The organism is Actinomycetota bacterium (genome assembly GCA_009923495.1).
In the GTDB taxonomy this organism is placed as follows: domain Bacteria; phylum Actinomycetota; class Actinomycetes; order S36-B12; family UBA5976; genus UBA5976.
Genome location: RFTJ01000004.1, coordinates 57,672 through 115,342 on the forward strand (window position 1 = coordinate 57,672; position 57,671 = coordinate 115,342).

The 57,671-nt window shown below is 47.5% G+C and carries 55 protein-coding genes and 1 tRNA gene (2 of these 56 cut by a window edge); 29 read left to right on the top strand and 27 right to left on the bottom strand.

Annotated elements, in window-relative coordinates; all coding sequences use genetic code 11:
- From gyrB to dnaA, 6 genes are all read right to left on the bottom strand, one after another.
- On the bottom strand, positions 1-1,231 hold the 5' portion of the coding sequence (gyrB, locus tag EBS36_02820; protein NBU32087.1) for a DNA topoisomerase (ATP-hydrolyzing) subunit B. The gene continues 737 nt to the left of window position 1, outside the view; 1,231 of the gene's 1,968 nt are visible here — the first part of the coding sequence; its start codon is at positions 1,229-1,231; its stop codon lies beyond the left edge, outside the window.
- A 120-nt stretch (positions 1,232-1,351) separates the two neighbouring features.
- On the bottom strand, positions 1,352-1,861 hold the full coding sequence (locus tag EBS36_02825) for a DUF721 domain-containing protein (GenBank protein NBU32088.1): 510 nt from the start codon (positions 1,859-1,861) through the stop codon (positions 1,352-1,354).
- Positions 1,848-2,966, bottom strand: a complete 1,119-nt coding sequence (gene recF / locus EBS36_02830; GenBank protein ID NBU32089.1) for a DNA replication/repair protein RecF — start codon at positions 2,964-2,966, stop codon at positions 1,848-1,850. Before recF ends, EBS36_02825 begins: the two co-directional genes overlap by 14 nt.
- Complete coding sequence (locus tag EBS36_02835) at positions 2,966-4,096, bottom strand: DNA polymerase III subunit beta (protein NBU32090.1); 1,131 nt, start codon at positions 4,094-4,096, stop codon at positions 2,966-2,968. Before EBS36_02835 ends, recF begins: the two co-directional genes overlap by 1 nt.
- A 206-nt stretch (positions 4,097-4,302) precedes the next feature.
- Positions 4,303-4,536: a hypothetical protein gene (locus EBS36_02840; GenBank protein NBU32091.1), complete on the bottom strand. Its 234-nt coding sequence runs from the start codon at positions 4,534-4,536 to the stop codon at positions 4,303-4,305.
- A 39-nt stretch (positions 4,537-4,575) separates the two neighbouring features.
- A complete protein-coding gene (dnaA, locus tag EBS36_02845; protein ID NBU32092.1) occupies positions 4,576-6,015 on the bottom strand; it encodes a chromosomal replication initiator protein DnaA in 1,440 nt (479 codons plus the stop codon).
- A 184-nt stretch (positions 6,016-6,199) separates the two neighbouring features.
- Here dnaA and EBS36_02850 point away from each other — a divergent pair, with 184 nt between their 5' ends.
- The 8 genes from EBS36_02850 (at position 6,200) to EBS36_02885 (ending at position 11,106) form a co-directional block, all read left to right on the top strand.
- Entirely contained in the window at positions 6,200-6,337 is a 138-nt protein-coding gene (locus EBS36_02850; protein NBU32093.1) for a 50S ribosomal protein L34, read from the top strand.
- A gap of 6 nt (positions 6,338-6,343) precedes the next feature.
- Positions 6,344-6,673 carry a ribonuclease P protein component gene (gene rnpA, locus EBS36_02855; protein ID NBU32094.1) on the top strand — a complete coding sequence of 110 codons (330 nt, stop codon included), beginning with the start codon at positions 6,344-6,346 and terminating at the stop codon, positions 6,671-6,673.
- A gap of 13 nt (positions 6,674-6,686) precedes the next feature.
- Positions 6,687-7,007 carry a membrane protein insertion efficiency factor YidD gene (gene yidD / locus EBS36_02860; protein ID NBU32095.1) on the top strand — a complete coding sequence of 107 codons (321 nt, stop codon included), beginning with the start codon at positions 6,687-6,689 and terminating at the stop codon, positions 7,005-7,007.
- The gene (gene yidC / locus EBS36_02865) at positions 7,004-7,912 is read left to right on the top strand and encodes a membrane protein insertase YidC (protein ID NBU32096.1); all 909 of its coding nucleotides are present in this window, start codon (positions 7,004-7,006) and stop codon (positions 7,910-7,912) included. The genes yidD and yidC overlap by 4 nt, the downstream gene beginning before the upstream one ends.
- Positions 7,913-7,959: 47 nt before the next feature.
- Positions 7,960-8,427 carry a single-stranded DNA-binding protein gene (locus EBS36_02870; protein NBU32097.1) on the top strand — a complete coding sequence of 156 codons (468 nt, stop codon included), beginning with the start codon at positions 7,960-7,962 and terminating at the stop codon, positions 8,425-8,427.
- Between the two features lie 60 nt (positions 8,428-8,487).
- On the top strand, positions 8,488-9,087 hold the full coding sequence (rsmG, locus tag EBS36_02875) for a 16S rRNA (guanine(527)-N(7))-methyltransferase RsmG (protein ID NBU32098.1): 600 nt from the start codon (positions 8,488-8,490) through the stop codon (positions 9,085-9,087).
- Between the two features lie 98 nt (positions 9,088-9,185).
- Positions 9,186-10,061 (top strand): ParA family protein, encoded by an 876-nt coding sequence (locus EBS36_02880; GenBank protein NBU32099.1) that lies wholly within the window; start codon positions 9,186-9,188, stop codon positions 10,059-10,061.
- Positions 10,062-10,074: 13 nt separating this feature from the next.
- Positions 10,075-11,106, top strand: coding sequence for a ParB/RepB/Spo0J family partition protein (locus tag EBS36_02885; GenBank protein NBU32100.1), 1,032 nt, complete (start codon positions 10,075-10,077; stop codon positions 11,104-11,106).
- Between the two features lie 131 nt (positions 11,107-11,237).
- Here EBS36_02885 and EBS36_02890 read toward each other — a convergent pair whose 3' ends face one another.
- The 6 genes from EBS36_02890 to EBS36_02915 all read right to left on the bottom strand — a co-directional run bounded on the left by EBS36_02890 (position 11,238) and on the right by EBS36_02915 (position 18,743).
- Complete coding sequence (locus EBS36_02890; protein NBU32101.1) at positions 11,238-12,314, bottom strand: N-acetylmuramoyl-L-alanine amidase; 1,077 nt, start codon at positions 12,312-12,314, stop codon at positions 11,238-11,240.
- Between the two features lie 7 nt (positions 12,315-12,321).
- On the bottom strand, positions 12,322-12,645 hold the full coding sequence (gene trxA / locus EBS36_02895) for a thioredoxin (GenBank protein NBU32102.1): 324 nt from the start codon (positions 12,643-12,645) through the stop codon (positions 12,322-12,324).
- A gap of 57 nt (positions 12,646-12,702) precedes the next feature.
- Positions 12,703-13,638 carry a thioredoxin-disulfide reductase gene (gene trxB, locus EBS36_02900; protein ID NBU32103.1) on the bottom strand — a complete coding sequence of 312 codons (936 nt, stop codon included), beginning with the start codon at positions 13,636-13,638 and terminating at the stop codon, positions 12,703-12,705.
- Between the two features lie 74 nt (positions 13,639-13,712).
- Positions 13,713-15,200, bottom strand: coding sequence for a hypothetical protein (locus EBS36_02905; protein ID NBU32104.1), 1,488 nt, complete (start codon positions 15,198-15,200; stop codon positions 13,713-13,715).
- Between the two features lie 2 nt (positions 15,201-15,202).
- Complete coding sequence (gene murJ / locus EBS36_02910) at positions 15,203-16,822, bottom strand: murein biosynthesis integral membrane protein MurJ (protein ID NBU32105.1); 1,620 nt, start codon at positions 16,820-16,822, stop codon at positions 15,203-15,205.
- 46 nt (positions 16,823-16,868) lie between these two features.
- Positions 16,869-18,743, bottom strand: a complete 1,875-nt coding sequence (locus EBS36_02915; protein ID NBU32106.1) for a hypothetical protein — start codon at positions 18,741-18,743, stop codon at positions 16,869-16,871.
- Positions 18,744-18,835: 92 nt separating this feature from the next.
- On the opposite strand from EBS36_02915, the gene EBS36_02920 reads away from it, so the two are divergent.
- The gene (locus EBS36_02920; protein NBU32107.1) at positions 18,836-20,275 is read left to right on the top strand and encodes a CCA tRNA nucleotidyltransferase; all 1,440 of its coding nucleotides are present in this window, start codon (positions 18,836-18,838) and stop codon (positions 20,273-20,275) included.
- On the opposite strand, the gene EBS36_02925 is transcribed toward EBS36_02920, so the two are convergent.
- The 3 genes from EBS36_02925 to EBS36_02935 all read right to left on the bottom strand — a co-directional run bounded on the left by EBS36_02925 (position 20,272) and on the right by EBS36_02935 (position 23,455).
- Positions 20,272-21,588, bottom strand: coding sequence for an MFS transporter (locus EBS36_02925; GenBank protein NBU32108.1), 1,317 nt, complete (start codon positions 21,586-21,588; stop codon positions 20,272-20,274). The two genes, EBS36_02920 and EBS36_02925, sit on opposite strands and share 4 nt — an antisense overlap.
- A gap of 126 nt (positions 21,589-21,714) precedes the next feature.
- Entirely contained in the window at positions 21,715-22,788 is a 1,074-nt protein-coding gene (locus tag EBS36_02930) for an inositol-3-phosphate synthase (GenBank protein NBU32109.1), read from the bottom strand.
- Between the two features lie 13 nt (positions 22,789-22,801).
- Complete coding sequence (locus EBS36_02935) at positions 22,802-23,455, bottom strand: PadR family transcriptional regulator (GenBank protein NBU32110.1); 654 nt, start codon at positions 23,453-23,455, stop codon at positions 22,802-22,804.
- A gap of 170 nt (positions 23,456-23,625) precedes the next feature.
- Between EBS36_02935 and EBS36_02940 the strand changes: the two genes are divergently transcribed.
- Both EBS36_02940 and EBS36_02945 read left to right on the top strand, forming a co-directional pair.
- Positions 23,626-24,039 carry a hypothetical protein gene (locus EBS36_02940; GenBank protein ID NBU32111.1) on the top strand — a complete coding sequence of 138 codons (414 nt, stop codon included), beginning with the start codon at positions 23,626-23,628 and terminating at the stop codon, positions 24,037-24,039.
- Between the two features lie 4 nt (positions 24,040-24,043).
- The gene (locus EBS36_02945; protein ID NBU32112.1) at positions 24,044-26,302 is read left to right on the top strand and encodes a penicillin-binding protein; all 2,259 of its coding nucleotides are present in this window, start codon (positions 24,044-24,046) and stop codon (positions 26,300-26,302) included.
- On the opposite strand, the gene EBS36_02950 is transcribed toward EBS36_02945, so the two are convergent.
- The 3 genes from EBS36_02950 to EBS36_02960 are packed head-to-tail and all read right to left on the bottom strand — an operon-like array spanning position 26,303 to position 29,354.
- Positions 26,303-27,421, bottom strand: a complete 1,119-nt coding sequence (locus EBS36_02950; protein NBU32113.1) for an alanine racemase — start codon at positions 27,419-27,421, stop codon at positions 26,303-26,305. It abuts the gene before it with no gap.
- Between the two features lie 2 nt (positions 27,422-27,423).
- Positions 27,424-28,545, bottom strand: a complete 1,122-nt coding sequence (locus tag EBS36_02955) for a peptidoglycan bridge formation glycyltransferase FemA/FemB family protein (protein NBU32114.1) — start codon at positions 28,543-28,545, stop codon at positions 27,424-27,426.
- Between the two features lie 26 nt (positions 28,546-28,571).
- Positions 28,572-29,354, bottom strand: a complete 783-nt coding sequence (locus EBS36_02960; protein NBU32115.1) for a deoxyribonuclease IV — start codon at positions 29,352-29,354, stop codon at positions 28,572-28,574.
- 132 nt (positions 29,355-29,486) lie between these two features.
- Between EBS36_02960 and EBS36_02965 the strand changes: the two genes are divergently transcribed.
- The 8 genes from EBS36_02965 (at position 29,487) to EBS36_03000 (ending at position 33,491) form a co-directional block, all read left to right on the top strand.
- Positions 29,487-29,774 carry a 30S ribosomal protein S6 gene (locus EBS36_02965; GenBank protein NBU32116.1) on the top strand — a complete coding sequence of 96 codons (288 nt, stop codon included), beginning with the start codon at positions 29,487-29,489 and terminating at the stop codon, positions 29,772-29,774.
- A 6-nt stretch (positions 29,775-29,780) separates the two neighbouring features.
- Positions 29,781-30,236: a single-stranded DNA-binding protein gene (locus tag EBS36_02970; protein NBU32117.1), complete on the top strand. Its 456-nt coding sequence runs from the start codon at positions 29,781-29,783 to the stop codon at positions 30,234-30,236.
- 53 nt (positions 30,237-30,289) lie between these two features.
- Entirely contained in the window at positions 30,290-30,526 is a 237-nt protein-coding gene (gene rpsR / locus EBS36_02975) for a 30S ribosomal protein S18 (GenBank protein NBU32118.1), read from the top strand.
- 9 nt (positions 30,527-30,535) lie between these two features.
- The gene (locus EBS36_02980; protein NBU32119.1) at positions 30,536-30,979 is read left to right on the top strand and encodes a 50S ribosomal protein L9; all 444 of its coding nucleotides are present in this window, start codon (positions 30,536-30,538) and stop codon (positions 30,977-30,979) included.
- Between the two features lie 89 nt (positions 30,980-31,068).
- Positions 31,069-31,578 (top strand): peptidylprolyl isomerase, encoded by a 510-nt coding sequence (locus EBS36_02985; protein ID NBU32120.1) that lies wholly within the window; start codon positions 31,069-31,071, stop codon positions 31,576-31,578.
- A gap of 90 nt (positions 31,579-31,668) precedes the next feature.
- Positions 31,669-32,397, top strand: a complete 729-nt coding sequence (locus tag EBS36_02990) for a rhomboid family intramembrane serine protease (protein NBU32121.1) — start codon at positions 31,669-31,671, stop codon at positions 32,395-32,397.
- Positions 32,398-32,474: 77 nt separating this feature from the next.
- Positions 32,475-32,738 carry a cell division protein CrgA gene (locus tag EBS36_02995; protein NBU32122.1) on the top strand — a complete coding sequence of 88 codons (264 nt, stop codon included), beginning with the start codon at positions 32,475-32,477 and terminating at the stop codon, positions 32,736-32,738.
- A 12-nt stretch (positions 32,739-32,750) separates the two neighbouring features.
- Positions 32,751-33,491: a DUF881 domain-containing protein gene (locus tag EBS36_03000; protein ID NBU32123.1), complete on the top strand. Its 741-nt coding sequence runs from the start codon at positions 32,751-32,753 to the stop codon at positions 33,489-33,491.
- Here the strand turns inward: EBS36_03000 and EBS36_03005 are convergent.
- The 7 genes from EBS36_03005 to EBS36_03035 form a co-directional block, all read right to left on the bottom strand.
- A complete protein-coding gene (locus EBS36_03005) occupies positions 33,488-34,117 on the bottom strand; it encodes an aminodeoxychorismate/anthranilate synthase component II (GenBank protein ID NBU32124.1) in 630 nt (209 codons plus the stop codon). The two genes, EBS36_03000 and EBS36_03005, sit on opposite strands and share 4 nt — an antisense overlap.
- Before the next feature lie 20 nt (positions 34,118-34,137).
- Positions 34,138-35,877, bottom strand: a complete 1,740-nt coding sequence (pknB, locus tag EBS36_03010) for a Stk1 family PASTA domain-containing Ser/Thr kinase (GenBank protein NBU32125.1) — start codon at positions 35,875-35,877, stop codon at positions 34,138-34,140.
- Positions 35,878-35,973: 96 nt separating this feature from the next.
- Positions 35,974-37,422 carry a penicillin-binding protein 2 gene (locus EBS36_03015; protein ID NBU32126.1) on the bottom strand — a complete coding sequence of 483 codons (1,449 nt, stop codon included), beginning with the start codon at positions 37,420-37,422 and terminating at the stop codon, positions 35,974-35,976.
- Positions 37,419-38,789 carry an FtsW/RodA/SpoVE family cell cycle protein gene (locus EBS36_03020; GenBank protein NBU32127.1) on the bottom strand — a complete coding sequence of 457 codons (1,371 nt, stop codon included), beginning with the start codon at positions 38,787-38,789 and terminating at the stop codon, positions 37,419-37,421. The genes EBS36_03015 and EBS36_03020 overlap by 4 nt, the downstream gene beginning before the upstream one ends.
- Positions 38,786-39,991 carry a Stp1/IreP family PP2C-type Ser/Thr phosphatase gene (locus EBS36_03025; GenBank protein ID NBU32128.1) on the bottom strand — a complete coding sequence of 402 codons (1,206 nt, stop codon included), beginning with the start codon at positions 39,989-39,991 and terminating at the stop codon, positions 38,786-38,788. Before EBS36_03025 ends, EBS36_03020 begins: the two co-directional genes overlap by 4 nt.
- Entirely contained in the window at positions 39,988-40,458 is a 471-nt protein-coding gene (locus EBS36_03030; protein ID NBU32129.1) for an FHA domain-containing protein, read from the bottom strand. The genes EBS36_03025 and EBS36_03030 overlap by 4 nt, the downstream gene beginning before the upstream one ends.
- Positions 40,459-41,187: a DUF2662 domain-containing protein gene (locus EBS36_03035; protein NBU32130.1), complete on the bottom strand. Its 729-nt coding sequence runs from the start codon at positions 41,185-41,187 to the stop codon at positions 40,459-40,461.
- Between the two features lie 100 nt (positions 41,188-41,287).
- On the opposite strand from EBS36_03035, the gene EBS36_03040 reads away from it, so the two are divergent.
- Positions 41,288-41,374: transfer RNA gene (locus EBS36_03040), tRNA-Leu, on the top strand.
- Here the strand turns inward: EBS36_03040 and EBS36_03045 are convergent.
- Positions 41,353-42,174 (bottom strand): glycoside hydrolase family 16 protein, encoded by an 822-nt coding sequence (locus EBS36_03045; protein NBU32131.1) that lies wholly within the window; start codon positions 42,172-42,174, stop codon positions 41,353-41,355. The two genes, EBS36_03040 and EBS36_03045, sit on opposite strands and share 22 nt — an antisense overlap.
- 28 nt (positions 42,175-42,202) lie before the next feature.
- Entirely contained in the window at positions 42,203-43,186 is a 984-nt protein-coding gene (locus tag EBS36_03050; protein NBU32132.1) for a glycoside hydrolase family 16 protein, read from the bottom strand.
- A gap of 299 nt (positions 43,187-43,485) precedes the next feature.
- Here EBS36_03050 and EBS36_03055 point away from each other — a divergent pair, with 299 nt between their 5' ends.
- The 9 genes from EBS36_03055 to EBS36_03095 all read left to right on the top strand — a co-directional run.
- Positions 43,486-44,784: an extracellular solute-binding protein gene (locus EBS36_03055; protein NBU32133.1), complete on the top strand. Its 1,299-nt coding sequence runs from the start codon at positions 43,486-43,488 to the stop codon at positions 44,782-44,784.
- 36 nt (positions 44,785-44,820) lie between these two features.
- The gene (locus EBS36_03060; GenBank protein NBU32134.1) at positions 44,821-45,822 is read left to right on the top strand and encodes a sugar ABC transporter permease; all 1,002 of its coding nucleotides are present in this window, start codon (positions 44,821-44,823) and stop codon (positions 45,820-45,822) included.
- Positions 45,819-46,715: a carbohydrate ABC transporter permease gene (locus EBS36_03065; GenBank protein ID NBU32135.1), complete on the top strand. Its 897-nt coding sequence runs from the start codon at positions 45,819-45,821 to the stop codon at positions 46,713-46,715. The genes EBS36_03060 and EBS36_03065 overlap by 4 nt, the downstream gene beginning before the upstream one ends.
- 2 nt (positions 46,716-46,717) lie before the next feature.
- Positions 46,718-48,112 carry a beta-glucosidase gene (locus EBS36_03070; GenBank protein ID NBU32136.1) on the top strand — a complete coding sequence of 465 codons (1,395 nt, stop codon included), beginning with the start codon at positions 46,718-46,720 and terminating at the stop codon, positions 48,110-48,112.
- 7 nt (positions 48,113-48,119) lie between these two features.
- Positions 48,120-49,124 carry a LacI family transcriptional regulator gene (locus tag EBS36_03075; protein ID NBU32137.1) on the top strand — a complete coding sequence of 335 codons (1,005 nt, stop codon included), beginning with the start codon at positions 48,120-48,122 and terminating at the stop codon, positions 49,122-49,124.
- Between the two features lie 172 nt (positions 49,125-49,296).
- Positions 49,297-51,111: a hypothetical protein gene (locus EBS36_03080; GenBank protein NBU32138.1), complete on the top strand. Its 1,815-nt coding sequence runs from the start codon at positions 49,297-49,299 to the stop codon at positions 51,109-51,111.
- A 276-nt stretch (positions 51,112-51,387) separates the two neighbouring features.
- A complete protein-coding gene (locus tag EBS36_03085) occupies positions 51,388-54,195 on the top strand; it encodes a fibronectin type III domain-containing protein (protein NBU32139.1) in 2,808 nt (935 codons plus the stop codon).
- 294 nt (positions 54,196-54,489) lie between these two features.
- Positions 54,490-56,964 (top strand): hypothetical protein, encoded by a 2,475-nt coding sequence (locus EBS36_03090; protein ID NBU32140.1) that lies wholly within the window; start codon positions 54,490-54,492, stop codon positions 56,962-56,964.
- A 27-nt stretch (positions 56,965-56,991) separates the two neighbouring features.
- Positions 56,992-57,671, top strand: partial view of a phosphatase PAP2 family protein gene (locus EBS36_03095; GenBank protein NBU32141.1) — the 5' portion only. The gene runs 388 nt beyond the window's last position; only the first 680 of its 1,068 coding nucleotides appear in the window; the start codon lies at positions 56,992-56,994; its stop codon lies off the right edge, out of view.

A 57,671-nucleotide genomic window follows, 5' to 3' on the forward strand; every position in this document is an offset into this window, starting at 1 on the left:
TTCGGTTGCGAGCTAAATCACGGGCTTTGCGTGCTGCTAGTCGAGCAGTTGCTGCCTGCACTGACTTGCGGGCGATCTCTTTACCGTCGCTTGGATTTTTCTCAAACCATTCGCTCAGTTGCTCATTTACAACTTTCTGAATAAAAGCTTTGGCTTCAGTATTCCCAAGTTTTGTTTTAGTTTGCCCCTCAAACTGTGGCTCACGCAGTTTAATGGAAACTATTGCCGTTAAGCCTTCGCGCACATCTTCACCTGAAAGGTTCGAATCTTTCTCTTTCAAGATATTCCAGTCGCGGGCAAATTTATTAACTAGCGAAGTTAATGCCGCACGGAATCCTTCTTCGTGCGTGCCACCTTCAATTGTGTTAATCGTGTTAGCAAATGTGTAAACCGATTCGGTGTAACCATTACTCCACTGCATCGCGATTTCAGCACTAAGGCCGCGATCATCATCTTCGGTAGCAAACTCTATGACTTCATGATGGATTGGCGCTTTTGTGGTATTTAGATGTCGAACAAAGTCTGCGATGCCGCCTTCATAAAAATAAGTTATGGTTCGGTTTCCACGCTCAATTACTTCTTCGCCTTTTTCGTCGGTGCCTAGAAAGGTAGCCACTCGTTCGTCAGTTAGCGTTAAAGTAAGCCCGCGATTTAAAAATGCCATCTCTTGGAAACGTCGAGCTAAAGTATCAAAGTCATAGTGGGTTGTCTCAAAAATGTCGGCATCTGCCCAAAATGTAACAGTTGTTCCGGTTTGATCGGTTTTACCGCCTTTGGCTAAGTCGGCGCGCGGTACGCCATGGTCATAAGACTGCGTCCAAATTGCACCCTCGCGCTTTACTTCTACATCGACATGCGTTGATAGCGCGTTCACTACCGAGACACCTACGCCGTGCAAGCCGCCCGAAACTGCGTACCCGCCGCCGCCAAATTTTCCTCCTGCGTGCAAAACCGTAAGCACAACTTCAACAGCCGGTTTTCCTTCTGATGGAACAATGTCCACAGGAATTCCTCGGCCGTTATCCCGCACCCGCACTGCGCCATCAGCCAAAATCGTCACGTCTATGTGAGTGCAATGTCCTGCTAATGCTTCATCAACTGAGTTATCGACTACCTCGTAAACCAAGTGATGGAGTCCTCGTTCACCGGTAGAACCGATGTACATTCCAGGGCGTTTACGAACAGCATCCAGGCCTTCTAAGACCTGGATGGCACTGGCGTCATAAGACACTAGTTAGCCTTCCAGTTAGTGGGATAAAACCCCCGATATTCAGCAGAAAATAGGGCCACTGGATGTCGGGTTTGAGTACCTTAATCCTATCGGTTTTCTGGTCAATTTTTGTTGAAAAAACTACCCATATGTGTCACGTGGACCGCGACCCGAAACGCTGCGCAAGCCATGCTTCCAAGACGGCGCTGTCGGACCTAAAACTTTGATCTCAGTGATTGTTCCGCTACCAAATTCTGCATCAATCTTTTCTTCGATTGTTGAAAGCATCAGTCGAATTTGAGTCGCCCAAGCAGTTGATTCTGCGCGTAGGACTAGCACTCCTGAGCTCCCACTTGAAGCTAAATCTAAAGTTTCAATTTGAACATGATTAGCAATGTCATCCCCAACAAGTGCTGGCCATAGTGTTTTCACTTTTCCAGCGACGATGTTTAGATCCCAGCCTCTAGTCACAATCAGGTGGTCGATCAACATCGCTAATGTTGCTGGGTCGCGCACATCTGGACCGGGGCCACTTCGTTGGTCGGCTGCTACTCGGTTCGTTGTGTTGCTTGAACGCGGTTGAATGCCTCGGCGAAGTCGAGCTCGACTAAGAACTGATTTAAGAAACTCTTGCTGGCTACTGGTCAGCATGAGTCAACTCATCTGGTAGCCAATAATTAGTGGATTTAAGTTCATCTGGGATGTCTTTGGTGTCTGCAACAGTGATTAGAGTTTGTTCAACAGCAGAAATTACCGAAATTAATCTTGATCGGCGACGGGCATCTAACTCAGCGAAGACATCGTCGAGAATTAAAATCGGATCAGACTCAAATTCTCTAAGCACTGCAAATGTTGCTAGCCGAAGGGCAATCGCCACTGACCAAGATTGGCCATGTGACGCAAAATTGCGAACCGGTGCACTGTTTAATTCAAGTAACAAATCGTCTCGATGTGGTCCTGACAATGTTTGGCCGCGAGATATTTCTTCTTTAATTCTAGATTCTAGGGCTGTTTGAAGTTGGTTTGATATCTCCGTTAAGTCCCTGGCATTTTTGGTCAGCCAGCTCGCTTGATAGCTTGCTTGAATGGGTTCGGTCGCGCCACTTATTACATTTCCAAATTCAGTTAAGTGCGGAACTAATTTTTCTATTGCGTTGAGACGATTAAAGACAAGCTCTGCGCCAAATTTGATTAGTTGCTCATCCCAAGCACTAAGTGTTGCTTTTGCGGTTTCGCCTAATGGCCGACCGGCAGCCGACTTAAGTAGGCTGTTTCGCTGTTTTAACGCTTTTTCATAATCATGTTTTACTTCAACAAGCCTCGGGGTCTGCAAAATTAGGAACTCGTCAAGGAAATTTCTTCGCGAAGCTGGCTCATTTTTTACTAGATTTAAATCTTCGGGTGAAAAAATTACGGTTTGAATTATCCCTGCAACATCTTTTGGTTTTCGTGTTTGCGAGCCGTTAACTTCAAAGGTGTTTGGCTTCTCACGGTTAATTGTGACGGTAACTTTTGCTTGTCGGTTTTGTTTTTGTGCACAGAGTTCTATGAAGGCGCTATCGCAGTTATGTTTAATTAGTGGACCATCTTGATTCACTCGATGGCTTTGCAGTGTCGAAGTGTAATGAATTGCTTCGATCACATTTGTTTTTCCAAGGCCATTTCGGCCGATGATTGCCGTGCTTCCTGGTGTTAGTTCTAAGCGAAATAACTCGTGGTTTCGAAAATTAACCAGTCCGATTGAATTTATTCTCATTAGTCGAGTCGGCGAGGCAGTAACAAATATTTATGTGCATCTTTGGCCGGGCCATTTATTTCAGATAATCCGGTTAGGAGTGCTGGTTTCATTGGTTCCTTCAATTCAATTTGTGTGAACGGCTCATTGATTGAAGTTAGACCTTCGATTAAAAAGTGTGGGTAGAAACCAAGAGTAAGTGGCTCCCCAACTAGAGAGCTTTCAAGATACTCACGGGCCTCTGATCTTTCACCAACTCCACCAGCCCCGAATACACAAGTTTCTCCATCGGAAAAACTCAAGGCGATTGGCGAATTGTTGTCTAGTACGAGCGAGACACGCTTCACGGTTTCAATAAGTTTTGCCGTGTCTATCTGAACTGTCGAGGTTGTTTCGAATTCCAATAACGATTTATAGGTGGGGAAAGATGTGGCTATAGTTCGGCTAATTGTTTGTCGGTAACCGGCGGTGATTCCGATTAAGCCCTCGTTTCCCTGGGAAAACGAGAGTGTTATTTCTTCGGTTCCTGAAATAGATTTTGCTACATCAACGATATATTTTGCTGGCACTAATGCTGTAGTAGAAATTTTGGTTGATATTGGTGACCAGTTTAATTTTGCAACAGCTAGTCGGTTACCATCTGTGGCTGCGAGCTCCATGTTGTCGCCTTCGATGATGAAGTTTATTCCTGTTAGATGTTGTCTAAAGTCATCCCGAGCTGCCGCAACACCAATTTGTGAAATAAGTGTGGTGAATTCTTTTGAGTTTACAGTTCCTGAGGGTTCTGGAATTTCTAGTGCTGGTGGATATTCTGCGGTTGGCATGGTTTGTAAAGTAAATGATGATCTACCACTTGTGATTTCCACCCTGGTTCCTGTTGCAACAAAGTCAATAGGTGCGGCAGGTAGCGCTCGCATGATGTCAGATAGGAGCCGACCAGAAATTAGCACCTCGCCTGGTTCATAAACATTTGCATTAATTACCTCTTGATTGCGTACATCCAAATCTGAACCTGAAATAGTTAATTTGTTATCTGAAGCAACAATGTGAATTCCGCGCAAAATTGGTTGCGTCGGCCGTTGAGGGATTACCCGCCCCACCCAAACAGCAGCTTCGGCGATTAAATCTCGATCGACTTGAAACTTCACAATAAATTCCTTAAAAGATCAATATGTTTTGGTACTTAGTACTTTAGTGAGCCTCAATGTTGGCACACACACCAGACAAGTATCAATAAAACACAAAATTACAAGACAGATTTTGTTATCTACAGGTCAGTTGGTTGTCGGTCAGCAGATATATATCTTTTTCGTAGTTGTAGTAGCACCCGTGGAAAGTGTGGAAAAACGACATTTACTCAATAACCAAAAGTATTTTTAAGCGGTATAACCTTGTGGATAACCAACAGGCTTATCCACATTAACTCTAAAGCCAGAAGGTTATCCACAGTTATCCACAGGATTTTGTGGACGTCCCAAAGGTTGTTAGCAGGTTTCCTACAGAACGAAAACAACCAAAATTTAACACTAGCTTTTATCCACAAAGTTATCCACAATGTGCATATATGCAACTTCTGGTTCTTTATTGACATAATGTGCAAAATTACACATTTAACAATATTTACCTAAATCTAGCGCGGCTGAGCCTTAATCCGAGCTGTTAAGTCACTTACTTGGTTGTAGAGGCTGCGGCGTTCGGCAATAAGCTGGCGAACCTTACGATCTGCGTGCATAACTGTCGTGTGGTCGCGGCCACCAAACTGTTGACCAATTTTTGGCAGTGATAAATCAGTAAGTTCACGGCACAAATACATAGCGATCTGGCGCGCGGTAACCAGTGTTCGTGACCGGCTAGCGCCAGTTAAATCCTCTAGTGTCACACCAAAATAATTTGCCGTCTGAGCCATAATTGAACTCGCTGAAATTTCTGGTCCACTTACATCGGTAATTAAATCTTTTAAAACAATCTCTGCCAGATTTAAATCAACTGGTGCCCGGTTCAAGCTAGCAAATGCAGTTACTCGAATAAGTGCGCCTTCAAGTTCTCGAATGTTTGTTGACATTTTTGAAGCAATAAATTCCAAAACATCTTGAGGGGCACTCAATCTTTCTTGAGCGCATTTTTTCCGAAGGATCGCAATACGAGTTTCTAAGTCCGGTGGCTGTACATCAGTTGGTAACGCACTAGCAAACCTAGAAACCATCCGATCCTCAAAACCCTGAAGTTGTTTTGGTGGCAAGTCCGATGTAACCACAATTTGCTTATTGGCATTAATCAATGTATTCCAAGTGTGAAAAAACTCTTCCTGCGTCTGGACTTTTCCACTCAAAAACTGAATGTCATCAACAAGCAAAACATCAATATCACGGTACTTACGCTGAAATTCTTTTGCCCGGTCATCGCGGATTGAGTTAATGAACTGGTTGGTGAACTCTTCACTACTTACGTATCGAACTTTTGATCCGGCATAAAGTGTTCGCGTGTAATGCCCAATTGCGTGTAGTAAATGCGTCTTGCCAAGACCAGACTCACCATAAATGAATAGTGGGTTATAAGCCTTACCTGGAGCTTCGGCGACGGCGCGAGCAGCAGCATGAGCAAATCGGTTTGAGGCACCCGGCACGAAAGTGTCAAAAGTATATTTCGGATTTAGTCGACTTCCTTCTTCATCGGTACGTGGTGCGGGTGCGGGTCCGCGTGAAGCTTGTGGCGGCAAAGCTGGATTTGGATCCGAAGTAAGTTCAGCGGTCTCAATGTCAGCATATGTTGAGTCAGCCAAATCGTCAGTTGCATCATCGTCTAGTTCCGGTGCAATTGATTCATCTACGGTTACCGCTAGTCGCACTTCACGACCCAAAGTTGCAGAAAGTGCATCACACACAATTGGACTTAATCGACTCTCTAAGACATCTTTTGTAAATTCATTAGGTGCTGCGATCAACGCTGTGTCACCGACTAAGCCAAGGGGGCGAGTTAAGGTGACAAATGCCCGTTGCTGGGCGGTCAACGCACCTTTAGAAAGTGACTCGAGTGTTTGAGCCCAAATATCAGTTAAATCAACACTTTCCATAGATTTCCCCTCACAATATCCACAGGCTAGAAGTAGCAGACTACGACCTGTGGATAAATTTGACAAGCGGCTGTGCAAAAAATTTAAATGCTTAGGTTTTAAGTGGCAAACAACCCAGTTTGACCAGCAGAGACAGACCGCGTATCTTTGTGATGTTAATTGACTTCCCGAAAGAGCTGCAGAAATGTCAAAGCGTACCTTCCAGCCGAATAACCGTCGCCGGGCCAAGACTCACGGCTTCCGTGAGCGCATGAGCACCCGCGCTGGCCGTGGCATTCTTTCTGCCCGCCGGGCAAAGGGTCGCGCCCGCATTTCAGCGTAAACTGCAATGCTTCCTGCCGCCCTGCGGCTTGGCAAATCGCCTAAAATCGCCGAAACTTTAAAATCGGGTCGCCGTTATGCCAGTAAATATTTCGTTCTTCACGTAGTTAGAACCGAAGATCAATGTGCCACCTTTGCTTTTGCCGTCAGTCGAAAAGTTGGAAATTCTGTTGTTAGGCATCGAATAACTCGGCAATTACGCCAAATTGTTACGCAAAACCTGGAAAAAGTACCCGCTGGTAGTCGAATTGTGGTGCGCGCCTTACCGGAAGTGGTAGATGCACAATTTACAGATTTGAATCGGGCGTTCACTGAGACAATTAGCAAAGTTCACTAATAGGTTTATTTCAATGATCAAAGCACTATGGCAAACCACGTTTGGGCGAGTTTTCAAATTCGTAGTTATCTTGCCAATCCGCGGTTATCAGAAATTTATTAGCCCTATGTTTGGTCCCACTTGCCGTTACTATCCTTCGTGTTCCACTTACGCCATACAGGCGGTTACTACACACGGAGCAATCAAAGGTATTCTGTTAGCCGCGGGGAGATTACTTCGGTGCCATCCCTGGGCGGCCGGTGGTGTTGACCCAGTTCCAGAAAAAGGAACTTGGAGAAGCTCAAAAGTAATTGAAATTTCAACTAATAATGATAGGCAGGTAAGTCAAGGATGAATCCGATTAATTGGCTGGAAACCATAGTCGCGAGTATTTTGACGTTCTTCCATCGCATCCTGTCAATAATCTTCTTGCCATCAAGCGGATGGGCTTGGGGCTTATCCATAGTTGGCCTAGTGGTTTTAATTCGAATCTTGCTAATTCCACTTTTCGTTAAGCAAATCAAGAGTCAGCGCAACATGCAGCTAATTCAGCCAAAAGTCAAAGAGATTCAGAAAAAGTATGCCGGCGACCGGGAGCGAACTTCCCAGGAACTAATGAAGCTCTACAAGGAAACTGGCACCAATCCACTTTCAAGTTGCTTGCCGATTTTGGCTCAAGCACCAATTTTCTTTGCCCTGTTCCAAGTTTTGCAGGGGATCGCACAATCCCATCCAAAAGGCGGAATGTCCAGTGAATTAGTGGACTCGGCACATAATGCAACCATCTTCGGCGCTCCGCTTTATGCGACCTTTACTCATCGAGGTACTACTGCGAGCCCAGCTGCGACAGCTTGGGTCACCGTCATTTTAATCATCTTGATGACTGCCACTACCTTTCTAACCCAGCGTCAATTAATTGTTAAGAACTCAGCCCCAGATAACCCAATGGTGCAGCAGCAGAAAATTTTGCTCTATGTTTTCCCATTTATTTTTGCCATCTCAGGCATCAACTTTCCGGTTGGTGTGCTGCTTTACTGGCTGACAACAAACATCTGGACGATGGGCCAGCAGTTCTATGTCATTCGTAATAGTCCGCAACCGGGAACTCCCGCTGAAGCGGCACTCAAAGCACGAAAAGATGCCAAGGCTGCTAAAAAATCGGGACCAATCACCGACTCTGAAAGCTCGCCCACCCCGGATACAGAATCAAAGACTCAACGCAACCAACCAACCCGAAAGTCTCGCAAGAAGAAAAACTAGGTTTCACGTGAAACGGTCAACCTCCGTTTCTCATAGAAAGGGACAACATGTCTGAAAAATCTGAATTACTAGAACAAGAGGGCGATATCGCCGCCGATTATCTGGAAGGCATCTTGGATATCGCCGATCTTGATGGCGACATCGACATGGATGTACAAAACGGTCGAGCGATGGTCAGTATTGTTGGCGCTGAATTAACTCAGCTAGTGGGCGATAAAGGTAAAGTTCTAGACGCACTTCAGGAGCTCACCCGCCTTGCAGTGACTCGAGAAACTGGTGAGCGTTCTAGATTAATGCTCGACATCTCAGGCCATCGAGAGAAAGTACGAGCTGAGTTAACGATTCTCGGCCAAGAGACCGCTGCCAAAGTCTTAGAATCAGGCGAGCCAATTAAGTTGCGTGTAATGACGTCTTTTGAACGCAAAATTGTCCATGATGCGGTTGCCGAGGCTGGCGCGAAGAGCGTTTCCGAGGGCGAAACCCCTAATCGCCGAATTGTCGTTCACCCTGCCTAGTTGCCTAGCTAATCCACGAAAGCAAAATGGACTAGTTTTTCAAAGTGGTGGTTGTTTCACGTGAAACATCAAAATCTTCTAGATCAGTACCCTGCCGTAGCACAGCAACTTAGTTCATATGCCCATTGGCTAGAAACCGAAGGCGTGATTCGCGGTTTAATTGGACCTCGCGAAGTGGACCGGATTTGGGATAGACATTTAGCCAATTGCGCTGCAGTTGCTGAGCTTATTCCTGCTAGGGCAAAAGTAATCGACATTGGTAGCGGTGCTGGTTTGCCAGGATTAGTGCTGGCAATAATTCGCCCAGATTGTGCGGTGACTTTAGTTGAGCCACTTCTACGCCGAAGTGAATTTCTGCAGGAAGTAGCTTCGGATCTCGGTTTAGCGAATGTTGCCGTTTTGCGAGCTAGAGCAGAGCAGGTTACCGAGCAGGCTCAAGTTGTCACAGCTCGTGCGGTAGCTCCATTAGCAAAGTTGTTAGGCCTAGCTATGCCGTTAGTTGCGCCAGGCGGAGAGTTACTTGCGATGAAAGGCAGTAATGCTGCCGGTGAAATCGAGCAGGCAGCTGAAGAACTTAAGGGGTTGTACGCGCAAATTTGCCAGGCGGGGCAAGGTTTAGTGTACCCGCCTACTACGGTAGTTCGAGTAGTTCGCAACTAAATATTCGTTCGTAACCAAGCAAATAAATTTACCTGGGTGGCACCGTCAGGCGTGTCTGCTAAATACAATATGCTTACCGCAGAAGGTGGGGCCAAAACATGGATTTCAGCCAAGAAGATACGCCATTGGCAGCAGCAGCGGCTGCTGCCGTCTATGTGCGCACTGGTCTAAAGGGCAGTTTTCCAAAGCCAAAGCACCCTAGGGTTTTAACAGTCGCAAACCAAAAAGGTGGAGTGGGAAAAACGACATCAGCAGTAAATCTCGCTGCTTCAATGGCCCTAGGTGGATTAAACGTTTTGGTAATAGATCTTGATCCACAGGGAAATGCATCGACCGCACTAGCGGTGGACCATCAAGAAGAGGCCGTAGGAACATATGACGTGCTTGTGGATGGGGAGCCAATAACTCAATGCATGTCGCCTGCTCCTGGCTATGAAAGCCTTTGGTGTTTACCGGCCTCGTTAGATCTTGCCGGTGCTGACATCGAGTTAATCACTAGTTTCTCTGAAACTGAACGGCCATTTCTGTTGCGCAAGGCCATCGCTTTACTGCTTGAAACCAATGATTTTGACTACATTTTTGTAGATTGCCCGCCGAGTTTAGGCATGCTCACGATCAATGCTTTAGCTGCCGTATCTGAGGTTTTGATTCCAATTCAGTGTGAATTTTATGCTCTTGAAGGTGTTCAGCAGCTACTCAGAACAATTGAGTTCGCACGGGATCGACTAAACCCAGAGTTAGCAGTAAGCACAATTTTGCTAACCATGTTTAACTCAAGGACTAACCTCTCCTTGCAGGTGGCAGAGGAAGTCCGAAGTTACTTCGGTGAGCTAGTCCTGGCAACCGCCATCCCAAGATCAACCTATGTGGCTGAAGCTCCATCATTTGGTCAAAGCGTACTAACTTACGACCCGGGCTCCACTGGTGCGGTTGCGTATTTGGCGGCCGCCCGGGAAATTGCAGCACGCGGATAGAAAAGGAAAACTAATGGCAAAACGACAAAGTCTTGGGCGAGGTCTTGGCGCGCTGATACCGGATGTTTCACGTGAAACAACTCACTCAGCCACAGCTAAGAAGTCTGATGCGGGCAGCCCAAAGCCAGCAAAAGCGTCTAAATCTGTGACACAAAAAGCTGCAAACTCAAAGGAGACGGAGTTAAGCGGTACAAAAAATGCTGATGCCATGTCAGTAGCTGGCCTTACTTTGGTGGAGCTACCAATCCGAAAGATTGTGCCAAACCCGGCTCAGCCGCGAAAGCATTTTGATGAAGATGCCTTGTCTGAGCTGGTCCACTCAATTGAGGAAATCGGCTTGCTACAACCTATTGTTGTGCGGGCCACGCCTGAAGGCTACGAACTAGTTGCTGGCGAACGTCGCTTACGGGCTAGTAAAAAGGCCGGCTTAAAAACTATTCCGGCTTTGGTGCGAGAGACCGCAGACGACCAAATGCTGCGCGATGCCTTATTGGAGAATCTGCACCGCTCCCAACTAACTCCGTTAGAAGAAGCTGCCGCTTATCAGCAACTGCTAGAGGACTTCGGTTGTACACAAGAAGAGTTGGCTAGCAGATTGGGTCGGTCGCGCCCGCAAATCTCTAACACCTTGCGCTTGATGAATTTGCCACCGACGGTGCAACGCCGGGTAGCAGCAGGGGTTATTTCTGCTGGCCATGCCAGGGCATTGCTTGGTCTCAAAGACGCAGCGGCAATTGAGAAGCTTGCGGCTCGCATTGTGGCAGAGGGACTGTCGGTTCGAACGGTTGAAGAGATAGTTGCCGTTGGCTTAACAGATAGCGAACCTGCCAGCAAGAGACCGCAAAGTAAGGGAACGCTTAGTGCCCCAGGACTTGCTGAACTGAGTCAGCGAATGACAGATCGGTTGGACACCCGCGTCACGGTTATGGTCGGCCAGAAACGAGGAAAAGTGGTAATTGAATTCGCCACCCTTGAAGATCTGCGCCGCATTGTGGAAATCATTGATCCACCAACCCGGGGAATGTTTGGTGAACCTCTACTTTAGGGTTTTGCACAGGTGAACAACCTGTGGAGAAGTAAATAATTGTGACCCACATCACATTTATTTGAGTGCTTAACCTCAGTCACCCTCCCCAAAGCAAAATCTTTGGTGCGCCTGCAGAAAAACCGGTTCAGTTAGCCAATTCGTACGGCAAGAACTCGGCCGATCGAGACTGCTAGCGCACTAGAAATAGCGTCTCGCTGCTGTGCATTACTGAGGATCTCACTATCTCGCACATTCGAGGCATAACCCAAATCAATCTGTACAGCCGGCATCTTGGTCAATCGTAATAAATCCCATGTGCGGGCATGGGTCCGACAATCTTTCAGAGCTGTGCGATTGGCGATCTCTTGTTGCACGGTCTCAGCCAGACGCGCACCCATCGCTGAACGAGAGAGATTGTGGCCAAAAAATGAGGTAGCGATTCCATTTGCTTGAGCATCTGGGCAGACATCGAGATGTAGCGAAACTACTAGATCTACTTTTTGATCATTGGCTAATCGAGCACAGTCCTGCTCATCAGGCCGTGCAGAATTCTGCGCACGGGAAAGGATTACTAAACTCCCAGCCGCAGCGAGCCGGCCTTCGAGTCGAGTAGCGATGTCCCAACAGATTTCGCCTATCGTTAAGTTGCTTCCTGCCAGTGGTGTAGCACTGTCACTAATGTCAAGCAAAATACTCGCGGACTCAATAGTGTGTTGCGCCTCGAGCGCAGCCAAATCTCGCAGATGCTCTTGACTACCCCCGGTAACTGTGCGGGCTAACCGAGCGAAAGCAGCAAATACCGCGGGACCACAAGTGCCATCATCAGACAATCCAACACTTCGCTGAAACTCACGAACTGCGCGGTCCGTTTGTGGACCAAAGACACCATCAAGTCGATCAAGATGAAAACCGAGCTCTTGTAATTTGTGTTGTAAGGTCGCAACATCTTCACCATGAATCATTTTTCCGGGCATGTAGGTAAGAATCCGATCCCCGAGAATCCAATGAGCTTCTTCGAGTCGGCGATAAGTTTGTGGACCAATAATTCCATCAATAGTCAACCCGCGTGATTGCTGAAAAATTCGCACGGCTTCAAGCAGTTGGTCATCAAAGACTTCGGACGGGTGAGTACCCTGATCAGAAAGCAATCCAAGACGCGATAGGCGTTGTCGGATCTCTACTACAACTGGATCGACGTCACCATTTCGCAGTGAAACGGTAATCATTGTGAATTTAGATATGTTCAGCTAACTCAGCAAGCAGAACAGACTTCGGTTTCGCGCCGATAATCTGCTTGACCAGCTGGCCATCTTTGTAAAGATTCAAAGTCGGAATCGAAGTGATTCCACTGTTTGCTGCAATAGCTGGATTCTCATCTACATCTATCTTTGCAATTACCAACTTGTCTGATAGCTCAGCAGCAAGTTCATCAAGAATCGGAGCCACCTGCTTACACGGTCCGCACCAGGTAGCCCAAAAATCAACCAATACCGGCTTGCTATTGGCAAGAACCGTCTCTGCAAATGTGGCATCGGTTACTTGTACTGTTGCACCCATGTTTTTCTCCTTAAGGTGGTCTTCGCTCACTCAAGCATAGAGTGTGACGAGCCGAGTTTAGCCTTTGTGTGCCAAATAACGTTCGGCATCTAGTGCTGCTGCACAGCCTGAACCGGCAGCAGTAATCGCCTGGCGATAAGTGTGGTCAACTAAGTCCCCGGCGGCAAATACGCCCGCTAAATTTGTGGCGGTCGAATTTGGCTTCGTCAAAACATACCCTTGATCATCTAGATCAACTTGCCCTTTAACCAATTCGGAGCGGGGATCGTGACCAATAGCAACAAAGAGCCCAGTAACTGGTAACTCGGATGTTACTCCTGTATTTGTGTCTCGGAGCGTAACTCCAGTCAACTTTCCTTCGCCGTGGATCTCGGCTACTTCACTATTCCAGGCAAATTTAATTTTCGGATCATTATGCGCGCGTTGCGCCATAATTTTACTTGCCCGCAGCTCGCCACGGCGATGAATCAGGGTAACGCTATCGGCAAATCGAGTCAGGAAGGTTGCTTCTTCAATCGCTGAGTCGCCACCACCAACTACAGCAATGTTTTGTCCACGGAAAAAGAATCCATCACAAGTTGCGCACCAAGAGACACCATGACCCGAGAGAGCTTTCTCATTTGGTAAACCAAGTTCGCGATATCCAGACCCAGTAGCCAAAATTATGGCGTGACTTTGGCGGTGCTTGCCTGAACTATCTGTTACCGTTTTGATTTCACCGACCAGATCTACCGAAGTAACATCATCAGTTATAAACCGCGCGCCGAATCTTTCTGCCTGGGCGCGCATATTCTCCATTAGCGCAGGACCCATGATTCCTTCTGGAAAGCCCGGAAAGTTCTCAACCTCGGTAGTGTTCATTAGTGCACCACCGGCGGTAACGGCACCTTCAAAGACAATCGGATTGAGTTGCGCCCGAGCAGCATAAATTGCCGCCGTATATCCACATGGACCAGAGCCAATGATGATTACCTGGGCTACTTCGTTATCCATAAGAGTCCTTACTATGTGTACTTGCTTTGATTAGTTTACGCAGTCGGGCGTCTAGGCAGTTGACTAAGTATCAGTTACAACCCGATCTTGACTTCAGCTATTCCACCAACCAAGCTGCCGAACTGATTTCTCGGAAGTTTAGTAAGCCAAATTAGAACATAGCGCCCCGTTACTTTTTGGGATGAACTGAAATTATGCACTTGATCGGCATTGCTCACTGTTGCAAGCACGGTTGCTTTAGCAGTATCTGGCTCTGGGTCATCGGAAATAAAAACAGTTCCACTGTGTGCCGGAGAGGAAAATGTAACTTCTACTTGGCGGATGTTCGTCCGTTTGCCCAAGTCAACCACTAATCCCACACCCGACTTTTGCGACCAGCTATTTGTGAAATACGGGATTGTCTCCCAGGCCGTTTCTAAATCACCATCGATTGCAAATTTGGCTAGTTTTGGATTTTCCGCACCGTCACCAAATGGGTCATAATCTCTGGCATCGACCGGAGTTGCGTAAATAGTTGGCCAGACATCAGCACTTGCTGACGGCGTAGCCGAAAGTGTATTTGACTGAGTAGGAGAACTAGTTGGTGTCGCGGCAACGGCAGGCCTGCTCGGCAGACTTGCAGGGGTATTCAAAAAATTGTGAGTCATTAGTTGCCAGCCCAGCCAACCGAACAAGTATGTGCCAACAATCGCTAATGCAACTGCTCTAAGTCGATGCGGCCTAGGAATGTCCTTGCCATGCCAATTAACTTCATGTCCGGTCCAGCGATTTACCGCTGACCTTAGGTCCTCAAGCAAGGAGGCATTTGCGAGAGAAATTTCGTGGATTAACTCAGCTGTTGAAGTAATGCTGCCATCTTGTGTTTTTTCATAGAGCCGATCGATTGCTTCGCCAACCCCATTTCGTTGTTGACTTGGCAAAGTCAAGGTTCGATTCTCCAAGATTTCAGCGCCGGGCAGTGCGCCAATTGGCCCCGATGGCCAAGTAGCGGTCACCATCGCAAAAAGCAGATCGCCAATCCCCGCAATATCAGTAATTTTGCTTTTCCCATCAACGCCAAACAGCGCGCCGTCGATGCCAAAGCCGGTTACTCGGATCTCGCCTGCGTCATTTAGATAGATATTTCTCGGCCGTAATCTGCCATGAATAAGACCAAGCTCATGCATCGCGCCGATAGCCAATGTCGCTTGGGTCAGAATGCGAAGCGCCTCTTTGGTGGAAAGCGGCTCCAGATTTTTACCTACGATGTGGTCAATCGTCTGGCCATCAACCCATTCCGTTACTACGCCTAAATATGGTTCAGTTTCATCTATGGTTCGAACTCCAAATACAAAATCCCGCTCAACAATATCCAAAATTGCAACCGCATTTCTACCGCTGTTGACGGCCGCTGCTTTGGCATGAACCAGCAGCGGCATAGCTCTCGGATCTTTATGTGGTAGCAATACGATGCAGACTACTCGCTGCAACGAATTATCTATTGCCCGCCAAAGTAGGGCATTATGGCTTGAATTTATTTGGACATCCAAGGAGTAGCGATCAGTGAAAGTCCGAGCTGCCATCCTTAGTCCTTGCTCAAAATACGCTTTTTGATTTGAAGTATGATGTCATTCACCTCAGAGATGCGCATCAACTTTGCCAACGCCACATAACTTACCGCAAATAAAACGGTAAACACTGACAGTTGGACGAAGGAAGCGAAGGATTTTCCATCAGTAACCAGATTGATAGTAAGCAGCCAGCTAGTAGCTCCACTTAGTGCGGCACCCACCAAAGTACGGGCAAGTAGCTGAACTAATTTTCCAGATGGCACAGTTTTAAATCGTCTAGTCACCCGATACCAGGTAATAACGCAAATCACCAGGTAGGCAATTGAGTAGGCGACTGCCAGGCTTAGTACTTTGTATTTGTCAGGTACGGTGAAAAAAAGTGTTAAGCCGATACCCATGTGCAGCACATTAAACCCAAGATTTAGCAGGAATGGGGTTTTGGTATTTTCCTGAGCGTAGTAGGTGCGTAGTAGTACATAAAATATTGAGAAAGCGGGTAATCCCAAAGCAAACATGCTTGAGATATAACCAACCGCCGCTCCTTGCTCGCTACTTGCAGCGCCATGCCCATACATAATCACACCGATTTGGCTGCCCATGAAAACCAGAATTATTGCTGCTGGAATTACGAATGTGATCACATTGCGAAGTGCTATCGCAAGCTCTGAACCAAATTCAGACAGATTTTCGTCATGTGAATGTTTGCTAAGCCGTGGAAGTAGTGCGGTAATTATTGAAACGGTAATTATTGAATGAGGCAGCATCATCATTAGTTGCCCCTTTTGATAAGAGGTAAAGCCAATCGCAACCTGTGCATTCTGCTGCGCCACGACGTTGGCGTAAGTGGTCAGTTTGGAAATGATCAGGAACGAAATTTGATTTACGAAAACAAAGCCAATGGTCCAAACTGCCAGATCACCGAGTTTGCCAAGTCCAGTATTTCGGAAATCAAAACGAGGAGTGTAGGAATAACCGCTCTTAGTTAAAGCCGGAATTAAAATAACCGCTTGGGCAACTACGCCGAGCGTTGTTCCTGCTCCAAGCAGTGCTAGCTGTCCATTAGATACCGTAATCGTTGAGGGCATTTTGTCTGTTATCGCCATGAACCCGCTTGCACTCAAAATGACAATGAAATTATTTACTATCGGGGCAAACATCGGAAGTTTGAAAACATCCCGCGCATTTAATATTTGTGACTCAAGGGTATAGATCCCATAAAAGATTATTTGCGGGATACACCAGATGGCGAATATGACTGCTACATGAAAGTCTTTACTGGTCCAGCTATTAGTTGCATACAAATGAACAATTAGCGCCGATGTAGCAAGTGCAATAGTAACTATGACTAGCAACAAAATGCCGACAAGAGTTAAGAGTCGATCCGTAAACATCTTCCCGTTATCAGAATCATCCGTCATGTGCCGAACCAGCGCGGGGATAAAGACTGCATTTATTGCGCCGCCAGCAATCAGAATGTAAATGATATTAGGCAAACTATTTGCCACCGAGTAAGTGTCTGAGAAAACTCCGGTACCGATTGCTGCTACCAGAGCAATGTCGCGACCGACGCCAGTGATTCGGCTAAGTAGCGTGCCGAGCGCCATTCCTGATGTGTTTCCTAGCCCAATGGACATCGAGTCACCCTAACTCTGGTTTTGTGGACGCAAGTCATCGTTAAAGTTATCGCGACTTACCACCACGTCGCTTTCGCGCAGCATTCACGATGGCAAAAAGTAGCAACAGCCCACAAGCTCCCCACACCAGAGTACGTGCCAAAGATTGGTAACTAGAGGAGGTTAAATAGATTTCTTGACTAATGTTTAATTTTTTATCAACTGAATTAAGCAAGTTAACGGTCACTGGAACACTTCCGGTGCCTTGCAACTTAACTGGCACAGATACTGTTACTCGCTGGTTATTTGGCACCGAGATCAAGTCAGTAGTAACCGACTGAAATTGAGAGCTTGACGCACTTGTCAACTGGGCCTTTACCTGAATTGGGTATCCAGATTTATTAGCGATTGTCAGTGGGATGTCAGTTGATTGGCTGGCAAAAGAAATCCTGGTAGAGGTTTGTATTGCTATGTTGCGCCGAATCTGGTTCAGGTAGGACTGGTTGACTTTGAGGAAATAATTGGCATGTCTGGGTTTTGCGAAAGTTTCCGAAAAACTGCGCAGTCGAGCAGATTCGAATCCTGCGACAAATCCTTCATTCTCAATCGCTGCCCCAAGCACTTTTGCCCCACGAACGAGTTTGTTGGCACTTTTGAGCAACCCTTTAGAAAACGGATTTTGTTTGCCTGCCACATAACCCGCATCGGTACTCAAACCATCGGAGGTTTGAGAAAGTGCGACGATCTGCGCCCACCGGCTATTGGTCAAAGAATTTGAAATGCGCTGAAGTTCTCCTGATTCTGGGTGCCAGAATGGCGGAGTTAAAATCGCGATTGTCCGCCCTTGGAATGGCGCTTCGGCTGTAATCATCGCAGTATGTGCCAATATGCAGTTGAGCCGTCGGTCACTACTTAGTTGGCTGAAGCATCGCGAAGTTTCCGCATCATAAATAATCCCTGGCAGGCCATTAACGCTAGCTCGTGCAGCTGAGGTAGTAATTCCAGTCCCGGCAATAAAGGTATTTGAAAGCACAGGTGTAATGTTTCCAAAATCTTTTAAACTAGCCAGCGTCTCGGCATTCAATTGGCCGAATCTGGGCAAGTAATAGAGATTTCGTTTGGCAGAAAACTTACTGAGCCGCAATACCGTTCCGATGTCGCCCGGACTGTTTTTGAATAGTGCCTGCAAATTCGTGTGATTGTAGATCTGAGTCTGAGCTCCTGGAGTGATTTTGGCTAATTTGCCTGCTACCTCATCTACCGCTGGCTTTAGGGCTGAATTCTTTAGGTCGGTTAGCCAGTTATCAACTCCGGGATCCTTTAGAAAAGTGATGTTTGACGGTGCTGGATCTAGCAGCGAGTTTAAGCGAACCAAACTGCGAGCATCCTGATTTATGGATCTAGTTGTGCCATTTGCAAGGTGAGTATTCTGAATTGAAAGCTGGGTTAGGAAAACTACTTTTGTCTTGACTAGATCATTCGGGCCATAAAACCAAGGTTGTACATGATTCGCTTGCAGATTTGTTCCCCGGATCAGAATGCCAAATACATAAACGCCATTAGCTGGCGAGCCCAGCACCTTTTCCCCGTTGAATGAAATACTCCAAGGCGTTCGAGACCCTGTTGCCTGCTTTGCTATTTTCGTAGTCACTTCTGGATGGACTTGTCCGCGATTTAGATTCGGGCTCTTTAGTGTTGCTAAAAGTTCTGAACGCGTTTTTAGTGGGCCATAGGTGACTAAATCCAAATTAGCGCTACCAGTTCGATCCGAAGTCGTAAAAGTTCCCGCCATTCGTACGGCATGGGTATTGGATATAGCTTTTGTAACCCGCACGGAATCAATCTGAATAGCGCCCGCATCTGCTCGTGCGAAATTAATGGGAATAAATAAGGAGATAACCATGAAAAGTGCAATAGTCAGGCTTGCGAGCGCCAACCGCACGGACGGATGTCGTTGATAATCGCTCACTCCCCAAGAATACTTGGCGTGCATGGTATGCCATTGCTTGCGCAACATTTAGGCTAGGAAGCGCGATGAATCAATCACCCGAACTTATTGCCACTTCGGTGGTGACCCAGGCATTGGCAAAAATGCCTGAAGTTATTGAGTTTGGTGAATTATTTGCACAGGCTGGTTATGAATGCGCTTTAGTCGGTGGACCGGTTAGAGACCTACTTTTAGGTCGGCCGATAAAAGATTTAGATTTCACAACGAATGCTACCCCAGAACAAATGCAAGAGTTTTTAACTCCATGGGCACACACTCTGTGGGATATCGGCATAGAGTTCGGCACACTTGGGGTTCGCCGAGACTCATTTATGGCAGAGGTAACTACATATCGATCTGAACAATACGACGAGACTAGCCGAAAGCCAATCGTTTCATTTGGCACTGACTTAGCAGACGATTTACTTCGCCGAGATTTCACGATTAACGCAATGGCGGTACGAATACCAAGTCTTGAGTTTGTCGATTTATTTGATGGAACGAGCGACTTGGTGCGCAAATTAATCCGTACCCCGCGAGCAGCTGAACTTTCCTTTTCCGACGATCCACTGCGAATGATGCGGGCAGCAAGATTTGCCAGCCAACTTGGCTTTACCCCAGTGGCTGATGTAATTATCGCGGCAACTGAAATGTCAGACCGGATCAAAATTATTTCTGCCGAACGAATCTGCGATGAACTTTCCAAATTAATTCTGGGCGCCAATCCAGTTGCAGGCTTAGAAATTCTCGATGGGACTAACTTGGCAGATCACTTCTTGCCCGAACTCCCGGCACTACAACTTGAAATCGATGAGCACCATCGACACAAAGATGTTTATGAGCACAGCTTGAAAGTTCTACAGCAAGTTATCGAGTTAGAAACCACCCATGAACCGACTTGTGAGCCGGATTTGGTTCTGCGTTTGGCTGCTCTTCTACACGATATTGGCAAACCGAAAACTCGCAAATTCGAATCAGGTGGAGGAGTCAGTTTCCACCACCACGAAGTAGTTGGTGCCAAGCTTGCCCGCAAGCGGCTAGTTGCTCTTCGTTATCCAAATGATGTCATCGACTCAGTTTGCAAATTGATTTCGCTGCATTTGCGCTTTCATGGGTACGGTTCGGGACAATGGACCGACTCAGCGGTGCGTCGTTATGTCCGTGATGCTGGCGAGGAGTTGACCCGCTTGCACAAACTAACCAGAGCAGACTGCACAACTCGAAATCAACGGCGTGCTCTTATTCTGGCCAGTACTTATGACGATCTTGAGCAACGCATAGCCGTACTGTCTGAACAAGAAGAATTGAATTCTATGCGCCCAGATTTGGATGGCACTCAGATCATGGAGATATTGGGGATTGCGCCAGGGCCAATTGTTGGCAAGGCCTACAATTACCTACTTAACTGCCGTCTCGATGATGGGCCAATTGAATACGATGAAGCTGTCAAAAAGTTGCGTACTTGGTGGGCTGAACAAGGAAACTAGACCTCTTGTGGTTCAGCCTTTAGTTCACGGACAAAGATCGCACAAACAATGAAAGTGGATGCAATTACCAAACTCGTTAATAGCTTTTCATCCTGTAGCCGAGGCGTTAAAGCAAATACCGTAATGCCGAGTACCAATGAACCATTGAGAAGCATGTCAAAAATCGAGAACACACGTCCACGCCAAACATCGTCAAGTGTTGCCTGAATGGTCGTATCGGCGTTTATTTTCAGAAACTGCCCAGTAAGCGCAATGACAAAAGCGGCTATGCATACCGAGACCAGAGAGGCAGCTTGAATAGCAATAAAAATTATTGGCAAACAAGCAATACAAGTAATGATGCTTGCTAACCGCAAGTGCGCTTGGCGCATAACTCGATGTCCTTCGTGATCAGGTTCGGAAAGCAGTAGTGCGCTGATAATCGCTGCAACAAAACCACCGAGTGCTGCGCTACCTGCACATGCCCCAAAGTCTGAAATGGAGTTCGTTACCTTGCCACTTGTGCTCCAACTAGTTCGCGACAAAATCAACGCGTAAATAGTAGTAATGCCAAATGCGAAACGCTGCAACGCAGCAGCGAAAATGCTACGCCGCGCGTTAGTCACCTTACGAAGAATTTTGATGCCGGCATAAAGTTCGCTAACCGAAGCTCTTAATGGATTTGTTGATTCACTCAATTTTCCGTGCGGTCCCAGAACCGTTCGTGGTTTAATCCGAGTTGCGGACAGACTCGCAACAATTGTGCAGGCACCACCAGCCAAAATAAGTGTGGCATTTGCTCTATCTGTAGCACCAAAAATTCTTTGCCCGCCGATACCAATCGCGGCAGCTATCGCTGCACTAGTTGTGCCCAGGGTGGGAAAAATCGCATTTGCGGTAACCAGGTGTGCTTTAGTTACAACATGCGGAACGCTTGCTGCCAGACAAGCCTGAATGAAGCGAGTAGCACCAAGACTGGTCAACACCAGTGCGGCTAACAGAAAGTTTTGTCCATGGTTTACGACCACCAAGCAGATAGCGAGCATTAAGCCAGCGCGTAACAAGTTTGCCCAGAACAAGATCTGTTGCCGAGACCACTTATCAATATAAATACCAACAAATGGGCCAACTATTGAATAAGGAAGTAACAGAATGCCAAAAGCAACAGCAATTCCAATTGCACTGTTCTGTCGTTCTGGGGAAAAGAGAATAAAAGAAGTTAGGGCAGTCTGCAAAAGACCATCACCGGACTGCCCACTAATGCGGACCAAAAGCAATAAGCGCGCGTTGCGAAGTTTGAATATCCGAACAATTCGCTTTATTGCTTCAGTCATTTAATTATTGCCACCGGCTTATCCTTGAGTATTTTTAGCGTACCGCTTAATCGGAAAAATCAGCAGACAAAGCGAATGGGACCTAGTTGCGTTACTAGGTCCCATTCTTAAGTTAAGGAGATTTAGTTATGCAGTGCCGTTGATGAACGCTTCAACTTCTAGACGGCATTTTGTATCGTCGTATTGAACTGGTGGGCTTTTCATAAAGTAGCTGGAAGCTGACAAGATCGGTCCGCCGATTCCGCGATCTTTTGCAATCTTTGCGGCCCGAATAGCGTCAATGATGACACCAGCTGAATTTGGTGAATCCCAAACTTCTAACTTGTATTCAAGGTTTAGTGGAACATCACCGAAGGCACGGCCTTCTAGGCGGACGAATGCCCACTTGCGATCATCTAACCAAGCAACATAGTCGCTCGGTCCAATGTGAACATTTCGGTCAGCAATGTCATGGGAAAGTTGAGATGTGACGGACTGAGTCTTCGAAATCTTTTTTGATTCAAGACGATCGCGTTCCAACATGTTCATAAAGTCCATGTTTCCACCAACATTTAGCTGGTAGGTGCGGTCGACAATGACGCCACGATCTTCAAATAGTTTCGCCAGCACGCGGTGAGTAATTGTCGCACCAACCTGGCTCTTGATGTCATCGCCAACAATTGGAACGCCAGCTGCAGTGAACTTATCAGCCCACTCCTTGGTGCTGGCAATAAATACTGGCAGTGCGTTAACAAAAGCTACGCCTGCATCAATTGCACACTGTGCGTAAAACTTTGCGGCTTCTTCTGAGCCAACGGGCAAGTAGCAAACCAGTACATCAGCACCAGAGTCTTTCAATGCCTGAACCACGTCAACAGGAGCATCATCTGACTCAACTACCATTTCTTTGTAGTACTTGCCTAGACCGTCAAGAGTGACACCGCGCTGAACGCTAACACCAGTTGGTGGAACATCAGCAAACTTGATGGTGTTGTTTTCGCTGGCGTGGATCGCAGATGCTAAATCCTGGCCAACCTTCTTTGCATCGACATCAAATGCAGCCACAAACTTAACGTCGCTGATGTGATAGGGGCCGAACTGAACATGCATCAGTCCGGGAACTTGTGCCTTCGGGTCGGCATCTTTGTAATACTCAACCCCTTGCACTAATGATGAGGCGCAGTTTCCTACACCTACTATTGCTACCTTTACTTCACTCACTGGATTTGTCTCCTTAACTTTCAGTGATTGTTCTTGCTGTTTTTCTTTGCTTACTCGAATTACTTCGAGAAGATTCTTGGGCGCTGGCTTCTTCGCGGGCAATGAGTTCGTTTAACCATCGGACTTCGCGTTCTAGTGCATCAAGACCGTGCTGTTGTAATTCCAGGGTGTAAGTATCTAGACGCTCGCGACCCTTGGCTAAGTTCTGTTGCAGTTGATCGAGGCGCTCTTCAATACGGCTGCGACGCCCTTGCAAAATATGGATTCGGGTACCGCTTTCGGTCTGACTAAAAAGTGACATGCGAATCGCAAAAAGTTCATCATCCCAAGCGCCTGGTCCATTGTCAGAAACCATTTCGGTTAACGAGGTTTGTCCAGATTGGGTCAAGGTGTAAACAATTCGAGTGCGTTTGCGATATGGACTATCTGGATTTTCATCTTGTTCGGTAATCAGTCCCCGCTCAACTAGCGACTTTAATGTTGGGTACAAAGCCCCGTAGGAAATAGTGTTAAAAAGTCCGAAAACTGAGACCAAACGCTTGCGCAACTCGTAGCCATGTGCCGGGTTTTCCGCCAGTACGCCAAGCACAGCAAGTTCTAAAGCTGCAGAACGTTTGGCCACGGAATTCCTTAATTTCAGTCTTTTTGATGTATCAAAATGATACATTTAAATGATACAAGAAGAGACGATGGACACCAACTCGAAACGTAGCTTCGGCGTGTGGGCATTAGAGTAACTGTGTGGCAAAGTCCGGAAATTCCTCATCCATCAAGGGTTATCGCCTAGGTGGCGGAGTCACTGCGCCACCGCGACAAATTCCCTATCCTGCCCAAGAGGTGGCGGATCCGACCGAACCCCGAAATGTCTTAGATTATGTTCTTGCCCGCCGAGCGGTGCTAGAAGAATTAAAGCGCAATGCGTTGATGGCAGAAAGCCTTTGTGATGCAGATCCTTATTTACTGCGAGCTGCCAAATATCATGGCGAGAAGACTGACCGACAGTGTCCGATTTGTCGCAAAGCGCAGTTAGTGCATGTCACATATATCTATGGTGATGATTTGGGTTACATGTCTGGCCGGGTAAAAACCTCTCCAGAACTTCCAGTCTTAGCTCATGAATTTGGTCACTTCCTGGTCTATGTTGTTGAGGTTTGCGAACGCTGCGAGTGGAATCATCTCTACATCTCTTATGCGCTCGGTGACGGTAAACCACGCCCAATCCCGAAAAAGCCTAGAGATGTGTTGGAATAGATAAGTGATTAATTACCCGAGGCGAGGTCGCACTGGACTGCGTCGATGGATTCCATCTTGGAAATTAATTTTCGGGCTAGGTTTCACTGGACTGCTACTAGGGTTTTTAGCCCTTTTTCTTGCAGTTCGGTTTACGCCAGTGCCATCAGCAAACTCGCTAGCTCAATCACAAACTGCAATTTTTTACTACGACGATGGCCAAACTGAGATTGGTCGTATCGGTTCTACTAATCGTATTTCAGTTGCAATCGACAAAGTGCCGCTGATTACTCAGCACGCAGTGTTAGCCGCTGAAGATCGTGGCTTCTATCAACATGGTGGAGTTTCATATCGTGGTATTGCTCGTGCCCTGTACAACAACTTGAAAGGATCGGCAGAGCAAGGTGGCTCTACGATTACTCAGCAGTATGCAAAGAATGCTTACCTAACCCAAAGTCGAACTATCACTCGGAAAGTCAAAGAATTAATTCTGGCCATCAAAATTGAAAGCTCAGTAAGTAAAGACAAAATCTTGGAAGACTACTTAAATACCATTTATTTTGGTCGTGGCGCTTACGGGATTGAAACTGCTGCAAATCAATACTTTGGGGAAGACACGAACCAGTTGACGATTGCGCAGTCAGCGATGTTGGCAGCAATCATTCAGGCCCCGAATGGATTAGCTCCGGAGTCAAATATGTCGGGTTTGAAGGCGAGGTGGAATTATGTCCTCGATGGCATGGTCACTCAAGGTTGGCTTGCAAAAGCAAAACGCGATGAACTCAAATTTCCAAAAATCCGCAAATACTCCCTGCCCAATGCATTCGCTGGCCCGAATGGATTTTTATTAGAGCAAGCTCGGCAAGCGCTCTACAAGCAGGGGGTAACAGAGGATGAGTTAAACCGAGCTGGCTATAGAGTGACAACTACTTTTAATAAGCAGGCGCAGGACGCCGCGATTGCAGCGGTAAAACAGCAAGCTCCTACATTCGGCAACAAGGGCCTGCGGATTGGCTTAGCCTCTGTCCGACCTGGCACTGGCGAAGTTGTTGCGATTTATGGTGGAGCAGATTACCTGAACGATCAGTTGAATAATGCAACCCAAGCAATTGGCCAAGCCGGCTCAACCTTCAAGCCATATACCTTGGCCTCTGCATTCGAAAATGGTTTCACATTAAATTCGCAATTCAGCGGACGTAATGGCACATATGTTCGCAACTATAAAGTTACTAATTATGGCGGCGAGTCATGGAAAGGAAAGATTACACTCCTGACCGCAACCGAACACTCAGTAAATTCCGCTTTCGTACAATGTGCTGATCGGGTGGGCACCGATAATGTTCTGGACGCTGTTAAGCGTGCCGGCGTGCCAGAAGACACAGCAGGATTGAATTCGGGACTGACTTTAACTTTGGGTACGGCCAGCCCGCATGTAGTGGACCAAGCTGCAGGTTATGCAACATTTGCCGCAAGCGGCTTGCAGGCCGAAGTGGGTTACATAAAGAAGATCATCGATCTATCGGGGAACACGGTTTTTGAATTTAAACCGAAAACAACCCAGGCTTTCAGCGCTCCGGTTGCCGATACCGTTACTTATGCGTTGCAGAAGGTAGTGCAGGTGGGCACTGGTTTTGCGGCTCGTGCTCTAGGCCGACCAGCAGCTGGTAAAACTGGAACCACCAATGACAACATGTCCGCTTGGTTTGCTGGTTACACTCCCGAATTAGCCACAGCGGTAATGCTCGTTAAAGATAATGAAAACGGAATGCCGATCTCCCTTTCTGGTACTGGCGGGATGTCTAGTGTTACTGGTGGCTCCTTCCCAGCTCGAATTTGGACTGCATACATGAAGGGCGCACTCGCAGGTCTACCAGTGACCCAATTCCCACCGTTACCGAAAGGACCACTTTCGACACTCAAGCCCGGCCAGTCGCCGACGGCAAATGTATGGGTAACTGCTGTACCTTCTGCATCGGTAACTTCCACCGCACTCCCAGAGGACACTTTCACCAGCGGGCCTAGTGCCAGCGCAAGTACAACCCCAACCCCAGTAAATAAAAATGATGCATTCTTGCCTGATGTCACCAACTCAGCAACTGGAGCAGTTCTAGATTCAGCGGCTAGCCAGCTGCTATCCGCTTTAGGTTTTTATCCAGTGTTATCACCGATTGATGGTACCGATCCCGCACTGCCGGTATATGTAATCAGTCAATCACCCGTTGGCAATACTTTCATTCGAAAAGGCTCAACGGTAGTACTCACTACTTCAAATATTGCACCCTAATTATTCCCAAATAACTGCGTCGAAGCTCGCTGTCGTATTTCGTACATTGCAATTAATTTGGTCGCCAACTTTGAGACCCAGATTGTCGGCCCACAACATAGATACTTGCATGTGTGGCGGTTCAACAAAATTCAGATTCTGACCATTTAGCGAAAATGGTGAACGAACTTTTCCAACTGCTTGCGCGATACCTTCAACAATTGCAATTCCACGTTTGCGCAAATTTGTCGCAGGAATCGGCGCTGCAAGCGCTACCCCATGAGCAGTTCCACCACTTACTACAGCTACTTGTTTCCCGCCGGAGTTCTGTTGGTAGCCAGCCTTGTCAGTCGAACTCAAGTGGTGAATTGCTAGCACAGTTCCGGTAACTGTCAGAGCCTTCTCAGCTCCTAGCCATAGCGATGTACCTAACCTGATCCGCAGTTGGACATCTGGGCATTCGCGCCTTACTGCTGCAACTTCACTTGGGCTTAGATGCGAAATCATGACTGAGAGAGGGCCTGAATCTATTTCAGCAACTTCTCTTAACCAGGAGATTAGTCCAAGAACTTCTCTAACTTTATTTGAGTAAGTATTTACACTTTGCGTCTCAAATTTGACCAAGCTAGAAAGATTAGATTGCGCTATGGGCAAGTGTAAGGAAAAACCTGCGATAGATATTTGATTTTCAAACTGTTTAGTCAAAGTTGCAATTTGGGACACAGTAAGACCGAAGCGATTCATTGAAGTTCTGACTTCAAGCCAAACTTGCTTCAAGCCAAATTCTTTCAGCTGGCCAATATCCGTACCTGCAATAACTGCAACTAACCGATCGGCATGAGTTGTAAGCAGCTTCTTCCATTCAAGTAACGCAAATTGGTCTGCCCCAAGAATCGGCTCAAGCACAATTACTGTGCCCGAGAATCCTTCGAGTAATTCCTCGGCCTCCCAAATGGTCCCAACACAAACCTGCTCAAGGCCAAGACTTGTCACTTCGCCAGCCAGTAATGAGCGCCCGAATCCGTAGCCGTTACCTTTTATTACTGGAATAACATCTGCACCAGCGTCACTATTTTGGGCTAGCACGTTAGCCAAGTGTGTTCGGAATTGCTGCGCGTTAATGGTTAATGTAAAAGTCATTCTTATCTCCGACGACTCATATAAATGTTGAAGGCTTTGGCTAATAGTGGCGAGATGTGAAAATCCCACTCACCTACATACTCTTGAGCGTAGCCACCAGTGCCTAGTTTGAACTGGATAAGACCAAACAAGTGGTTATTGGGATCTAGTGTGTCTGAAATCCCTCGAAGGTCATAAGTTTCACAGCCGGCCGCCAATGCATGTGAAATCATCTGCCACTGAATAGCATTACTCGGTCGCAGTTCTCGAGCCGCTGTAGTGGATGCACCATATGAATACCACGCGTGATTTCCTACCCGAGTCAATGTTGTTGCCGCGATTGCCCCCTTATGGTCTTGATGCTGTGCAATGAACAACTCAATTCGCTCATCTGATTCAGCCTTCATGGTGCGATACATGTGTTGAAAGTAAGTAAGTGGTCTTGGATGAAATCCATCACGCTTGGCGGTCTCTACATAACACTCATGAAACAGTTGAAGGTCCTCAAAAGTGCCAATTCGCACTCGCACTTCAGTCTTTTCGGCTTTTCGAATGTTGCGCCGCCAAAGTTGATTGAATCCAGCGAATAAATCATCTCTACTTTGTCCAGATAGTTCTAATTGAAAAACAAAACGGGGCTGGAAGTCACCAAACTCGGCTTCATTATTAACTGGCTGCTGCCAACCGCCTTTGCGTAACAGTTTTATCAGAGTCGTTGCTGAACTATTTGTTAGATCGGCAGGCAAATCGCTTATTCGCCTGACTGCACCTTCTGCAATTGCATGCTTTAGCGTTTCATTATTCCACCGCCTCTTCCAGATATGTGGCCCCATCTTCAGATGAAAAATGTTTTTTGTTTTTGCGTACCTAATAAGTGCTTCGAGAGCACTTTCAACAGTGAGTGGATTGTCCCAGTCCAAGTCAGGGCCTTCGGGCAGATAGCCGAAAAATTTTTTTACTTTAGGAAGTTTGCGAGTTAATAGTAATCCAGCGCCGACTAAGTTTTCTTGGTCAAACCAGCCAAGTGAGATGGCAGACCAATCAGTCTTGACCTTTCCCCAGGCTGGAGTTTGTAAGAATGAGATGCTGGGCTTGCTGCGCAGGTAAGCCAGATGGGCCTCAGGGCTTATCTCACGCACATCCATGTAATTAAACCTACCGATTAGAAACTTTAGTTAAGTGCATTCGCTAGCAGTGCGATATCTTCGAGAACTCCATCACTCGGTGTCTCTAAAATTACTGGTGCATCGGCCACGGTTAAGCAATGAATAATTTCCGATAAATCTATGTTGCCGTGTCCTAGATTTGCATGTCGGTCACGACCTGAATCGAATTCATCTCGACTGTCGTTGCAGTGAATCAAATCAATTTTTCCTGTGATACCAATTATTTTTTCAGCAACATCACCCAGTGCGATTCCACCAGCATGGGCATGGCAAGTGTCAAGGCAAAAACCAACACCACTGCCGCCGACAAAATCCCAAAGTCGGGAAATCGTCGCTAATTGTCTGGCCATGGCATGACTACCACCGGCGGTGTTTTCAATTAGAACGGGAACTTTCATGTCTAGTCCATTTAATGCTTTGGCCCAATTTTCAAAGCCAGACTCTGGGTCATCATCAGCAGTAATGTGCCCGCCATGAACAATCACAGCTCTGGCGCCAATTTCGGCAGCAGCATCTACGTCTGTTTGGAGTAGTTTGCGGCTTGGAATCCGCACCTTATTATTGGCACTTGCCACATTGATCACATAGCGGGCATGAACATAAATCCCAATATTTTCGGCAATAGCCTGCTCCTTGAGCCCTGCCGCACCGCCGGGATGGGGAAATGTCGCCCCTTTAAAAGTCTGCGGTTCACCACAAAAAATCTGAATATGCGGGATATTTAAGGCTTTTGCGTCAGATATTGGGTCGTCAGAGCCCACATGGGCACCAATTTCAATCTTGCTCATTATCTAAGGGTACTCGGCTGGGGCAATTTTCAAGTTTTAGTTCTAGTCCATTCTCATTTAAGATAAGAAACCTTGATCCCTCCTGCCACGGAAAGACCGTGGCCGAGTAGTCCATAGGAGGTGGGTATCAGTATGCGTCACTACGAAGTAGTCGTAATCCTTGACCCAGAACTCGAAGAGCGCACCGTTGCTCCGTCACTCGACACATTTCTAAATGTTGTTAAGAATGATGGCGGCACTGTGCACAACGTCGATGTTTGGGGTCGCCGTCGCATGGCATATGAAATCAACAAAAAGGGCGATGGTATTTATGCCCTGCTCGACATTGATTGCACACCAGCGGCCGTATCCGAATTAGATCGTCAGCTATCTCTGAATGAATCAGTGCTTCGCACTAAGGTCATTCGGGTTGATAAGTAGGTCCTAATGGCACAAGGCGATGTAACAGTTACCGTTACCGGAAATCTCACTGGTGATCCTGAACTACGTTTTACTCCAAACGGCCAAGCAGTTGCTTCATTCACCGTTGCCTCAACCACTCGAGTGCTTGATCGCAATACCAACGAATGGAAAGACGGAGACACGCTGTTTCTAAGGTGCAGTGTTTGGCGTCAATACGCAGAAAACGTAGCGGAGTCTTTGACAAAAGGCACCCGCGTAATCGTTACTGGTCGGTTAAAACAGCGTTCATACGAAACCAAAGAAGGCGAAAAGCGCACTGTGGTTGAAATGGATGTTGACGATGTCGGCCCAGTATTACGAAACGCAACGGCAAAAGTTACTCGTGTCACCCGTGGTGATAGTGGTGGCTTCAATGGCGGTTCTGCTCCGGCAGACGACCCTTGGGCAGCACCAGCACCAATGGATGAACCACCTTTTTAATTATTCATTAACTACCATTCCGGAAAAGTCCGGGCTCTGGAAGGAGCACCAAAATGGCTAAGCCACCAGTAAAGAAATTCAAGAAGAAAGTGTGCGCATTCTGTCGAGAAGACGCACCAGTAATTGACTACAAAGATGTAACGACTCTTCGTAAGTTCATATCAGATCGCGGCAAGATTCGTGCTCGTCGCGTGACCGGAAACTGCACTCAGCACCAACGCGATATCGCAAATTCAGTTAAGAATGCTCGCGAAATCGCCCTGTTGCCTTACACCTCAAGTGCTCGCTAAGGAGAAGCAATGAAACTTATTCTTACTCAAGAAGTATCAGGGCTAGGTTCTGCTGGCGATGTTGTAGAAGTCAAAGATGGCTATGGCCGCAACTTCCTAGTTCCACAAGGGCTAGCAACAGCATGGACTCGTGGTGGTGAAAAGCAGGTAACCACCATCAAGCGGGCCCGCAACAAGCGTGCCGTACGTGACCACGATCATGCGCTTGAAGTCAAAGCAGCCCTGGAAGCCACTCCAGTAGTTTTGAGCGTGCGTGCCGGTGAACAAGGTCGCCTGTTTGGTTCAGTGACCGTAGCCGACATCGCTGCAGCCATCACCACCGCATCCGTAGACAAGCGCAAAGTTCTCCTGAGCGCACCGGTAAAGACAACTGGTCGTCACTCAGTTCGCGTTCAGCTAACTGCTGATGTAGTTGCAGATGTGACACTCGATGTACGTGGAGCAAAACGCTAACAACCTTCCGAAAAATGGCCGGTGAGTTCTACTACTTACCGGCCATTGTTCATTTAGTGCATCTTTAGCATTTGTGCCAGAATCAAGGTATGACAACAATGACATTTCATACCAACATGGGCGACATTCGGTTAAACATCTTTGATACCCATTCGCCAAAAACTGCTGCTACCATCTTGGGATTAGCTCAAGGAACAGTTGACTGGACTCATCCAGCAACAAACGCAGCTACTACTGCACCACTCTATGACGGTGTAATTTTTCATCGAGTTATCGATGGCTTCATGATTCAAGGTGGTGACCCACTAGGGCGCGGTACTGGCGGTCCAGGATTCAAGTTCGCTGACGAATTTCACCCTGAGCTTGTTTTCGATCGCCCATACTTGCTGGCAATGGCTAACGCTGGGCCAAATACAAATGGCTCACAGTTTTTTATCACCGTTAGCCCGACTCCACATTTAAACTTCAAGCACACAATTTTTGGTGAAGTAGCCGACCAAGAAAGCCGTGATGTGGTGGACGCGATAGCCAAGACTCCAGTCGGGCCAATGGATCGACCGCTCGAAGACGTAGTTATCAATTCTGTAACCGTCGAGTAAGGCTGACTTGTGGCGGTTTGCTATCGACATCTTGATCGAGCAACAGGGATTACCTGCAATAGGTGTGGAGCGTTCATTTGTCCTGAATGCATGGTGAATGCGCCAGTTGGCTTTCAATGCCCAGACTGTGCTGCAATTAGCAACCCTCGAGGAACTCGCACTGCAAGTGTTCAGCGTTCCGGCCCGCTGGCCGCAATGCCAGCCGTTAGCAGAAATATCTTTGTGGCTTGTATTGCAATTTTTCTCGCTGGGAAAATATTTGGCAGTGCAAATGATTGGGTCTGGCGATTTGGCATGTGGCCAGACGGTGTAGCGCAGGGTCAATGGTCACGATTGCTGGCGGCTACGTTTCTACATTCAGGAATTCTGCACATCGCGTTTAACATGTATGCCTTGTATGTTTTAGGCCCAAACCTAGAAAACCTATTAGGCTCGCGAAAGTTTTTCGCACTTTACTTTCTATCTGCACTCGGTGGTTCTACCGCTGGACTATGGTTTTCTGATCCAGCTTCTACATCAATCGGAGCGAGTGGGGCGATTTTTGGCCTGCTTACCGCAACCATAATTATTGGCCGACATTTGCGAGCCGATGTTTCACAACTGGTAGTGCTGCTGCTCATAAACGTGGCACTTGGCTTTTCCGGCGGGATAGATTGGCGAGCTCATTTAGGTGGCGCGGCTACGGGTGCTCTAATCGCATCAATTTATGTCCGAGACCCAGCGCTAAATAAATCAACGCCACATCGGCTTGGCACTGCAGCAGTGGCTATTGGACTAATAGTTCTCATTTTTTTGCGGTGCCAGCAGTTGGTCAGCTGATCCGGCCTGTGCCGAAACCGGCTTGGCTTAACGGATAAGTAGTCGCCAGCAAACCCTGGGTTTGGTATGGTTAAAACATGCCAATTTCAAAGCCCCGCAAAAACAAGCCTGCATTTACCCCGCCACCGACAGCAAATCCAAAGTCGGTAAAGTTCGGAAATCCCGCTTGGCTAGCTCCGGCCATGGTGGCTATGTTCATTCTGGGACTGCTGTGGATTGTGGTGTTCTATTTAGCTGGCCCCAAAGTCCCAGTAATGAAGGAATTAAACAATATCCAGAACATCCTGGTGGGCTTTGGCTTTATCGGTGTTGGCTTTGGCTTCGCAACTCGCTGGAAGTGATTTTCGAATTACATGGCTGTAATTCGTCCCCATCGGTGGAAAAACCTGTGGATAACTCCACAACGGGGGAGTCTGACCAAACACATCTTGGTGGGGGTAATTGCCGCCGCCGCCGGCGTTCTATTCATAGCCAGTCACATAACCGCACGCGGTACCGATTTGCGCACTGGCGGAGTCGAAGACTTAAGAGATCTAGTCATCTACCGGGCGGGCCATGTTGCCAAACTTACGGCTAAAGCAAATGAATTGGATGCCAAAGTTCGCGTGCTTGCAGGGGAAAACATTCCCAACAGTCTCACAACTAAAGTCAAAGCATTGGATGAGCAAGCAGGAAATACCGGTTTACTCGGTCCAGGACTAGTGGTTACTTTGAATGACGCACCTCGCGAGCCAGGTAGCGCATTGCCCGATGGGGTCAGTCCTGATGATTTAGTAGTACATCAACAAGATGTTCAAGCAGTAGTGAATGCATTTTGGCGTGGCGGCGCAAAGGGAGTCCAGGTTATGGATCAGCGCCTAATTTCTACCTCCGCCATACGCTGTGTCGGTAACACGCTCTTGTTGCAGGGACGGGTTTACAGTCCACCGTTTCGAATCTCTGCAATCGGAAATGTGCCAGATTTGGAGGAGGCGTTGTACTCGGAACCTGGTGTGATTGTTTATCGTGATTATGTAAAACAACTCAATTTGGGTTGGGATGTAAAAATCAAGTCGTCAATGTACTTGCCCGCTTGGCGCGGCTCCATCTCTTAAGTTTGAGCACTGTTAATTAGCGGCATTAAATTTTTAGCGACGCTCGGTGCATCTGTCGCTCCACATCTAGCTAGCCATTCGGCGAGCATAATGTGACCACCTTCTGTCAACACCGATTCTGGGTGGAATTGCACACCTTCAATATCAAAGTTCTTATGTCGCAGTCCCATTACGACGCCAGACTCAGTCTGTCCAGTCACATCAAGTTCAGCTGGTACAGTCGCTGCCTCAACAGCAAGTGAATGGTAGCGAGTAGCAGTAAACGGATTTGGCAGTGGCGTCATAACGCTGGCACCCTGATGAAAAATTTGCGAAGTTTTGCCATGTAGTAATTCAGGCGCTCGAGATACTGTCGCACCAAAAGCTTCGGCTATCGCCTGGTGCCCCAGGCAAACTCCAAAGATTGGAATCTCTCCCCCAAGCTCTCTAATCACATTTATACAAACTCCGGCATCACTTGGTGTGCCAGGACCAGGTGAGAGCAAGATTCCATCGTAATGACGCGCTTGTTCTATCGAGACTTCATCATTGCGACGCACATCAACTTCGACGCCAAGTTGTCCCAGGTATTGCACGATGTTGTAGACAAAGCTGTCGTAATTATCAATTACCAAAATCCGAGTCATAGCTAAACCTAAACCTAAAATTATGGGACGGGCGACGTTGACGCAGATGGGCTCACTGATGGAGTAGGGCTTTGCGTTGGCTTAGGTACGAGTTTGGAGACCGTCAGCGTGACTTTACTGCCAGGAGCACCTCCCTGCCCCTTACCCGGAGTCTGTGCCAGAACAATGCCATCGGGTTTATCCCAATGTGGCTCAAAAATTACCTGCACATTAAAGCCAGAATTAACTAGATCGTTATTCGCCTGAGTCTTGGTTTCTCCTACTACATACGGGACAGTAACTTTTCCGGAAGAGATGGTGACATCAACAGAACTACCAGCTTCAACAGAGGTTTGTGCAGCAGGACTCTGACTTAAAACTGTGCCGGCAGGTGGTACATCTATGTTGGTCGGACTATCCTTCAGGATAATTTTTCCAAGTTTCAAGCCGGCGTCGCCAAGTGTTTTATTCGCGTCATCTTCAGATTTAGCATCCTTTAGATCGGGAACTGTTGCCTTAGCAGCACCAGCACTAAAGACCACATCAATTGCCGAGCCTTCTGTTAGAGAGGTTCCAGCTTCAGGTTTCTGGCTAAGGATTGAGCCAAGGGGTGCACTCGGATCGTTTTGCGGAGTCTGGGTCCCTAGCACCAATTTCGCTTCACTTAGTTTTGTTTTAGCCTGCTCAATGGTTAAACCAACCAAAGTTGGAGCCTGAACACTGGCACCACCAGAATTTAGTTTGGTCCAGCCAAAAACCATGGCACCTATTGCTAGTGCGGCAAGTAAGCCAAATGCAACCCATCTACCCCTCTTTGGCTGAGCAGGTGATTTAGGTGCAGTAACCACCTCATTGACCCGAGGTAGCACTGCAGTGTCGGCAAGTGGTATTGCAACTGTAGGAACATTTACCACTTCAGCTGCAGCAACTGCCACAGCAATAGGTAATCCAGCCATAGCTCGTTCAACATCGGAGCGCATCTCGGCCGCAGTTTGATAACGCTGAGATGGATGTTTGGCCAAAGAGTGAAGGACAATGGCGTCTAATGTTGTCGAGATTGCGCTATCCACATGTGAAGGTGGTTTAGCAAGTTCGTTGACGTGTTGATATGCGATCGATACCGCAGTTTCACCAGTGAATGGCGGACGTCCTGTCAGAAGTTCATACATTACACAGCCAGCCGCATAAATATCACTTCTAGCATCAACTACTTCACCCCGCGCCTGCTCAGGCGAGAGGTACTGGGCAGTACCCATCACTGCACTTGAAGAAGTTGTCGAAGTTGCGATGTCACTAATGGCTCGGGCAATTCCAAAATCCATAACCTTCGCATCGCCATGAGCATTAATCATGATATTTGCTGGCTTAATGTCGCGATGTACAATTCCATGCCGATGTGCGTAATCGAGGGCAGCCAGAATTCCTGCGGTTATCTCGAGGCTTCGCTCCGGCATAATGCGCGGACCGTTAGTTAGTAGGTGGCGCAATGTTACGCCGTCAACGTATTCCATAACGATGTATGGCACAGAGACGCCTTCAACTTGTTGTTCACCGCTATCGTAAACAGCGACAACGTTTGGATGATTCAATCCGGCCGCGGCATGTGCTTCACGCCGAAAGCGATCTTGAAAAAGTGGATCTCTTGCTAAGTCTGGACGTAGAATTTTAATAGCGACTCGACGATTTAACCGAGTATCAACGCCTTCGTGCACTTCGGCCATTCCGCCACGACCAATTACCTGACCAACTTCATATCGATCATTTAGGTGCGTGATATGCATCGATTTCTTCCCCTTATCCCAAGAAACTTAGGTCTGTGCTTCTATTGTTCACTATCAGGCAATGCCATGCACAGCGCACACTCAATGTTGGATTAACTACTTGCCCAAAATCGCTTCCATTACGGCTTTGGCAATCGGAGCAGCTAGGCCATTTCCACTGATTTCTGTAGCGCCTCCACCATTTTGCAGTACCACTGCAACAGCAACTCGCGCACTTTGTGCCGGCGCGACACCGACAAACCACGCGTGGGCTGGTGTACCAGGCCTGGTCTCAGCAGTGCCGGTCTTTCCACCCACGGCGATTCCATAAATTCGCGCATTAGATCCGGTTCCTCGGTCGACCACATGGGTCATCATTGTTCCTAAGGTCCGAGCATTACCTACGCTCATCGCTCTGCCAAATTCAGTAGGCTGCGTACTTTCTAAAACTTTAAGGTTAGGTCCCAGTACTTGCTTTACCAAAAATGGTGTCATTACTAGTCCGTCGTTACCAATCGCAGCACTTACCATTGCCATTTGCAGTGCTGTCGCCTGGACATCAAATTGCCCAATGGAGCTCATTGCCGTTTGTGCTTCATCCATGCCGGTTGGATATTTGCTCGTTGCTACCGTCATTGGGACATTAAATGAAGTTCCAAATCCGAACTTTCGGGCTTGCTCTGAAATGGCAGATTCGCCAAGTTTCATTCCAAGCCAGGCAAATGCCGTGTTACACGAAATTGAAAGCGCACTATCTAACGTAGTCATGCCACCAGCTCCGCAAGAACTCTTGTTCCAGTTCCCCAGTCGGTGCGATGAACCAGGCAGGGCGATTGTTGCTGGCCCAGGTATTTGCGAGTTTGAGCTGAACTTTCCTGATTCAAGTGCGGCAGCCGCAGTAACTAATTTAAAAGTCGAACCAGGTGGCAGAGTCATGGCCAGCGGCCTATTGAGCAAGGGCTGTTTGGAGTTATTGAGCAACAAGTTGTAGTAGTTCTGCATCTTTTGCGTGTCGTGACTCGAGAGCCGATTCGGATCATAAGAAGGTGAACTAGCCAGCGCCAAAATCTCGCCGGTACTTGGATTTATCGCGACGACTGCGCCAGTTCGATTACCAAGCGCCTTCATAGCAACTGCTTGTGCTTGCGGATTTATGGTTAGCTCAACTGCACCGCCCTGTGGTTGCCGATTGGCGAAGAGTTGTTGCAGACGATCTACAAAAAATCGATTATCACTTCCGGAGAGTACGTCATTTTCTCGCGCCTCAATTCCAGTTGCTCCGTAAATGAGAGAGTAAAAACCGGTGATCGGAGCAAATATTTTTGGATCTTTATAGCTTCGCAGATATTTCAAAGAATCATTAGTGGCAACTGATTGAGCAACTGGCTCTGAGTTAATCAGAATAGGACCTCGCTGTTTGGAATACTCAGCCAAAAGCACGCGCTGATTTCCTGGCCGGTTTCGAAGCTCGCCGGAATTAAAGAATTGAATGTAGGACAGATTGGCAATTAAAGCAAGCATCAGAAAAATCAAAATAAGAGTTACCCGATTAATTTGCCGAGTCATTGTGCGAGCCCAACAACAGATAAATCAGAAGATTCAGGTTTTCTGGCGGCATTAGAAATTCTCAGCAGTAGGGCCACCAATATGTAGTTGGCAACCAGCGAAGAACCTCCATATGAAAGAAATGGCGTAGTTAAGCCGGTCAACGGAATCAACCGCGTCACTCCACCGATGACGATAAATGTTTGCAAACCAATTGTGGCAGTCAAGCCCATTGCCAATAGGTTTCCGAATTGATCGCGAGTAGCAACTGCTGCCCGAGCCCCACGTTCAATTAACAGAATGTAAAGAAGAATTATTGCAATCAATCCAGTCAAACCTAGTTCTTCACCAAGCGCGGAAGTAATAAAGTCCGTCTTTGCAAAGGGAACTAGTTGTGGGTAGCCGCGACCCCAGCCAGTTCCAAAAACACCACCGTTAGCGAATCCATACAGTGATTGAACAATTTGGTATCCGTTATCGGTGCTCTGACTGAAAGGATCAAGCCAAACACTGAATCTGATTCGAACATGTCCGAAAGCCTGGTAAGCAAGCAAACTGCTCGCCGATAATAAAGTCGCACCCAGAATCACCCAACTACGTCTACCTGTAGAAACATAGAGAACGACTACGAAAAGCCCAAAAATTAGTAGCGAGGTACCAAGATCGCGTTCCAAAATCAAAACCAATAAGGCGGCCAACCAAACAACTAAAAGGGGTCCGGCATCTTTAGGTCGCGGAAGCCCAATCCCAATTACCTTGCTACTAATTAGGGCGAGCGAATGTCGGCGAGTTACCAGAAATCCGGCAAAGAAAATAGTAAGCAGGATTTTTGCGACTTCGCCTGGTTGAATGGTGAAAATAGCAAGGTTAATCCATAGTCGAGCGCCATTGATCTCAACACCTAAGCCAGGAATCAGCGGTAAGAAAAGTAAAACCACTCCGGCAACACCACAGGTAAAAGTAAGTTTCTGCAGTCTTCTATGGTCCCCTACAAGCCAAAGCACCGAACAAAAAAGCAACAAGCCAACAGCCAGCCAAGTTATCTGCAGATACACATCTGGAGTTGGACTTTTTGTGCCTTTAACTTCTGCCAGGCGTTGGTTTGCTACATCCAACCGATGAATCATTGCCAAACCTAAAAGGTTTAACATGGCCACAGTTGGAAGTATCACTGGGTCTGCGTACGGAGCCTGCCACCGCACAGTCACATGTGCAATGAGCAGCAGTCCACCTACGATCAACAATGGAACTATGGCTGAAGTTGGATCGTTATCGGTCGCTAAGTCAACAAGCACCCAAGCGAAAGCCCCGATTAGCCAAGCAAGCACCAGAGCTGAACCTTCAGCAGAGCGACGCGTCGAAATTTTTCGGGCGCGAACTTGGGTCATTTGGTAACTTCCCCACAGCCAGCAGGAGCAGGAACTTGTTGGCAAAGTAGTGCGCGAGTCTTTAGGCGTTTCAAACTGTCAAGTGCTTCAGAGTAAGTAGCCACATCTACAGTATTCAAGATTTGCTGCTGCTCAAACTTAGGCAATTCACTGATTGGTAAATCGGAAACATCAATCAATCTCGAGAGTCCTGCAGTCGGTATTCCTTGGTAAACCGCAACCACTTTTGTTGGCTGGTATTCAGCCAAATACCACTGGTTAGCAAGCCACCATGTCGCAGATATGAAAACTCCAAGACTGGTTAGCAAGGTCGCAATAACCGGTTTAAGCCAATTTCGTTTGCGGGCTTGAATATTTTTATCAACTGCAAGCGAACTATTCGATTCAGGAAGTTCCTCGGGAAACTCTATTGCTGGCAGTCGTACCTGAGTTTCATTTTCTATTGCCGCACCGATTAGCACCGGATCTACTTTTGGTCCGCTAACCACAACATCAGCAACGATCACCGTTATGTTGTCTGGCCCGCCGGCTTCCATCGCACTATCTATGAGTTCAGTAACGGTTTGTGTTGGATCGCTAAGCAACATTGCCTGCGAAATTACTTCGTCGGATACCATGCCACATAGTCCGTCACTACATAACATCAGACGATCACCTAAGCGAGCTTCGCGAACTGACAGATCTGGCTCTACGGCATGAATTCCATCGATTGCGCGCATCAGTAAATTGCGACGCGGGTGTGTGCTTGCTTCCTGCGCAGTAATCTCACCGGAGTCAACCAAAGTTTGCACATAAGTATGATCTTTAGTTATTTGCTGGAGTTCGCCATCGCGCATCAGGTAACCACGCGAGTCACCGACATGTGCCATTGCAATTCGATCTCCACGCATACCGATTGCAGTCAGCGTTGTTCCCATGCCGGTGAGTTCTCGATTGCTAGATACGACATCAGCAATGTATTCACCAGAAGTGATAACAGCTTCACTGAGCAACTCAAGCAGTTCTGCAACTTCGGTAGAACTCTCGCAGGCAGCGACAACTGCAGCCACCGTTGCAGCACTAGCTAATTCCCCAGCAGAGTGGCCACCCATTCCATCAGCAACGACCAGCAGATTTGCTGCTGCGTATCCACTGTCTTCATTGTTCTTGCGGACTTTTCCAATCTCAGAGCGTCCCACGAAACGAAGAGATAGTTCACTCATGAACTAAGTTCCAAACAAGTGCGGCCAATTCGTAACTTTGCCCCGGGCATCAGCACGGTAGGAGTTGTAACTTTATCTCGATCAATCCAGGTCCCGTTTGTTGAACCAAGATCTTCGACAATCCAGTGCGATTCCCTGGGCACTAAACGAGTGTGTTGGTTACTAACGAAGTCATCATCTAAAACAATCGTCGCATCTGGCGCGCGTCCGATCAGGATTGGTGAAGTGCCTAGTGGAACGACCGTTCCACTTAATGGACCCTCAGTAATCACAATATTGGTGAACGACTTTTTAGTTCTAAGCGCCGGCCTTGGATTTGGCAATCGAATAGTTCTGGCAGGTGTTAATGGTTTAGCGTCACGGGGTGCTTGCAAATCGCTGCGCACGATTCGAACAACTTGCCAAACAAACCACCATAGGGTCAATAAGAAGACCACTCGAAGCAGGCTGACTACTATTTCAGACATTTATTTACTCGAGAACGTTAAGGTGGTGCTTCCAATTTTTATGATTGAACCTTCTAAAAGAACTGTTTCGGAAATGGTTCTCCCATCGACCATAGTTCCATTTGTTGAGCCCAAATCACGAACCATCGTCTCAGAGCCCAAAACAATTGCACAGTGCAGTCGACTTATTCCTGGATCATCAATTTTAATTTCTGCTTGGTCGCCACGACCAACTTTTGTCACCGATTGCGTTAGCAAGAATTTTTCGCCAGAAACAGTGATTAAGTACGGTGGCGTAGAATCCGAGACCATATCTACGGAAATCACTGGCGCACCCCTGTCCACATTTGGCGCAGCAGCAAGTCCGGTTGTGCTATTCACTCGGAACATCCCAGTTCCCAAATTGGCATCATGGCGGAAGGTGATGTTCATATTTGATTGCGCCACATAGTTCTGCTCAGCTGAATAATCGGTAGCTAACTTGGCTAACTCAACTCCAAGCGGAATTAGATATGCTTCAAGGCGTTGATAATCCTGAGTCCCCAGGTCGATGATGAAGATATTTGGCACGGTAAGTCGTCCGGCTATTTCAGTAGCCTTGGCATCTAGCTCTTGCTGAAGCATCGCGCCTAATTCTGTGGGTTCAATCCCAGCTTTGAAGGCTTTAGAAAACGAGCCGTTTACCAGTTTGTCTAGCCGAGCCTCAAGGGAGTCCAACAAACCCATATCGCACCCCCAAGACCTAGGCATCTGTACATATCCATGTTACTTGGCAATGTTTAAGTTATCTGGGTACTGATACGGCAACTTTGCTCACATTTATGCCTGGGTGGTAGCGTTTCGCAGGTACGCGCGAGTGGCGGAATTGGCAGACGCGCTGGCTTCAGGTGCCAGTGCCCGCAAGGGTGTAGGGGTTCAAGTCCCCTCTCGCGCACCGCATAGATTAACTTCGCCAATTCCATCAATTGAGTAATGCCGAATGTAATCGATTGAAAGTTCAGCGCTGAGTAACTTTGGATCAATGCCGTTAGGAACGAAAACCCCACCCATCGCCAGATTTATCAGAATGAAAAATGGTTGATCAAAAACCCATTCACTTCCATAGCCCTGGGCATCTAGTTTTGATTTTTTTGAAATTGACTGCCCATCAACAAACCACTCAATTTCCCCGGGCAACCAATTTATTGCGTAAGTATGAAACTCATCAGTCAAGGTGTCTTCAACTAGCACTCGATTAGTAAGTGGATTATCACCAAAGTAACCGGGACCGTGCAAGCTGGCAACAACCTCATTCTTAATGTCGCCAACTTCGATGATGTCGATCTCCCCGCACGCAGGCCAGCCAACCTCTGCAATCCTTGCTCCCAGCATCCAAAACGCTGGCCAACTGCCTTGGCCGTTAGGCATTTTAATCCTTGCCTCAATTCGACCGTACTTAAAGTGCACCTTGTCCTTGGTGTTTAATCGCGAACTATAAAATTCAACCCGAGGATCACCGCTTGCAAGTGGGTCACCATCAGAAAGTCGCTCTGCCCGAATAACTAGGTTGCCCGAACCATCAAAAGTTGCATTTTGATCGGTGTAGTACTCGTGCTCTTGATTGCCCCAGCCATCTGAACCAGTTCCGATGTCGTAGTTCCAATAGTTATCGGAATCTGGACGTACTCCAGTTGGACCGTCAAATTCTTGTCCCCAAAGTAGGGACAGATTCAGTGCATCGTCTTTACTATCGCTCATAAATTAATCAGGCAAGTGAATGAATAATTTAGTAGCGGTACAACTTGCCGAACGTCTTGCTGCCCTGCTTGATCTGGAAGTAGCGAATGTAGTCCACCTTCATTTGAGCTGACTTCAACATCGGATCTGGAGTGCCACCTACATAGTTTCCACCCATGGCCAAGTTCAAGATTAGGAAGAATTCTTGGTCGTAAACCCATCTTCCGTTATAAGCCGCGCCAGTTACTTCAGATCGGGTCAAGGTGTAATGCGGTACGCCATCTAGGTAGAACACAAACTTTGTTGGGAACCAATCCATTCGGAACACGTGATAACCCTCATACAGCGGTGAATCAACTTGCTTACCGCCATTAGTAATGCCGCCAGCGCCAAAGTTAACCGGCCCGTGAATTGTGCTATTGGCAACGTATGGATCAGTGCCAACTTCAACAATGTCGATTTCACCGCAGGTCGGCCAGTTCACTCTGTTGATGTTTTTACCTAGGAGCCACAATGCTGGCCATGTGCCATCACCTTTGGGCATCTTGATCCGAGCTTCGATTCGACCATATTTGAAACCTAATTTGCCCTGAGTGTTCAAACGTGCGCTGAAGAATGAGCAATTAGCACAACTATCAGCTTCAATGCTGTCAGGCGGAATCTTGTTTGCTGTGATGACTAGTGATCCGTTTCCAGTGCAAACAGTTTTCTTCTTTCCTTTGACAGTTTTCGTTATCGCACCACAATCTGTTCGCGCATTAGACATGGTGTAGTACTCGTTCTCGTTATTTCCCCAGCCGCCATTGTTTCCAATGTCGTAATTCCAAATGTTCTCATTGGGCCAAGCACGAGTCTTGCCATTGAACTCCTCTTTCCAAAGGAGTTTGTAGCTCGATTTAACTGCAGCAGTTTTACCGGAAGTCGCTGCAGCTGAATTAACACTCGGGGCAATTAGCAAAGGCAAGGCAACCACAATCGCGATTGCGCCAATTACGGAGCGGCGGGGAGACTTCATCAAGGTAAAACCTTTCATTGTGATTCAGTAAGCATAAGCACCGAATTATCTACCCGCACAAGATGAAAATTACGACTGCATTATTGGTTTTCCCGACTACCCTAACCACCACACATTTGAATTGTAACAATTTCGTTATGAAAGGTTAAATCAGTTGCAATGGGGGGATAAGCGGGTTAGGTTCAGCATACCGTGAAATCGCTTTCGTAACCGCTTTCACGGAAACTCAAACCTACGAGGTAGGTTGTGGGGCTCTCGGTTGACCGTCGCACAGCGTTTGATCGGGAGCCCTATTTGAGACTTTTTAGGAGCATAACATGGCACAGCGCAACTTCGTGGCCAAAATTTCATTCCTCTTTGTAGCCACGGCACTGCTGTTTGGCACGATTGCAGCTGCGCCGGCGAAAGCTGCGCCGAAAATCACTTTGAACATTTGGACGTTTGGAAATGTCATCGAGCCAAAGATGAAAGCTCGTTACGAGAAGTTGCATCCAAACATCAAAATCGTTGCAACGAATAAGGGCGGACCTGATCAGCTTGCACAGGCACTCATCGTTGCGTTTCAGGCACACCGCACGCCAGACATTGCGGCGATTGAAACATCTTGGTCAGGCTTGTTCCGCGACTACCCAAAAAACTTTGTTGATTTGCGTAAAGCTCCTTACAACGCAAACAAGATCAAAGGCAACTACGTTGGCTGGCGCTGGGCACAAGGAACTGGCAAAGGTGGCGAAGTAATCGGCTTGCCTACCGATGTAGGTGGCCTAGAAGTTGCCTATCGAGTTGATCTTTTCAAGCAAGCGGGATTGCCAACCAACCGCGATGCAGTTGGCAAATTGTGGCCAACATGGGACAAATTTATTGAGGTTGGAAAAACTTACAACAAAAAAATGAAGCGTTGCGTAGATAAGTCAAAGACCAAGTCTTGCTTCATTGATTCATCTGGAACAATTTTCCAAGCAGTATTGAATCAAGGTACGCAAAAGTTCTACAAGGCACCAGGCAAGGTTGACTATCAGAATCGTCAGGTACGCAACGCATTCAATCAAACTGGTAAGGCGTTAACTGCTGGAATCGGATCACGCATTGCGCCTTACACAGGTGACTGGTACGCGGGCATGAACAAGGGTACTTTCGCGACCTTGTTGGCGCCAGCATGGCAGCTTGATTACATCAAGCAGTACGCGCCAAAGACTAAAGGCAAATGGGACGTTGCAAAGGTGCCTGGCGGCGGTGGCAACATCGGTGGCAGCCAATTGACGATTCCTAAAGCAGCTGTTAACAAGGCAGAAGCCTGGAAGTTCATGTCCTGGTACTTAGCACCTGCGCAGCAGCTCACCGTATTTAAAGAATACGGTTTGTTCCCATCGGCAAAGGTCCTTTACAACAAGCCAGCTATTCAGAATTACAAGGATCCGTTCTTCCGAAACGCACCAATTGGAAAAATTTATGCTTCTGGCGCGTTGAAGCTTAAGCCGATTTACGAAGGACCAAAAGAGCGAGCCATCATGTCTATTTATGGACAGGCGCTTGGTCGAATCGAAGCTAAGAAGCAGAATACTTCGCAGGCTTGGAGTCAAGCGGTGAATGACATTAAGACTGCTTTGAATCGTTAATCAGCGTAGACATTTCTTGGATTGGGGAGAACTTTCGTGAGTGCTGCATCTTTAACTCAAGAGCCGGTAACCGGCTCGAAGAGAGGTCGCAAAACTCGCGCCCCAAAGCAAACAAATCCTTGGAAACGATCTAATAACAACAGTACAAAGCGCGCCGAGAACTGGTGGTCTCAGCTTTTCATTTCACCATTCTTTGTGATGTTCATAATTTTTGGCTTCCTACCGATTGCGTATTCTGTTTATCTTGCGTTCTTCAGGTGGGAGCCACTGGATTCAACACAGAACTTTGTTGGTCTCGATAACTTCCGAAACCTCTGGCAGGATCCAATTTTCTGGCAGTCAACACGTAACACATTCAGTATCTGGTTCTTTTCCACCATTCCCCAGATGGCAATGGCGTTAGGACTGGCTAGCATTTTGCGAAATCCAAGATTGCGATTTCGCCTTTTTTGGCAGACCGTATTTTTGGTACCAAACATCACTTCGGTTGTTGCCGTTGCTGTTGTATTCGGCCAATTATTCGGCCGAGACTATGGCTTGATTAATTATGTACTGCACATTTTTGGTTTTGCCAATATTGATTGGCAGGAACGCACTCTTGCATCACACATCGCGATTGCAACAATGATCACTTGGCGCTGGGTCGGCTACAACAGTCTAATTTTTTTGGCTTCAATGAATGCAATTCCAAATGATCTTTACGAGTCAGCTTCGCTAGATGGTGCGAATAGATGGCAACAATTCCGATATGTGACTTTGCCACAACTTCGTAACACCATAACCTTCATGCTCATTGTTGGAACTATCGGCGGACTTCAGGTGTTTGCTGAACCAGCAACTTTTGGCGGAAATCTCAGCGGTGGTTCAGCCGGACAATTCTCAACATTGACTTTGTATTTATTCCGCAACGTTCAGGAGTACACAGCCTATGGATATGCGGCGGCAATCGGCATCGGTATCACAGTAATTGTGCTGATTATTTCAGCTATCAATTTTGGTCTGACGCGTCGAATCGCTAGTGAGGATGCTAAAAAATGAGTAGCGCAGAGTTAGCAATTGATGCCCAGGCTCCAGCAGCCCGTCAGGTAAAACGAAATAAGACTTCCCGACACAAGCGCATGTCTCCGGTAAGTTACGTCATGCTGTTAATCGTTGCCTTTTTATCCTTCTTCCCTTTCTATTGGATGTTTGTAGTTGCATCGAGCACCTCAGATGTAATTGCACAGACCCCACCCTCAGTAATCCCGGGCAATAATTTCTTCCGTGAAGTCAAGGCAGTATTTGAGGTAGTGCCATTTGGTCGCAATATGCTGAACACCTTGATTGTGTGTTTGTCAGTAGCCACGGCGCAGGTTTTCTTTTCCTCAATTGCTGGCTTTGCGTTTGCGAAATTACAATTCCGTGGCAAGAAAGCTTTAATTCTTTTCATAATTGGCACCATGATGATGCCAAGTCAACTTGGCCTTGTTCCGATGTTCCTTTTGCTTTCAAAATTGAACTGGATTAACGAACTTAAAGCCTTGATTATTCCTGCGCTCGTGACGGCTTTTGGTGTCTTTTGGATGCGCCAAGTTATTGATGCCCAGATTCCGAACGAATTGCTCGAGGCCGCCAGCATTGACGGAGCCTCAATCCCGCGCATCTATCGGAGCATGATTGTGCCGGCCATTTTGCCAAGCGCATTTGTCCTAGGGCTGTTTAGTTTCTTGGCTTCATGGAACGATTATTTGATGCCACTGCTAGTTCTCCAAGAGCCAGATCGTTTCACACTTCAGGTGGCAATCAGTCAGTTGAACACTAAGGCCTACGGCATGGACTACAACATCGTTATGGCTGGCTCCTTTATGGCCACCGCCCCGCTCTTACTTCTGTTCGTCTTCGTCGGTCGGCGCCTAGTAACCGGCGTTATGGATGGAGCGGTGAAGGGTTAACCATGAAATTTCCAGCAGACTTTAACTGGGGTGTAGCGACCTCTAGTTACCAAATCGAAGGGGCGACATCAGCTGATGGTCGTGGCCCAAGTATTTGGGATACGTTCTGCGCTACCCCAGGAAAAGTTGTTAACGCTGAATCTGGCGATGTTGCCTGTGATCACTACCATCGTTATCCCGAGGACATCGCCATCATGAAAGAACTTGGTGTAACTAGTTATCGCTTCTCCATCTCTTGGCCACGCCTATTTCCAAATGGTGATCAGGTTCGCGAAGAACGAGGTTTTACCTTCTACAACAACTTGATAAACGAATTACTTGCCAATGACATTGAACCAATAGTTACCCTTTACCACTGGGATTTACCGCAAGCACTTGAAGATAAGGGCGGTTGGGCCAATCGAGAGATAGTGAAAAGTTTTGCTGATTATGCAACAGCTTGCGCGCAGGCATTTGGCGACCGAGTAACCAACTGGATTACCTTGAATGAACCTTGGGTATTCACCTGGCTTGGATACTTAGCTGGAGTTCATGCCCCGGGCCGTACTGAGCTAGCGGCAAGCATCGCTGCTGCTCATCACACCTCTCTTGCTCATGCCCAAGGGCTTCGGGCGATCAAGTCTGTAAACCCAGATTTCAAGGTAGGCATTGCTTTGAACATGTCTAACTATCGGGTGACGGATGAAAGCAACCCAGAGTTGCGCAGAGTCGAATCGCTGCTAGACGGACACCTGAATCGATGGTGGTTAGATGCTATGTATTACGGTCAGTATCCAAGTGAAGTGGTTGCTGAACTCGGTGAAAATCTAGGAAGAGTTTTCCTGCCAGGAGATGCAGAGTTAATTCAGACCCAGACTGATTTTATTGGGGTGAATTATTACTCAGATAATTTCATCTCCGCTCCTAAGCCCGACCAATTCACCAATAAAGTATCTGGCCACTTCCCATTCGTTGTGAACTTTGATAGCAGTGCTCCTCTGCCACATACCGACATGGGTTGGCCAATCACCCCGACTGGTCTGTATGACCTATTAGTGCGCATCAATCGTGATTGGCCAATGGTTACCAACATTGCCATTACAGAAAATGGCGCCGCCTACCCTGAAGAGCCGGACGAGGATGGAATTGTCTTTGACGAGCGACGAGTCACTTACCTTGAAACCCACCTAACTGCTGTCGCGGATGCGATTGCCGATGGAGTTCCAGTGGCCTCGTACTTCGCTTGGTCGTTAATGGATAACTTTGAATGGGCCGAAGGATACGCAAAGCGATTTGGGCTAGTGCACGTAGATTTCAAAACTCTTGAGCGGACCCTGAAAAATAGTGCGAAGTATTACCAAGATGTAATCAAACAGCAGCGCACGCATGGCAATCCAGCCCTAATTTCTTTGGCATAATTAGGCTATGAAAACCCAGAATAAACTCACTTACACCCAGATTGCTCGCGAAGCTGGGGTCAGTGAAGCTACGGTTTCACGGGTGCTTAATGGTGATGTTCGGGTCGATCCAGAGCGTGCAAGACGCGTTCAAGAAACAGTTGCCAAACTCGGCTACAAAAAGAATCGCGCGGCTAGCGCATTAGCAACTGGGCGCACTGGCATGATTGCGGTAATCATTGACGATGACTTGTCAATTTTCGCTGACCCGTTCTGGGCAACCGTTACTTCGGGTGTTAGCCGAGTGCTCATGGAAAACAATATGCAGACCCTGCTCATCGTGGGCTCAAGCAGTAAAAAAGAAGGAAATGTCCCAAATTATCTAGATAGTGGAACTGTCGATGGAGCAATTTTCTTCCAGGTGCATGACGAAGAAATAGTCTTTCAGTTAGCACAAGAAGGGCTACCTGTTGTGATGGCCGGTACCCCAGATATTTACCTGCAGTTTTTACACGCAGACACCGACAATGTTGGTGGAGCTAAGCAGGCAACCCAGCACTTGATAGATAGAGGGCATAAACACATCGCCACAATCACCGGCGAAGTTGAGGCAAGTGCTGGCGCACAGCGTCTGGCTGGCTTCTTACAAGTTCATATGAACTTGGGCCGTGAAGTACCTCCATCAATGATTGCTCACGGCGATTACACGCATGACAGCGGTTTTGCCGCCATGAACTTACTGCTTGATCGCAACGAAAACATTGATGCTGTATTTGCTGCCAACGACTTGATGGCAATCGGAGCTATGGCTGCAATTCATGATCGTGGCCTTCGGGTGCCAGACGATATTGCACTGGTTGGCTTCGATGACAGCATCGTGGCTCAGACCGCTCGACCACAACTGACCACAATTCGCCAAGACATTGTTGGCCTTGGGGCAGCTGCCGCTGAGCTCATGATTGAGCAACTAAATGGCGAAGATGCAAAGCCGAGACTTTTGGAAACCTCGCTGGTGGTTCGAGAAACCACATAAAGAACGATATTTTGAGATGTTTCACAGGCATTTCAATGGTTTGTCTAGGTATTTCCTGGGCATGCTAGGCATAGGTCAGACGAGTTATGCTGTAAGTAATCGTGTGTGCGCGCGATTGTTGGTTCAGTTCTTTAGGGCTGGACTACAAATTGAGAGGACATGAGCGCACGCCATGAATAAAAAGTTTCTTGCAATAGCAACTGCATTAGTTGCTTTAGTTTTATCTTCCTTAGTCAATCCAGCAAAGGCAGTGCCTTCGTGGGCTTCGGACTTAAAGTGGAGCAATCTGCACGCCCGAAACGAGAATGGCGTTTTTGAAAACTGGCATCGCGAATGGAAAGTTGAAAAGCCAGGAGATCTCTTTTCGCCGGACAAGATCGATTACGACTCAGAGACTCAGCATCATTTAGCGTGGGTTCGTACCGATAGGAATTCTTTTACCAGCACCTACACCGGTGGCGCTGGTCAGGCAAACAAGTTAATTTCCTTTGTTTTCCAGGGATACGACGGAGACGGCGAACCAATGAACTACTCCGTTGCTGTACCAGGTGCAAGTGCTGTGCCTACCCCTGCAATTCGGAATTTTTCAGATGGTCCGACATATTACAACCTAGTAACCACCACAACAGATGATGAAGGAAATGCGCAAGCTACGGTAACTCTGACCAAGACTGCTACCGAGTTCGACAGTTTGGTTGTGAGCATTTTGACCCAAACTGGAACGGTTACTCCCACGGTTGTAGATAAGGAAGTGGTGATCAAAAAGAAGCCATTGACTAAAAAGACGGTTACCAACATCTCGTATGTTCCAGTTGTCGGCGCACCAGCAACTACCGTTTATCAGTATTCAACCGATGGTGGCACCACTTGGTTTGATACGCCAGCCAAGAACTTCAACATTGCCCAAACGACAAATCCGATAACTGTGCGCTCCACATTATCTGTTGGACCTCAAGTAGTAACTTGGCAAAAGGCAGGCTGGCGACCAGTTATCAAACTGGTTGGCACCCCGACAGGTCGCCAATGCGAGATGGATAACCCATCAATCTATCTATGCTCTGGAATTGATTTTAGAGATGAAACTTTTGACTGGAGCGTAGCCAATCGACCTTGGTTCAAAGGCAGCCAGACTTACGACTATGCGCAGGCGTATGCAAAGACTTATACACCTGGCGCTACGGTGGCACTTAAGTTCTTTGTCCGAGATATCTGGGGTACCCCGATTCCTAACTTACCGTTATCAATGTCGCTCAAGGGAAGTGCGGCAAAGTGGAACAAGTATCCAAATACTATTAGGACTAATGCGCAGGGCTATGCAACATTCTCCGCCAAAAATCTAAATACTGTTGCTCAGATTAACTCACATGTTGATGTAAATCCCGATCCACCGCACAAGAAGACTCGCGGAATTGTAGGTTTCGTGGTTTATGTAACTTCTAATGAAATTGATGAAGTTGCAGATCAAATGTGGTTCCAACTTGCATCGGACATCACGATTGCCGGCGGCTGTCCAAACACCACGAACAGTATCAAGTGCCCATTGGGTGGAGCAGAATTTCCGATTTCGTATCGCGGACCAAATGCTACAAATTTCAAAGGCAACTATTTCGCAAACCTAGCTGATCCAAATGCAACGCCAAATCCAGCTATGACTTTGGATCCAGAAGGGAACTCGCTGAATGATGTAATTGTCGCGGCTTTGAATATCACTCGGTTAAAGAACTTGCGTAGTCAATTTATCTATGCACCAGAAGTAAAAATCACGGCAACAAATGGTGGCCTCAGTGCTTTGGCATCCGCCGCACAAAAAGCTGATGCATTTGTCGACTTCAAGAGTTCGACGAGTTTTAGTGCAACAACCACTTTTGGCTACACGTATTACCAAGACTTGGTATTCATGGCGACCCAACCAGGGCCAACAGTCTGGACGATTTCCGTTGGCAACTGGAAGTATTCCTTCTCCCAGACATACGTTGCAAAGCCTTAGAAATAGGCAAATTTGCGCCTAGAAAGTGGCCGGCGGCTCCAAAGTTGCCGGCCACTTGCCAATATCCCTTATTTGACAGGCTTTTTGCTCGGAAAAATTTAGTAAATTTTTTGTGATTTTCTATTGCGGACATCCCTATTTAGTGCCTACTATTCATGAAGGATGTGTGTGCGCACTCCAAGTGGTTTGATGTATCCAATGGGGTATTCATCTTTGCGTACACGTTGCGACCTTCAGATCACTTTCAATTAACCCTTATTGGAAGGATCCTTTCTTATGAAAGCAACTTGGAGTGCGATGCGTAAAATCATCGCGCCAATCATGTTTGTCGCACTCGCGGCAACAGGTATGACTGTAGGTGTTTCAACCGCAGCCCATGCCGATGCAGCAGTAGCTGTTCCAACAGTGCTTAATTACTCAGATGGCGATGCACTAGATGCCACTGGTACTTTTGACAGTTGGAACACCTGGAGCGGCCCAGTATCAAGCGTTGGCATTGATACCGCACCAACACCAAATGGTGGAAACGCTCTTAAGTTCGTTAAGGGTCCAGAAGGCTACAGTGGCTTCTCAGTCTCTAACGGCCATGGACTAGTTACAGATGCAACTCATTCAAAGATCACCTTTGATGTTTACAATGCACAAAGTTCAGACCGTAACGTTCTAGTTAAATTGCAGGTCGGTGGCGACCAGAATGGTGTGACAAAGTTTGTCAACGCTGTTCCAGGTTGGTCAACCGTAACTGCAGACTTCGCATCTGGTCCATACCAGGCGAGCACTTGGACTCCAGCTACCAAGGCATACAATCACCTGATCTTGATGCCAGGCTTTGGCTATGGATCAGCCGGTCAGGCCGATGGTGGAGACATCTTCTACATTGACAACATCATTTTCAATGACGAGGTTTACACCGCTCCAAGCCCATCGCCAACTGCAACTAGCACCGCTGCCCCAGCGCCTACTGTGGCCAGCATCAAGCTAGATTCAGCAGATCTCGGTCCTTCAGCTGTTTACAGCAAGGGTAACGATTGGTGGGAAGGCGAAGGCAATGGTTCACGTAATATCGTGAAGTACTTGCCAGCTGGTGGTACTTGGACATTCCACTACACCGTTAAAGACACTGCTGGCAATGCAGTAAGTGGTGCTCAGGTGACCTTGGCTTCGTCAGGTGACGCAGATGCTGCGACAACTGGTGATCGCACCAAGACAACTGATGCTGACGGTAAGGTGACTTTCACATTCACCAATGCAACCTCAAACTCGAATGCAGAATGGCCACGTCAGAATAGCAATGTTTGGAGCCTTTCAGAAACAGCAACTGTTGCCTTTGAATTCATTCCATACATCTCTGGTTCAGACCGTCACACCGAGTGCTATGACGCAGGAAATGCAACAGCTTGTAACCGCGATCGTTTGTGGGGACACGTAGTATCTACTGCTACCTACTCAGTTCCTGCCAAGACCACAATTCGTCTTGTCGAAGGAACCACAGTTGGCATGTCAGACAAGTCATCATGGTGGACTGATAGTCCTTCAAACCGTTCAATGGTCAAGTTTGTAACCGCTGAAAACAAGTTAGTTCTTCGCTATCAGGTAGCTGAAGGTGGCACCCCAGTTGGTGCCGGTCGCACAATTACCTTGGCAAAGAGCATTATTTCTAATGGTGCAGACTTCTCTGGTTCATTGACTGCGACAACAAATGCTAGTGGTATTGCAACGTTTGTTTTGACGAACACCAACACCAGTGGCGAGAACCGTCCGACAGCGCCAAGCACCATGAATTACTGGGATAATTCTCGTAATCCAGGCACCGCAACAGAGGTTCAGTTCAGCCCATCTGTGTCACCACTAAACACCGCCGTAGCTAACTACGATCGTGTTTGGGTACACGTGGTCAACAAGCCAAGCAGTCAGGGCGTTCCTGCGGCTCCATATCAGGTAACCGCACAGCGCTCAGGTACAAAGCAGATCACTGTTAAGTGGAATGCAGCAACTGAAGATGGTGCAGCAAACACCGGCTACGAAGTTACTTTGACCCCAACCACTGGTGCAGCTGTTGTAGCTACCGCTTCAGCCTCTGCAACTTCATTGGCGGTTAACGTCCCTTCAGTCACTGGTTACACTGCTTCAGTTAAGGCAATTAACTCAGCGGGCAAGGGTGCAGCAACAGCTGCTTCTGGCAAGGTAGCCCCAAGTTCAGTTGCACCGAGGGTGCCAAATGCCCCAACGATGCCAGCAGCACCAACTAAGGGTGTCGATGCGCTTTGGATTCCATTTATCCCAAGCACTGTGGACTCTGGTGCAACCGAAGCTGCTTACCAGTACTCACTAGATGGTGGGCTAACTTGGTTTGACGCAACGTACGACTCGGCAACTTACACCGATGCAGCTGAGATCAGGGCCAAGAAGGGTAACGTTCTCTTCTTGTACAACCTTGAGACTGGCAAGAGCTACTCAGTAAAGATGCGTGCAGTTAACGCAATCGGCGCAGGAGCGGCTTCAACCACGAAGGTAACTGCAACTGCAACTGCACCTACCAAGGCACCAACATTGACAACTGTTTCTTACTCAGGAACTACGTTGACAATTGCCTACACCGGTATCCCAATTGCTTCTAATGGCGGTACTCCACTTACCAGTTACTCCTACTCACTAAATGGTGGCACTGACTGGATTAAGTTGAATGCATCGCAGCGGGCTGCATCGAGAGTTGTTATTACTGGCCTATCGGCTAGTTACGCACCTTTCAATGTAACTGTTAAGGGAAGCAATGGTGCCGACAGCCCATCTGCAACAGTCAAGACTGTTCGCACGATTACTGTTGCCCCAACCTTCACGGTTACCGCAGCAACGGGCAAGGTAGTGCTTAACATCACTGCTCTGAGCGCAACTGCTAACACTTCCAACTCTCCAGTTACGAAGTACCAGTACACCACCAACGATGGTGCTACTTGGACTGACGCAGCTGCGGGTGTAACCAACATCACGGCAAGCAAGAGCACGACTGTTTCAGTCAAGGTTCGCGCAGTCAACAGTGTTGGTGCAGGAACTGTATCAACTGCTAAGAGTGCAACAGCACGCTAAATTGCTAAGTAATTAGCACATCAGCTTTGGGCTGATCCAGCATCGAAAGGTGTTGGATCAGCCCAAACTGCTTTTCCTAGACGCCCAGCCCAATCTTGTGTACGAGTCGGTAATTCTGGGAATATTCCTTTAATCACAGGAAATAAGCGTGAAAGCGGTTTCCCGATTAAATTCTGGGTATTACAGTAGGTACTACAACATGTTGTGCGGCATGTGTTACGAAAATCTGATTTTGGCCAGGCGACCAAGCCAGTTTTGATTTACCTTCGCCGTCCCTGAAAGGACATTCGCACAATGGTTTCAATCAAGCCCTTTCGATTTGTGGTACTAATCACTTCAGGCTTGCTGCTTTTGGGAAATATTGTTATGCCAGCACAAGCAGTCGGCACCGCTACACCAATGTTTCTGAGTTTTGAATCAGATGATGCGCTAGGTGCTGAAGTAGGCAAAGCATCTGCCCCAGGTCATTTATTGGGCTCGTGGTACCCAGGAGCAACAACCGCTATTTCCACAACTCCACCCTCGCCTAATGCAGGTCAAGCACTCTCTTTTCTAAAAGCTAAGAGCGCCTATGCTTGGAGCGGATTTACCGCATTTGATGGCGGAACAGCAACCAGCTTTACGAGCACGGCTAAACCCGTGATCACGCTGGATTACTATTCTCCGTCAGCAACAGATACTCCCGTTGAGCTGAAGTTAGAGGTTGTTGGTAATCGGGCGCGAGATGCATTCAAGGTTGTTAGAGCGGTGCCAGGATGGAATGCCCTCACTTTTGATATGTCCACAGGCGCCAAGAACTGGTCAGGAACTGCTGGCTATAACCGCGTCTCGTTAATTCCAAACTTCGGTGCCGACCAACCATTATCAGGCGTCACAGCAGCGGATAATAACGGTCAAATTTATTACGTCGACAATTTTTCAGTAAATGGCGGAACAATTTCCGATGTCCAAACAGGTGGCCCAACTCCAGATCCAACGCCGACGGCAAGTCCATACAAAGTTTTCTTGAGTTTTGAAGCTGCCGATGAAAATGGAGCTAACACAGTTTCGAGTGATTCTGGACTAGGCGCATTTCAAGGAGCGGCTGTTGAGATTGCGAATGTCCCGACGGCTGGCGGACATTCTGGCAAAGGTGCTAAGTTCACCAAATCAAAAGGTGGCGAGCAGTATTCCGGCCTCAAATTGATAAAAGGTGCTAATTCTTTTCGCTACACCACCGAGGCAAACCCAACAATCAGTTTCGACTATTACGCACCTATTGCTTCACCGGTCCAGGTCAAACTTGAGACTGCCAACGGGGATTTCGTAGTACTTACCAAAGCAGCAAGTATTGGTTGGAATTCGCTTTCATTTGACATGTCTACTGCAGTTGGCTGGTCGGCAAATGTTGCCTTCAACCTTGTAGCTGTCTTCCCAAATTTCACGGATGACAAGAACTTCACGCCGGCCCCAGTAGCGCCGAATGACCAGGTTTTTTACCTTGATAATGTCTCCATAAATGGCGGAACTTTATCTGATGTCGGCCTGCAACCAGCTCCAACAGCTGAATCCCCCCCTCCTACAGACGGCAGCGTAACTTGCGCGCCAGGAACGCCAACTATTCGCCTCTTGGCACCAATGGCAAACATCAACTGGACGCCAACTGGCTACGATGGGGTTTGGCAGTATCTAGATCCAGGAACATTGGTTGGCACTCACTATTTCCCGCTACGAAGTACGGTAGCTGTAAAGTATCAAGCTTTGGACTCCGAATGTAAGCCAGTGGCTGCGGGTACCAAGGTGTATCTAGCAGTCAATGCCGCCTACAGCAAAGCTAAGACCCGATTCCTAAATAAATATTTAGGAGCTCTTGCCCTGATTGAGCCGATTCCGGTTGATTGTGCTGCTGATCAGTGGTGTGGCGAAGGCCAGACTGTATTGGAACAGACCACAGACGATAAAGGTCAAGTCACTTTTGAACTCACAAACTTGAATCCAATCTCACCAGCAGGAAAGCCCGCTAATCTACTTGACTTGCCATCGGGCTCCCTACTGCTGCAAAGTGTACTTAGTCCGTCATTTTCGACCTATCAAGTAAATCCGTTAAACGGTAAAGCTACCGGCGCAGGTGCATCAAATTTGGATAACCACGAAGCAATTGACGTTTTATGGCCCAATTTCCCGAATGGATTGGGCGAGATTGGCCAGCCAGCAGATGCGATTGTTACACCAGGAACAAATAAGACCCTTGTCTATACAATTCGAGACAATGCCGGAGCCCCAGTTCCCGGTGCTTCCGTAACTATCACAACTGATGAAGGTGGCGCGTTAGTGACCCCGAGCACTGCTGCAATTGATACAGACATCTATGGGTTCAAGACTGTATCGGCAACTGCTGATTCACAGGGTCGGGTTACCGTGGTTGCAAAGTCCACCAAGAAATCGGTACAGACTATTTTGGTTACCTACGATGGCTTCGTTAGCGAAGACCCCGCAGTAACGGCAACTAATGGCTACAACACCCTAACTTGGGGAATCGCGCAAACTGTAGCTGCAGTTAAGCCAAGTTCAGTAGCCAAAGGTAAATCGATTTCACTGCCAGCTAAAACAAGCAAGAACCTCCCCGTTCGCTGGAGCACCTCGACAAAAACTATTTGTAAACTTGTGACTTCGCGTGGTGTTACAAAGCTCACTGGCTTGAAGAAGGGTACTTGCAAGTTGACCGCAAGCAACAATGGTAATTCCACTGTACTGAAGGTCAGCAAAGCCGTATCTGTAGCAGTTAAATAATTGCGCAAGCAAACCGCGGACTTGTAAGTGGAGTCCGCGATTTGCATTTTCTTGAGAACGAATTATCCGAAAAAGTTCGGTAGCAGCGGCCGCTTTTATTTGCTAATTCGATTGCAAAATCCCGAGTACGGCTCGCTAATGGAGCTCAAGGTGCGAGAGAATAGTTTTATGTCGCGATCCAAGTTATTGCACCTCACTGAGGCTGAGCGCAGGTCTCTTGCAATTCCTGGACTAATCTCATTTGGCGTTTACCTGCTAATCCTGCTCCTTGTAATTACCGGGGTGACGCACAGTCTCGACGTGTCTCTAACCACCCGGATATGGAAAACAAAGCCGTGGCTCGATCATCTGTTGTCCCAGGTCGAGATGCCCGGACAGCGCAGATTCGTTTATCCATTTGCGATCGTGTTTGGTTCAATAATTTCTTGGCGCCGCAAAGATTTAATGCCAGTTATTGTTACTGTTTCAGCTCTAATTTTTACAAACGCAGTTACTGGGTTCTTTAAATTAATAATAGCTCGAGGATACCCCCGCAGTTCTGGCCCCGAAGCCTTTGATTACGCCGCATTCACTGGTGATGGCTCGTTGATGAGCTATGCACATTATGTCTGGGAACTGGGGGCATTCCCGTCAGGACATGCGGCTAATGTCGCTGCCGCTTCGACGCTTTTGGTGATGGCAGCATATTCAGCCCGACCGAAGCATCG

Coding starts and splice junctions, on each gene's coding strand:
- EBS36_02825 (NBU32088.1), bottom strand. CDS start 1,861: ATGCTGACCAGTAGCCAGCAAGAGTTTCTTAAATCAGTTCTTAGTCGA.
- recF (NBU32089.1), bottom strand. CDS start 2,966: ATGAGAATAAATTCAATCGGACTGGTTAATTTTCGAAACCACGAGTTA.
- EBS36_02840 (NBU32091.1), bottom strand. CDS start 4,536: ATGTCAATAAAGAACCAGAAGTTGCATATATGCACATTGTGGATAACT.
- dnaA (NBU32092.1), bottom strand. CDS start 6,015: ATGGAAAGTGTTGATTTAACTGATATTTGGGCTCAAACACTCGAGTCA.
- EBS36_02850 (NBU32093.1), top strand. CDS start 6,200: ATGTCAAAGCGTACCTTCCAGCCGAATAACCGTCGCCGGGCCAAGACT.
- rnpA (NBU32094.1), top strand. CDS start 6,344: ATGCTTCCTGCCGCCCTGCGGCTTGGCAAATCGCCTAAAATCGCCGAA.
- yidD (NBU32095.1), top strand. CDS start 6,687: ATGATCAAAGCACTATGGCAAACCACGTTTGGGCGAGTTTTCAAATTC.
- yidC (NBU32096.1), top strand. CDS start 7,004: ATGAATCCGATTAATTGGCTGGAAACCATAGTCGCGAGTATTTTGACG.
- EBS36_02870 (NBU32097.1), top strand. CDS start 7,960: ATGTCTGAAAAATCTGAATTACTAGAACAAGAGGGCGATATCGCCGCC.
- EBS36_02880 (NBU32099.1), top strand. CDS start 9,186: ATGGATTTCAGCCAAGAAGATACGCCATTGGCAGCAGCAGCGGCTGCT.
- EBS36_02885 (NBU32100.1), top strand. CDS start 10,075: ATGGCAAAACGACAAAGTCTTGGGCGAGGTCTTGGCGCGCTGATACCG.
- EBS36_02890 (NBU32101.1), bottom strand. CDS start 12,314: ATGATTACCGTTTCACTGCGAAATGGTGACGTCGATCCAGTTGTAGTA.
- trxA (NBU32102.1), bottom strand. CDS start 12,645: ATGGGTGCAACAGTACAAGTAACCGATGCCACATTTGCAGAGACGGTT.
- trxB (NBU32103.1), bottom strand. CDS start 13,638: ATGGATAACGAAGTAGCCCAGGTAATCATCATTGGCTCTGGTCCATGT.
- EBS36_02905 (NBU32104.1), bottom strand. CDS start 15,200: ATGGCAGCTCGGACTTTCACTGATCGCTACTCCTTGGATGTCCAAATA.
- murJ (NBU32105.1), bottom strand. CDS start 16,822: ATGTCCATTGGGCTAGGAAACACATCAGGAATGGCGCTCGGCACGCTA.
- EBS36_02920 (NBU32107.1), top strand. CDS start 18,836: ATGAATCAATCACCCGAACTTATTGCCACTTCGGTGGTGACCCAGGCA.
- EBS36_02925 (NBU32108.1), bottom strand. CDS start 21,588: ATGACTGAAGCAATAAAGCGAATTGTTCGGATATTCAAACTTCGCAAC.
- EBS36_02935 (NBU32110.1), bottom strand. CDS start 23,455: ATGTATCATTTTGATACATCAAAAAGACTGAAATTAAGGAATTCCGTG.
- EBS36_02950 (NBU32113.1), bottom strand. CDS start 27,421: ATGACTTTTACATTAACCATTAACGCGCAGCAATTCCGAACACACTTG.
- EBS36_02955 (NBU32114.1), bottom strand. CDS start 28,545: ATGGATGTGCGTGAGATAAGCCCTGAGGCCCATCTGGCTTACCTGCGC.
- EBS36_02960 (NBU32115.1), bottom strand. CDS start 29,354: ATGAGCAAGATTGAAATTGGTGCCCATGTGGGCTCTGACGACCCAATA.
- EBS36_02965 (NBU32116.1), top strand. CDS start 29,487: ATGCGTCACTACGAAGTAGTCGTAATCCTTGACCCAGAACTCGAAGAG.
- EBS36_02970 (NBU32117.1), top strand. CDS start 29,781: ATGGCACAAGGCGATGTAACAGTTACCGTTACCGGAAATCTCACTGGT.
- rpsR (NBU32118.1), top strand. CDS start 30,290: ATGGCTAAGCCACCAGTAAAGAAATTCAAGAAGAAAGTGTGCGCATTC.
- EBS36_02980 (NBU32119.1), top strand. CDS start 30,536: ATGAAACTTATTCTTACTCAAGAAGTATCAGGGCTAGGTTCTGCTGGC.
- EBS36_02985 (NBU32120.1), top strand. CDS start 31,069: ATGACAACAATGACATTTCATACCAACATGGGCGACATTCGGTTAAAC.
- EBS36_02990 (NBU32121.1), top strand. CDS start 31,669: ATGGTGAATGCGCCAGTTGGCTTTCAATGCCCAGACTGTGCTGCAATT.
- EBS36_02995 (NBU32122.1), top strand. CDS start 32,475: ATGCCAATTTCAAAGCCCCGCAAAAACAAGCCTGCATTTACCCCGCCA.
- EBS36_03000 (NBU32123.1), top strand. CDS start 32,751: ATGGCTGTAATTCGTCCCCATCGGTGGAAAAACCTGTGGATAACTCCA.
- EBS36_03005 (NBU32124.1), bottom strand. CDS start 34,117: ATGACTCGGATTTTGGTAATTGATAATTACGACAGCTTTGTCTACAAC.
- pknB (NBU32125.1), bottom strand. CDS start 35,877: ATGCATATCACGCACCTAAATGATCGATATGAAGTTGGTCAGGTAATT.
- EBS36_03015 (NBU32126.1), bottom strand. CDS start 37,422: ATGACTCGGCAAATTAATCGGGTAACTCTTATTTTGATTTTTCTGATG.
- EBS36_03020 (NBU32127.1), bottom strand. CDS start 38,789: ATGACCCAAGTTCGCGCCCGAAAAATTTCGACGCGTCGCTCTGCTGAA.
- EBS36_03025 (NBU32128.1), bottom strand. CDS start 39,991: ATGAGTGAACTATCTCTTCGTTTCGTGGGACGCTCTGAGATTGGAAAA.
- EBS36_03030 (NBU32129.1), bottom strand. CDS start 40,458: ATGTCTGAAATAGTAGTCAGCCTGCTTCGAGTGGTCTTCTTATTGACC.
- EBS36_03035 (NBU32130.1), bottom strand. CDS start 41,187: ATGCCTAGGTCTTGGGGGTGCGATATGGGTTTGTTGGACTCCCTTGAG.
- EBS36_03045 (NBU32131.1), bottom strand. CDS start 42,174: ATGAGCGATAGTAAAGACGATGCACTGAATCTGTCCCTACTTTGGGGA.
- EBS36_03050 (NBU32132.1), bottom strand. CDS start 43,186: ATGAAAGGTTTTACCTTGATGAAGTCTCCCCGCCGCTCCGTAATTGGC.
- EBS36_03055 (NBU32133.1), top strand. CDS start 43,486: ATGGCACAGCGCAACTTCGTGGCCAAAATTTCATTCCTCTTTGTAGCC.
- EBS36_03065 (NBU32135.1), top strand. CDS start 45,819: ATGAGTAGCGCAGAGTTAGCAATTGATGCCCAGGCTCCAGCAGCCCGT.
- EBS36_03070 (NBU32136.1), top strand. CDS start 46,718: ATGAAATTTCCAGCAGACTTTAACTGGGGTGTAGCGACCTCTAGTTAC.
- EBS36_03075 (NBU32137.1), top strand. CDS start 48,120: ATGAAAACCCAGAATAAACTCACTTACACCCAGATTGCTCGCGAAGCT.
- EBS36_03080 (NBU32138.1), top strand. CDS start 49,297: ATGAATAAAAAGTTTCTTGCAATAGCAACTGCATTAGTTGCTTTAGTT.
- EBS36_03085 (NBU32139.1), top strand. CDS start 51,388: ATGAAAGCAACTTGGAGTGCGATGCGTAAAATCATCGCGCCAATCATG.
- EBS36_03090 (NBU32140.1), top strand. CDS start 54,490: ATGGTTTCAATCAAGCCCTTTCGATTTGTGGTACTAATCACTTCAGGC.